The sequence below is a fragment of the Streptococcus infantis genome, assembly GCF_047463655.1.
Classification (GTDB): domain Bacteria; phylum Bacillota; class Bacilli; order Lactobacillales; family Streptococcaceae; genus Streptococcus; species Streptococcus infantis_Z.
In genome coordinates, this window is sequence record NZ_JASHDM010000002.1 from 57,555 (window position 1) to 115,225 (window position 57,671).

Consider the following 57,671-nt stretch of genomic DNA (forward strand, 5'->3'; position numbering starts at 1 on the left):
ATAGCACCGTGAGGAATACCTGCAGTCGCTGTCCCTGCAATCACTTCTACTTCTGGGAATTCTGCCTTAATAGCTTCCACAAAACCATTTTCAATCAAGCTACGAGTTTCTGGATAAGCAAGCGTCACACGGTTATCCGTATAAATCGGTGACTTGATACCTGATGCCCAAGTAAAAGGTTCTTCTGGTTTGAGGTAAACGGCTTGAATTTTCAATAGATGGCTAGCAATGTCTTTAGCAAGTGTCATGGTTTTCTCCTTTTGTTTTTATAATCTATTGCTTTAATTTCAGTCTTGGTTCCACTCATCCTTGATAGCATGATAAGCTGCTACTGGATCAGTGGCTTGAGTAATCGGGCGACCGACAACGATGTAGTCACTACCAATTTGATAAGCATCTGCTGGCGTCATGACTCGTTTTTGATCTCCAACTGCAGCCCCTGCTGGTCGAATACCCGGTGTCAGGCAGATAAAATCTTTGCTTGTTGCTTCTTTGATAAGCTTGACTTCCTGAGCTGAACAGACCACACCATCTAATCCAGCTTCAGCAGTTTTCTTGGCATAATGAATGACCGATTCTTGAAGACTGGTTTGGATATTTTGAAAGTCTCTCATTTGTTCTTCAGAAGTTGAAGTCAACTGGGTAACAGCAATCAATTTTGCTTCTTTCCCAAGACCTTCTCGCGCAGCCTTCATCATCTCTACACCACCTGCGGCATGAACATTGGTCATGTCAACGCCCAGATGAGACAACACCTTCATGGCTGACTTAACCGTATTGGGAATATCATGAAGTTTGAGATCCAGAAAGACATTATGACCTAAGTCTTTCAAATAAGAAACAATCTCCGGGCCTGTAGCGTAATAGAGCTCCATACCTACCTTTAGATAGAGGCTCTCTTCAGCTGGAAAAAGAGCTAAAAATTGCTTGACTGCCTCAAAACTTGGAAAATCAAGAGCAATAACTGGACGAGATTCGCGCATACTTTTCTCCTTTTACCTTTGTTAGCTAGAGAGCATGAAAAAAGGAACCTGCCTACAGCAAGGTTCCACGAAAAATGGGTAGAATCCACCCTTTCACCGTCTAACCTTAGCTGCCTCTCTGGACTGCTTTAAAGGTTTTTTACTATTCTATTATTTAAAGCAGTAGTTGTCAAGTAAAAAACAGTAATTGAACTTGTAGAAAACATGACTCATCATCAAGTCAACAGAATCATCTCAAACTTAACGACTCTGTGATTGTTGGGTTGTTTGATTTTGAGTTTGTGTTTGATTCTGAGTTTGATTCCCTTGCTCTTCTTGTTTTTTCTTTTCTTCTTCCTGCTTCTTCTTTTCCTCTTCTTTAGCTTTGATTCTTGCTTCTTCTAAAGCCTTATCCGTCAAGCTATAACTATAGATCCCAACTTCCATATCAATACCGCTTGGCACTGTTAATTGAGGTTTAATCTTGCTATAGTAAGGCAATTTTTTACCTAGTTCTGATAAAGGAACCAAAATCTCGTCCGTATCATTCATGGTAATCTTGAGCAGATCACTGGTTACACTGCTTGGAGCCAATTCAATCGTTTTGATAGCTTGCTTAATCTCTGGGCTGACTTCAGCCAGTTGTTCAATCAAGGTTTTGACTTGCTGCTCATCGTTAAAGAGTACGGACATATAGGTTTCTGGAAGACTGACTAGACTAACTGGACTGGTTTCCACCGTCCCACTAGAAAGAATCGGATAATGATCCTCTCCAGAAACATAATAGGCTACAATTCCATATTCCTTAACCTGGATAGTAAAATTGGTCGGAAATTGATAGTGAATGCTAGCAGATTCAATCCAGTGATTGGACTTAATCATCTCAGCATGTTTATCTTTATTGAGAAGCAGATCAAAGGTATAGTCACTATCACGAATCCCTGAAGCCTCTTTGATTTGGTCTGCATTGGTCTCTACCGTACCAGTAACCTGTATGTTTTTCAGAGTTGAGTATGGCGTCAAAAGATAGATGGAAAATAACAAGACAAGCAAACTTGGGATTAGAATCGTAACAGCACGCCAGATATGAACACTTGGAATAGAAGGCTTGGCCATCTTTTTCTTAGACTTAGATCTTTTTTCTTCTACTTTTGTTTCTTCAGATGTTACTTGAGATTCTTCGTCCTCTTCTTCTACTTGTTCTGACTCAGTAGTTTCCTCCTCATTCTCAGGAAAGGACTGGTCTTCTGAACTCTCCTTCTGCTCTTCAGGATTAGAATCTGAATCCTCTTCTGCCTCAGTATCTTCAGATAAGTCTGACTCTTGTTCTTCCTTGGTCTCTTCTTCAGCCTTTTTGCGCAGATACTCTCGGTTTTTCTTTTGCCACTCTGATAAGCTAGTGTCTGCATCAGAACTTGTTGAAACTTCCTTTTTGCCTGAATCTCCCTTGGCTTCTTCTTTAGCTAAGTTGGCCTCTTCTTCAGCCTTTTTTCGAAGATATTCTTGATTTCGTTTTTGCCACTCTGACAATTCCTTGCCTTGAGTTGGCTCTTGTTTCTTATCCTTTGACATCGATTTTCCTTATGATAGATCTTTTTTTAGTAGCGCATAAAAATCTGCCACAGATTTTAATTCATGAGAATTCTTCATCGTGTTCTGGTAGTCTTCTTTGTGGGTCAAAAGCTTGCTTACTTTTTCTTCTAAAGTAGACAAGGTCAAATCGCCCTCTTGCAACTCCTCAGCATAGCCTTTTTTCACAAAGTAAGCCGCATTTTCAATCTGATCTCCACGGCTAGCTTCACGCCCTAGAGGGACAATGATATGCAATTTAGCCATGGCCAACAGTTCAAAAATCGTATTGGCACCACCACGAGTGATGACCACATCAGCCATATTCATGAGTGGTTGATAGAGTTCCGTCACATAGTCAACACGGTAGAGGTTTGAACTTAGTTCATTTAAGCTAGCATCCCCTGTTAGGTTGATGATATTATAACGACTAGTCAGCTCTTCCTTATGGTCTGTAACTAATTGGTTAAAGACACGCGCACCAGCAGAACCTCCGACGAAAAGAAGGGTTGGTAGTTTGCTATCAAAATATGTTCTGATGTCCACCATTTCCTCAGGTTCTTCAATAACAGGTCCAGAAACCTTGGTCACGGCTCCTACATGCTCTACCTTAGTGAGACTAGACGCTTGCTCGAAAGTAGAGTACATCTTAGTCGCAAATTTATAGGCGATTTTATTGGCCAATCCCATAGAGAGGTCAGACTCGTGGATAAAGACTGGTACTCTGCATACTCGCGCTGCAATAACAGGCGGAACAGATACAAATCCACCCTTAGAAAAGAGGGCTTGTGGACGAACTCGAAGCATGATAAAGAGCGATTGAAGAATTCCAAAAGCAACCTTAAAGACATCAACCATGTTTTGCCATGAGAAATATCGACGTAATTTCCCAGTTGCAATAGAATGGAAGGTCACATCTAGACCCGATTTGAGGACTTCTTGATACTCAATTCCGTTTTTGTCACCAATATAGTGGACTTCCCAGCCATCTTCGATGAACTTAGGCATTAACAAAAGGTTGAGGGTAACGTGTCCAACCGTTCCCCCACCAGTAAATACTATTTTTTTCATATTATCCCTTTAACTCCGCTACAGTGTCGATGAAAAGATCTCCACGTACTTCAAAGTTAGCATACATATCCCAGCTCGCATTGGCAGGACTGAGGAGAACAACATCTCCCTCTTCCGCAAGTTCAGAAGCCTTACGAGTCGCATCTGCAATATCAGTCGCGTCGACATAAGCCACGCCAGCTTTATCCGCTGCACGTTTGACACGTTCTGCAGATTGACCGAGGATGACCATTTTCTTAAGTCCAGTAATATCAGGAACCAATTCTTCAAACTCATTGCCACGGTCCAACCCACCAGCAATCAAGATAACCTTGCTATTATCAAATCCTGACAAGGCTTTTTGAGTTGCTAAGATATTGGTTGACTTACTATCGTTATAAAATTTAACGCCATTGATTTGGTCTACAAACTGGAGACGGTGTTTAACTCCACCAAAGGCTGACAAGGTTTCCTTGATGGTTTCATTATCAACGCCACGAAGCTTAGCAACGGCAATGGTTGCAAGAGCATTTTCCACATTGTGGCTACCTGGAACACCGATTTCATCAGCTGCCATGACTTTTTCACCACGGAAGTAGAGAAGACCATCTTCGAGGTAAGCTCCATCAACCTTTTCAAGGGTTGAGAATGGTACTACAGTCGCATTTGTCTTTGTCGCAAGTTCTTTAGCTAATTCCTGGTTGAAGTTCAATACTAGGTAATCAGCCGCTGTCATATTGCTTTGGATATTCCACTTAGCTTCAACATAAGCTTCAAAAGAACCGTGATAGTCAATATGCGTTGGCATCAGGTTGGTGATAACAGCAATTTCAGGATGGAATGCCTGGATTCCCATTAGTTGGAAAGAGGATAGCTCCATGACAAGAGTATCCTTATCTGTCGCAGTTTGAGCCACTTGACTAGCAGGATATCCGATGTTCCCTGATAAAAGTCCATTTTGCCCTGCAGCAGTCAGAACTTCTCCAATCATAGTGGTGGTCGTTGTCTTACCATTTGAACCTGTAATACCGACGATTGGTGCTTCTGAAATCAAGTAAGCCAACTCAACTTCAGTTAGGACTGGAATGCCTTTTTCTAGTGCTTTTTCAATCATAGGATTGCTATAAGGAATTCCTGGATTCTTTACCATAAGTGCAAAATCTTCATCCAATAATTCCAAAGGATGTCCACCAGTGACAACCTTGATGCCCTCTTCCAAGAGACTTTGCGCAGCTGGATTTTCCTCAAAAGGCTTGCCATCATTCACTGTCACAATGGCACCTAGCTTGTCCAAAAGACGAGCTGCAGATTCACCAGATTTGGCCAATCCTAGGACTAATACTTTCTTATTTTCAAATTGATCAATTCGTTTCATATCTAGAACTCCATTTCTACTCTTACTATTTTACCATTTTTATGAAAATAAAAAAGCCACAAAGGGCTTTCTTATTTGTTTTTGTCCTCGACCAACTATTCTACAGACTTGAGGGCTTCAAGCATATCTACCTTTCGGAGATAATGATTGACAAAAACTCCTAGGATGGCCAAAATGACACTGACGGCTAGAACTGGGATGAGATAAACTTCCCAGCCGACCTTCGGTTGAAAACGGAAGGTACCGGGTGCGATCATCTGAATGAGAAATTGATGGAGATAAAAGCCTGATACCAATCCTACAGTCATTCCAATTAGTGACAATATGATGGTCTCCCGATAGATGTAAAGGGTCACTTCTTTGTTATGAAAACCAAGAACCTTGATGGTTGAGAGTTCCCGAATCCGTTCAGCAACATTGATATTGGTCAAATTATAGAGAATCACAATAGCTAGTAGCACCGATACCAGCACCAAAATCGCCATGGTATGATTCAGAGAATTGGCAAAACTTTCAAAGAGCTGAATGGTTGAAGCATTTTGAACGAGGCCACTGACAGCCGCCTGGTCCATAAATTCTCCTGCGACTCTTTCGGTATTGACTTCACTTTTATCCTTGAGTTGGACCAGATAGGTGTTCATCTTGGGTGCTTGACCGTATATCTCCTCATAGGTTGCCTGATTCATATAGACAAAATGGCCCACATAGTGCTCGGTAATAGCACCTACTTTAAAGGTTTTCCCATCGATTGTAAAGTTGTCACCAACAGAAACACCAGCTAACTGGGCTAATTTTTCTGTCAAGACAACTCCGTTAGACAAGCCCAGTTTTTCCCGATTTTTTTCTAGGAGGACAAAGGGAGCTAGGTCATCTTGATCCGTTACCATCATGGTCACGGTCTGAACACCTGCCTTGCCAGCATACTTTTCCTCAATCTGTTTGGAAGAAATTAAACGATAGTTTTCAACTTCATCACTCTGCAATTTTTCTTCTAGCTTTGCCTTATCAGAATCAGAAGCTCGAGAATTGACAGAGAGAACCATCTGGTATTGTTGCAGGTCCTTAAACTGCCTGTCAGCTACTCCTACAACAGAGGATTGAATCCCAAGTCCTGCAAAGAGGAGGGCTACTGAACCTGCAACCCCAAAAATGGTCATCAGCATGCGTTGTTTGTAACGGAAAATGTTGCGGGCTGTTACTTTCTGAGTAAAACTCAAGCGTGACCAGATAAATGTTATGCGCTCCAAGAGAATTTTAGAACCCTTGACTGGTGGCTTGGGTAGTAATAATTGCGCTGCTTCTTCATGCAATTCTCTGCGAGATACAAGGTAGGCAGGTAGGACACTAGCCACTAAGCTTAGACCCAGAGCTAAGCAACTATAGGTCCAGTAGAAATACTGCTGACTCTCTCCAACAATCATTCGCTCAGTAATGATATGCGAAATAGTAGGTGCTAGGATGTAGTGACCAAGCAAAATTCCTAGAAGGGTTCCAAGAGTACCAGCAACCAGACCGTAAATCACAAACTTAGCAATGATATCCTTGCTATGGTAGCCTAGAGCTTTGAATATCCCTGCATTGGTTCTTTCCTCGTCTACAAATCGTGTCATGGTAGTAAAGGTAACCATGGCTGCAACGGCATAGAGAACAACTGGAAAGATATTCCCAACGGCACGAATACTCATAGCCGAGTTACTATACATGAGGTAACCTTGACCAGTAGGAGAACTCTTGCGATTGTAGACATGATAGGTTGGCTCTGTTAGAGCATTGACCTCATCCTGACTAGCCTGCCATTTATCCTTTTCGCTCGCCAGATTCGTTTCAGCTTGGCTTAGCTTTTCCTTTTCTTGCTTTAGTTGTTCTTTTGCTTCTCCTAACTGACTAGATGCTTGACTTTTTTGTGGTTCTGGTAGTTGGCTTACTTGGTTTTCTTGAGCTTGTAGACGCGTTTCGATTTCCTGTAGGCGTTTCTTGCCAGCTGTCAAGTTGGTCTCTGCCTCGTCTAGTTGTTTCTTGCCCTCATCAAGGGACTCTTGGGCGTCCTTTTTCATTTTCTCTAGTCGCGCTTGTCCATTATCAGCAACTAAGTTCTTTAGAGTTGCTTCTTCTTCCTCTAGCTTCTTTTCGTAATCACTAGAGAAAGGATTGACATCTGTTAGACTAGCAAAACGCAGACGGGCAATCGTGTAAACAGAGCTCTTAAAATTTTCTTCAGTTACGACACCATAGGCTGCTAAGTTCCCATTACCACTGGCTGAACTCCCCATATCCGTTTTTGAGAAAATATCTGGAGAGTGGACGAAGCCTGTAATGGTATAACTATCCCGCTTCAACTGAGAATTACTGCCCTTCTTTTGACTCAACTGAATGACTTGCCCAATCTGATAACGATCTTTCCAAAAGTCCGCCAAGGCTAGTTCATCGTCTTTCTCAGGCAAACGCCCTTCCGTTACTTGAAATTTTGAAATCTTTTCAGTATTTGAAAAGATCCGTATGGCATCTTCACTGTTTGCCAGAGTCAAATCTGTCATATAACCAAACTCAACGGCTGCTCCCGATAGAGTTTGCAATTCTTCCTGGTCTGCCTGATCTAGACCATAATCTGCTATGACGGTCATATCTGCCGCATTAGTTTCTTTCAGATAGGCCCAAGCTGTTCGCTCCATGTTAGGACTAGCAACCTTGAGACCAACCACGGCTAAAGAACCTAACATCATTAGAGTTAGGATGGATAAAAACCGTCCCTTTGAACCTGTGAAAGACTGGAGCAGGTCTTTCCAATATGTCTTTCTTTTCATCTCAATACTCCAAATCATCAATATCCTGTGGTTGAGGATTGAGGACAACACTCTTGACACTGGCATCATGCATCTGAATCACCCGATCAGCTATTGGAGCTAGGGAGGCATTATGGGTCACGATGATAACGGTGGCCCCCTTCTTACGTGACATATCTTGAAGAATCTTTAGAACCTGCTTACCAGTCTGGTAGTCCAAAGCTCCCGTTGGTTCATCACAAAGGAGAATTTTAGGATTTTTAGCCACGGCTCGAGCAATGGATACCCGTTGTTGCTCACCACCTGACAACTGAGCTGGAAAGTTATTCAGACGGTGCCCTAAGCCTACATCCTTGAGAACCTGCTCAGGATCCAAGGCATCAGCAACAATTTCTGAAGCTAGCTCAACATTTTCCTTGGCAGTCAAGTTAGAAACCAAGTTATAAAATTGAAAGACAAAGCCAACGTCATCTCTACGATAGTTAGTTCTCTGATGAGAAGTGAAATTCGAGATATTGGTCCCATCAATCCAGACTTGCCCTTCATCGTTTGTATCCATACCACCTAGAATATTTAGAACGGTTGACTTCCCTGCACCAGATGACCCAAGGATAATGACTAGTTCTCCCTTTTCAATCTCGAAGTTGACATCCCGATTGGCTACGATTTCTGTATCACCAGTATGATACCTTTTATAGCTGTTTTTCATTTCAATATAAGCCATCCTATTTCCTCCTCTTCTCCTATTTTCATCTTTATTATAACTCTTTTGAGGAGAGAAAGAAAGCTTATCCCTGTAGACTTTAGAGAGATTTTGAAACTTCAAAAAATACTGAAAACCGGTCAGTACGGCCTTGCCTTACTCACCATGTTTCTGAGGCAAGTCTACTTAGCTTGCTCTCTATTTTTAATCGAATATCATCTCTGGTCTTCTTTTGCAATTAATTGTTTAGACAAAAAAGCGAACAAGACCAGATTCTGTTTATCAGAAAACTAGTTTTGTCCACTTTTTATTGTCGAGATTAGTCTCTTGAACCAATCTCTATGACTTAGATGCTTTTACATCATCTTATTCGTCTTCTTTTTTCTTTCCCATTGCAAAGAGACCAAGTAATGCTCCTACAACACCTGCTGTTGCAAGGGTTGCATTTTCCTTAGTACCTGTTTTAGGGAGGATATTTTGATGACTTGCAGGTGCTTGGTAGGTCTTGTCTTGTGACATAGCAAGAGCTACTTGTGACTGCTCATCTTTGAATTCTGGAAGTTCATGGATAGCTCCTTCTGAGCCATTGACACCACCTGTGTATTCTGGAACTTGGTGAGTAGTCCCTTCTCCACCAGGAACGCCACCAGTGAACTCAGGTACTTCATGAACAGCTGCTTCTGCTCCATTGACACTGCCTGTGTATTCTGGGATTTCCACTACTGGTGCTGCTTCATCGCCTACTGTGCCAATAGCTCCTGTGTATTCTGGAACTTCATGAACAGCTGCTTCGACTGCGTTAACGCCACCCTTGAATTCTGGAACTTCTACTACTGGTGCTGCTTCATCGCCTACTGTGCCAATAGCTCCTGTGTATTCTGGAACTTCATGAACAGCTGCTTCGACTGCGTTAACGCCACCCTTGAATTCTAGGACTTCTACTACTGGTGCTGCCTCATCACCTGCTGTACCAATAGCTTCAGTGTATTCTGGAGCTTCATGAACAGCTGCTTCGACTGCGTTAACGCCACCCTTGAATTCTGGGACTTCTACTACTGGTGCTGCTTCATCGCCTGCTGTGCCAATAGCTTCAGTGTATTCTGGAACTTCATGAACAGCTGCTTCGACACCATTTACTCCACCAGTAAATTCTGGAACCTCATGGATAGCTGGATCTGTTTTACCAGATACTTCTTTCTTAGTTCCGACTAAGACAATCTCATCTTGCGGTGCTTCAATAGTTTCGCGAAGTTTTTCAGTACGGCTTCCATCTACTGCTACTTCAGTCAGGATACGTTCTTTACCTTCACGACCTTCTTGACTCACACGAGTTTCACCTTCTGCTAGAGTTGGATCTTCTTTCTTCACTGTCTTGAAGCTGAGAGCTTCTTCAACAACTTCTAGGCTAGGAAGCTCTTCCTGAACAGCTGGGGCAACTTTTCCAGTTTCAACCTTTTCTTTGGTCAATTGGATACGGTATTCCTTAACGTGTTTACCACTTTCTGAAACGAGACGTACCAATACTGGAAGTTTATCGTCACCACTATCGACAACTGTTGCCGCTACGTTTTCACCAGCTTCAACGGTCACTTTAGGACGGTTACCACTATAGGTTACTTGGTAATCCACACGAGCTTCAGAGAAGTCAGCAAGCTCTCTACCATCTACTAGAAGTTTAGAAGCTGTATTGTCTTTAGGTGCTTCACTTGGTGCGATAAAGGCCATTTCAGTGATAGCCACACCCTTCTTGTCTGCTTTTCTGTCCATGCGCCATCTCATAGCTTTAGCTTTGACCGGTGCAAAGGTTACATGGATGTCAGTTCCTGCTTGAACTTCTTGATCCGCACGGTATTCAACTTTCTCCCAGTTAGAAGGAGTGTTGAATGGATGTTCTGGATCGTATGGTTGATAGTTAGAGTAATATTCTGGTGAATCAAATTCTGGTCCCACATAGCGTTCTAGAACAAGTTTAGAAGGTGCATCTGTTCCACTATCTGCAAAGAAGCGAATGCTTCCTTCAGCTACTGTACGTTCAACAATCTTACCATTTTCTCTGAAGATAACCCCTACTGAAACTTCTGGATTTTCAGATGGAGTTGGAGACCAGTTAGTCCAACGACGGGTTTCATCATCTGAACCATCGTTAACATAATCTACACGGTCATGAGAGTTTGGATCAATATCGTTAGTTGCTGAGGCAAATGAACGGTTGCTATCATCATCGAAGTCTGGGTTGTCTGAAAGGTTTTCACCGAGTTTGTCTGTTACACGAACAGCTACTTCAGCAGTTAAATCAGTACCCAAAACGCGACCATGAACTGTAAATTCACCTGCTTTTGTTAGATTCTCTGCTGGAACTGCTTCCCAGTCAACAGCCAAGTCTTTCACTTCATAGTCAGATTTTCCTGTGAAGTAGACAGGAACTTTTGCTGGTAACTCAAGGGTTTGTCCTTTAGCAACCAAGCGAGATGATTTGGCAACAGCAACAGGTTTACTTGCGAGCAACTCTTTATCAGTTGTGAAGTGTAGGCGGTATTCACCTAGGATATCTCCATTTTCTGCCTTGACAACAACACGAACTGGATCTCCTTCACCTACGCTTGGTACAACTGTTGCAATACCATTTTCAGTGACACTTGCTGTAACAGCTGGAGCTTTTCCTTGGCTTGCTTCTAGATAGTAGTCAGTCAAGCCTGGGTTAAAGTTTGGCAAATCTTTTCCATCTACTTGGATTTGTGCTTGAGCATTCTTAGCTGCAGCTACTTGTTTAGAGAAGATTTGCATTTCTGTAATAGAAGTTCCCCATTTACCATCTGGTCTAACCATGCGGATACGAACTGCGTAAGTGTTGACTTTATCAAAGCTAAAGTGGGTCATTTCTCCAGCTCTGACTTGATCTGGAGCCTTGAGATTTGTTACTTCTTTCCAGTTTTTATCGTCATTAAAGACATGGTCTTCGCGTGCTACGAAGCTTGGATTCTTAGGAACTGTTGGAGTTTCTGAACCGACATAGTATTCGATGACATAGGATTTAGGTGCACCAACACCGTGGTCTTCGTGGAAGGCTACATTGAGGTTATCAACTGATCGTTTAGACATGATACCAGAGTCACCAAAGAGAATTCCTACGGATGCTTCACTTGTACGGTTCCAGTTTGTCCAGCGGTTTGCTGGTTGGTTGTTATATGAAATTAGTTTGTCATTGACATTGGCTACTGAGTCACTTGGATTTGAGTCTGATGCAAAGGCAAGTGGCAATTCTGAACCAGTCCACTGGTCAGAAATATTAGCACCAGTTTCTGTCTGAGCAGACACACGAACATGAAGTTTAGTTGGTAGTTGAGTACCTTCAACATGTCCTGTCACAGTAAACTTGCCTTCTTGTGCGTATTGGCTTGGTTCAATTGCGTCCCAAGTTACTTTAGCTGAAGAGACTTGGCCATTTGAGTGGTAAGTACGAACGCTCTCTGGTAGTTGAGGAGCTTCTGCAACTGGAGTAGTTACGCTCACTTCTTCGACAGCAATGATACCTTCGACAGATACCTTAGCATGAGCTTCTTTCTCGATCCCTTCAACTTTACCTAGGACTTCAAAACTATGGTATTTAGCAAGGTCTTCCTTAGCAACTGCTTGCCAAGTCACCTTGTGAACCTTCGGAAATCCTTTGTCATACTCTACAGTTACAGTAGCAGGTAGACTTGGTTCTTGGTTCAAACCTGTCACGACACTAACTGGACGGATGGCTTGGACGACTTTGCTTTCAGTATTTGCTTGAATGTTCAAGTCAATCTGACCTTCTGCTCCCTCAAATTGAGCTTTCAGAGTTACTTGACCTGGTTTGTGCAATTCAAGCATACCTTTACGAACAGCTACATCTCCCTCACCTGAAGTTGAGAAGCTAACCTTATCAGCCTTCAAGACTGCCTGAGTACCATCTTGGTAGTGAGCCAAGACCTTGATACCAACTGTTTGGTCTTCTTTAAGTGCAGACTCGTTCTCTACCTCTAAGCTCAATCGCTCGATTTGTGGAGCTTCTTGTAGGAATTGGATAGCATAAGTTTGTAGTGGGCCACCATCGTTTGGTTGAACATGGATGCTTGCACGCATACCATTTGCTTCATTAGCTTGAATAACTGTCACTTGAGCATTTTCAGCTGTAGCTTTGACCTCTGGCAAGGCTGCTCCATAAGCAAGCTTGTGATATTTTACAGGTTGGTCTGTTGAAAGACCTTCAACCGCTTGATCTGCTACAGTTACACTTGGAACTACTGGATTAGCAGCTTCCCCTTCTGCAACTACCAAGGTCGCAGCGATTTCTTCATCTTCTAAAATACCTTTTGCTGGGATGCGAGAGCCTGGGATTGCTAGTTTAGCTTGATCTTCAGCTGCAATTTCCCACTTATTAACATCATAGCTTGCTACAGTACCATCTGATAATACGTAGGAAACAGATTTGTCAACTGAATTTAGGTCTGTATTTGGAGCGATTCTCTTGACTACAGGCAATTCTGCTTCGAGAGCCAAGACTTCAACACGCGCTTCTACATCACGTCCATCTGCTACACCCTTAACAGTCACAATTCCTGGTTCATTGACATCAACTGCTGACCATTCTACTGGAAGTTTTGTACGGCTACCATCACTGTAGATAAATGCTACCTTCTTAGGCATTTTTGGTGCTTGACCGATAACAGTACGGACTTTAGCAACTTCTGTACCCAAGACAGTTTTTTCAGCTTGGTCTTTCTTACCTGTAAAGATTGTAGTTTGATCAGATTTCAAGAGATCAGAATGAGCAGTCAAGGTAAATTTACCAGCTTGCTCAGTTGATTTGACAATGACAACCCCCTTACCATTGAAAGCCTTACGAACCCATGAACCGTCAGCTTGCTCTTTGTAACGTTCACGGCTTGCTTGTTCACCGTTATCCACACCGACAATTTGACCTTGTCCATGCAACTGGAAGCGCACAAGGTTATTGGCAGTTGGAACTACATTACCAGCACTGTCAACGATTTCGTAGTAAATATAAGTGAGATCTTTTCCGTCTGCTGCGATAGCATTTTCTTCTTTAACTAAGCGAACACCCGCAGGCTCACCAGCAGTCGTAACCTTATCACGAGCAATTTCATTACCAGCCTCATCGCGAGCTACTGCTTCCAAGGTTCCAGGTTGATAAGCAACCTTCCACTCAAGGTAAAGTTCATTTGCATTGGCACCTTCTTGGTAAGTACGGCCATCGCTTGTTTGTTTCTTGTTAAAGGTTTTCTTACCTAGAGACTCACCATTCAAGAACAGTTCCACACTGGCAGCATTTGAAAATGCACGAACAGGAATCTTACCATCTGCGTCCGCTACATTTGCTTTCAGAGTAGGATCTTCCCAGTTCCAGTGAGGAAGGAGGTGAACCATTGGTTTCTTCTGAGCAGAAACCCATTGGCTTTGGTACAAGTAGTAGTCATTCTTAGGAATGCCAGCTGTATCTACGATACCAAAGTAAGAACTCTTAACTGGTGTGTTGTTTTGGTTGTGCCATGGAGTAGGCTCACCGATATAGTCGGTACCTGTCCAGATAAACTGACCAGCATAACCAGCATTGTCACGGTCAAAAGTCCATGATGCAGTGGCTGTTTTACCCCAACCAACACGGTCATTACCATAGTCTGATTGCTCATAATGACGGTAAGCTTGGTTGCTATGAACTAGCTCACTTTCTGGACGGAAATAGCTACCACGAGTACGAGTTGCTGAAGAAGTTTCTGAACCGTAAATCAACCAATTTGGATGCTTCGCACGAAGCTTCTTGTAGTTGTCTTCTGAATAGTTAAATCCAACCGCATCGAGTTCATCAGCGATTTTTTCATGTCCACCGCTACCATCACCGAAACGGAATTTATCTGCTCCCATAGTGACATAGCGAGTCTTGTCAACGTCCTTGATGACCTTGACCAAACGCTTAACAGTCGCTAGAGAATGTGGATCTCCTGAAGCTTCACCGATTTCATTACCGATAGACCACATAAAGATAGCTGGGTTGTTCTTGCCTCTTTCGACCATGGTACGCAAGTCAAAATCAGACCATTTTTCACCTTTTTTAGCTTCTGGGTGAGTGGCATCTTTTTCAAAGAAACGGCCGTAGTCGTACTGTTTCTTACCACCATACCAAGTATCAAAAGCTTCTTCCTGAACCAACAAACCAAGCTCTGCCGCAATTTGTAGAGTCTGCTCACTAGCTGGGTTGTGGGTTGTACGGATAGAGTTCACACCCATATCCTTCATCTGTTTCAGACGACGGTATTCTGCCTTATAGTTTTCTTCAGCCCCTAGAGCTCCGTGGTCGTGGTGAAGAGAAACACCATGGAATTTAATGCGTTCACCATTCAAAGAGAAGCCTTCAATTGGTGTCCAGTTATAGTAACGGTAACCAAACAAGTCCTTCTTAGCATCTACCAATTGGCCGTCACGATAAACACGAGTCACTAATTCATAAAGAGCTGGTTTATCGTTAAGAACTGTCCAGAGTTTTGGTTTCTCAACTTGCAAAATAGCATTCAAGCTAGTTGATTGATGAGCTTTCAAGACTTGGCTATCTGTACGAACTACGTCCGTTACAGCCTGACCATTTCTTTCAATAATTTGGTATTCAGCAACAATTTCATGATCTTTGTCATCTGTATTGACAATCTTACTTGTTACATGAGTATCAACCTTACCATTTTGTTGTTTTTCAAGGTCTGGTGTTAAGATAGTTGTTCCATTTTTCTCAGCATGAACCTTATCTGTGACTTGAAGGGTAACATCGCGGTAAATACCACTTCCTGAATACCAACGGCTACTTGGTTGTTTATTGACCGCATGTACAGCTACGACATTCTCACGACCGTCTTTATTGAGATAGTCAGTGATGTCATATGAGAATTGGTTGTAACCATTTGGATAGTGACCAACTAGCTGACCGTTTACGTAGACTTGCGAATCCATATAAACTCCATCAAAGACCAGACGAACATTCTTGTTAAGGTCTTTTTCATCAAGTTTAAAGGTCTTGCGATACCAAGCATCACCACCATTGAGTTGTCCACCCTCATTTTGGGCAGGAGAATCATGATCGAAGTCATTGTAGATACTCCAGTCATGAGGAAGGTCTAATTTCTTCCAGCTTGATACATCTGCATCTGGTTTGATAGCGTCTTTTGCATTGGCATTGAGTTTAAAATGCCAGTTTTGGTTAAATTCTACTTTACGGTCCTCAACCAATTGATTTACCTCCTCGCTGGTAGCCGGTTTTAGGTCCGGTTTTTCCGTTTGAGCAGATTGATCTTGAGTAATTGCTTGAGGTTTCTTATCTAAGATGGAATCCACTTTTTTATCAGAATCTGATTGTACAGTTTGGTCGTCCTGTGCCTTTTCAACTTCATGAGCTGGTGTAGCAACTTCACTTGCAGCTGATTCAGTTGATGCTGGCTGTTCTGGACTTCTTGTTTCACCAAGTTCCTCTTTATGAGAATCATCCGCTACTTTTTCTGCAGCAACTGCAATTGGAGTTTCATCAGCTGAAACTGGGTTTGCACCAGCTACACTTGCTCCAAATAAGACTGAGCAAGTACCGATGACTACAGAGCAAGTTCCAACGGTAAATTTTCGGATACTGTACACTCTTTTTCGATTCCAATGATCTTTTCTCATAAGATCCTCCTTATATTCGTAACCGCTTCCAATTTTATGTAAGCGCTCTACTTTTTCAGTAGTATTTTGCTTCTATTTTATAAAATAATATAAGAAACTTCAATACTGGCAGCATAAAAATCATACTTTTGATTCTTTTTTCTATAATTTGTAGAAAAGTTTAAAAATCTGAATGTACATTTAGTGAATGATTTTACTAAAAAAGGCGGTGGGACAGAAATCGATAGACAAAGTCTCGATTTCGTAGTCCCAGCCCCGCGAGGATGATTAGGAGCTTTTTGGAGTCTAATACTCAATGAAAATCAAAGAGCAAACTAGGAAGCTAGCCGCAGGCTGCTCAAAGCACTGCTTTGAGGTTGTAGATAGAACTGACGAAGTCAGCTCAAAACACTGTTTTGAGGTTGTGGATAGAACTGACGAAGTCAGTAACATATACCTACGGCAAGGCGACGCTGACGTGGTTTGAAGAGATTTTCGAAGAGTATAAAAGACGAACAAAAAGTTCAATCAGCTACCGCGTCAAAGTTTGATTGCTAATAAAAAGTGAGGTCGGGATCTTTTGTCCCAACCTCTTTTACGGACTATCAAACTAACATTTCCTATTAGATTATTGACTAGATTTTCCCTTTTCCAAAAGCTTGACCATCTCATTTTTTCGTTCTTCAAGCTCGGCAATTTGCTGAAGCAAAAGCTCTGAAAAATCACATTCAAGCTCTTCAGTTTCGCCACTATTATACCAATCTAGAGCTACTATATGATTGTCCTTATCAAAGCAGAAAATCACATCTCCATCCCCGATGATAGACAGAAATGGAATATAGTCAACAAATCCTAAATCATGTAATTCCTTGGTTTTTATTCGAATGTCTAAGAAGTCTGGAGATCCCCAAGACCTTGATACCTCGGCAGAAGGTCCAAAAAGGGGCTACATCGTAAGCCTTGGCTCTTGGCCATAGCTCTTCTCTGACCTCCATAAAGAGACCTCCCAGAGATGACATGGTGAATTCCCTGAAATCTTCTGGCAGACGAATACCGTATTGATTTTCAAAGTCCTGAACGTCTTCTTCCGATGGTTCATTGCCCATACAGGCGACAACCTGATAAGTTTCCTTATCATAGTGACGAAAATAATCATAAACTTCCTTGAGTGCCATTATTTTAATCCTTTTTACTCAGAAATATAGACCACAAATCCAGCTGGTAAGATGACTTGATGTCCATCTTCAAGCTGGCAATGACTAGCTAAATCAACTGAATCTCTATCTAAAACAAAATTCTCAGAAGACTGGTTAAAGATGGCTTGAACTTCTTTCCCTTCATAGTTCCATTTCAAAACTAGAACATCTGGTTTCACTTCTTCTAGCTTATAGGTTCCATATTGAATAATGCTTGAAATTTCCTTACGGACCTTAATTAATTTCTTCATGAAATTCAGCATATCATTGTCCTCAGAAACACGGTCCCAAGGCATGACACGACGGCAGTCAGGGTCTGGTCCCCCTTTAAGTGCCAGCTCTGTTCCGTAATAGATACAAGGGGTCCCTTTTTGAAGATAGAGGAAAGTTAGGGCTGCCTTGACATGTTGGATATTTCCATTAGCAGTTGTGAGGATACGCTCCGTATCGTGAGAATCCAGAAGGTTAAACATCACTTCTGAGATTTGTTGCTTGTAGTACATAGACTGGCTATTGATTTCTGAAATAAACTGCTCTGTCTTTTTATGCTGACGCAAGAAATAATCCTTGATACATTCAGAGAGTGGATAGTTCATAACAGCATGGAACTCGTCTCCTTGTAGCCAAGGTTGTGAGGTATGCCAGATTTCACCTAAGATGTACAAATCAGGCTTTTTAGCAAGAACTGCCTTTCTGAAATCTCTCCAGAACTGGTGGTCAATTTCATTTGCAACGTCCAAACGCCAAGCATCGATATCAAAATTTTCAATCCAGTAGGTTGCAACCCTCAAAAGATAGTCTTTGACTTCAGGGTTAGCTGTATTTAACTTAGGCATATAGCTGGCAAAAGCAAAGGTATGGTATGGCAATTCTCTTGGATTCTTAAGTTTATCCTCAGTAACTGGAAATTCTTGAATATGGAACCAATCTTTATAAGGGGAATTTTCTCCATTCCTTAGAACATCCTGCCATTGGGCTGACTGATCTCCGATATGGTTAAACACTGCATCTAACATGATTTTGATGCCCCGTTTATGGGCTTCCTCTACTAGATTATGAAAGACTTCCTTGTCTCCAAAGTGACGGTCAATCTCAAAATAATCCGTCGTATCATACTTGTGATTAGTTGTAGCTTCAAAAATCGGACATAGATAAAGTCCAGTAATTCCCAAATCTTTTAGATAGTCTAGATGGTCGATAATCCCTTGCAAGTCTCCACCAAAAAAGTCATCTCTTTCAGGTTCAATCTCTGCATTCCACTCTCGAGCTCCATCAGGAGTCAACTTTGGGTTTCCATTAGCGAAGCGTTCCGGGAAAATCTGATACCAAACAGTATTTGAAACCCAACTTGGAACCTGACAACCATCGATTTCGTGAATGTAAGGAAGTTTAAAGCCATTTCCTTCGGCATCCAAGTTTTCTTGAGTATGTGCCACGCAGCCTTTATCTCCGTAGAAGACACCCTGACCTTCCTTATCAAGGAGTTCAAAGAGATACTGAATCCGTGCAAAATTAACCGATACCGTAACCTGCCAATAATCAAATAAGGCATCTGAGGTTACTTTGGTCATTTCTTTCTTAGATTCATACTTATCCTCAATGAAAATAAAAGGATCTCCATAATGTAAAATGACCTTCTGGACATCATCCTTCTTGCTTCTAATTCGGATATGTAGCTGATCTTCTTTATACAGATAAGCATACTCTGATTCTGGTCTATGATAAATGGCTGTTAATTCCATGTCTTGTCTCCTAAAATTAATAAAAACGCAAACGTTTTCATAATTGCTAGTTCTAGTATACTATTTTAAAATTTGATTTGCAATACTGGGAGATATTTGATAATAAAACACCCCAAAAGTCAGTGTTTACTGGCTCTTGAGGTGCGAATATGATTCTACTTATAATTAAAGGTTTCTACAGCCAACTTATCTGCTAGCTTAGGGAAAAGAGTATAAAATTTATGGGCTAAATGGAGCAATACTGGGAGATTGAGTTCCCGTTTGTTTTTTCCTATGGTCTTAACAATCTTTTGGGCTACTGCGTCAGGTTCCAAGAGAAAACGGTCAACCGATTTAAGGTAGGTTCCATCCGGATCAGCCTGGTCAAAAAATCCTGTACGGATAGGTCCTGGATTAACAGTTGTCACATAGACACCATAGGGCATGAGTTCAAGGCGCAAAGCATTTGAAAAACCAATGGCCGCAAACTTGGTCGCTGAGTAGAGACTGGACTTGCTAGTCGCTATCAATCCTGCCATACTGACGATATTGAGGATATGACCTTTTCGCATTTCCTTCATGCGAGAAGCAACCAAACGAGATAGATTCATGAGAGCAAAGGTATTAACCTCAAACATCTGATGAATATCTTGATCAGAAATCTTGTCAAAATCTTCAAAAATTCCATAACCTGCGTTATTAATCAAAACATCAATCTTGCCATAACGTTGGTAAAGTTCAGCTACCAGTCCTTCTAAGGCTTGCTCATCGGTAATATCAATCTCGACCAATTCTGCCTGAGGATGATTTCCGTATAGCTGAACTAGTTTTTCCTTATTTCTACCAAGTAAAATGAGTTGGTCATTTGGCAAGAGTTTGACCATTTCTTGGGCTAGACCACCACTGGCTCCTGTAATGAGAATAGTAGACATACTTATCCTTTCTGTGAAACTTAAATTTCCACTTCTTCCAAGTCTTTGACCACATGGACATTTTCAAAAATCGTTGCCGCATCTTTCTTAAACTGGCTGATATCTTTTGAAAGGAAACGGGCGCTGATATGGTTGAGTAAGAGTCGTTTGGCTCCTGCTTCTGTTGCCACCTGCGCAGCCTGCATATTAGTTGAGTGACCGTGATTGCGAGCAATTTTTTCATCTCCTTTGCCATAAGTCGACTCATGGACAAGAACATCCGCATTGACAGCCAGACGCACACTGGCATCCGTTTTTCGAGTATCACCCAAGATAGTGATAATCTTACCTGGACGTGGAGCTGAGATGTAGTCTGCTGCCTTGATCTCGGTGCCGTCCTCTAATACAACATCCTGACCGTTTTTGATTTTTCCAAAAAGCGGTCCAAATGGTACACCAGCAGCCTTTAGTTTTTCAGCGTCCAAGGTCCCTTCTAGATCCTTTTGTATGACACGATAACCCACACAGAAAATAGTGTGATCCAACTCTTCCGCATACACCGTGAATTTATCTGTTTCAAGAATTTTCCCTAGAGAATCTTGGTCAAATTCATGGAAATGAATCTTATAAGGCAGGCGTGAACCTGACACACGTAGACTGGTCAAGACAAAAGATTTGATGCCTTGGGGACCATAGATTTCCAAATCTGTTTGCTCTTCATTAGCTTGAAAGGCACGACTAGAGAGAAAACCGGGCAATCCAAAAATATGGTCTCCGTGCAAGTGGGTGATAAAGATTTTGCTGACCTTCCGTGGTCGAATCGTAGTTTCCAGAATGCGATTTTGCGTTCCTTCCCCACAGTCAAAGAGCCAAACTTCGTTAATCTCGTCCAAGAGTTTCAGGGCGAGACTTGAAACGTTGCGGGCTTTAGAGGGCTGACCAGCCCCCGTTCCTAAAAATTGAATATCCATTCGATACTTTCTAATTAATCAATATATAACATAGCAGTTCTATTTTCCGAGCGATAATAAAGCTTGCCAGAAAAAGCTCTAGCTTCTTGTAGTAAATCCTCTTGACTATAGCCTTTGAGACGTTTGCGACCATCTGCTAAACTTTCCAGATCTGTCAAAGCTGTGAGATTTTCCACGCTAACAACTTCCTCTTCTCCGATTGCCTTCATATAAATCTTCCCAGACTCCACAAAAACTAGCTGATGGGGAAAAATTTGCGCAATCTCAAAGAGTAATTCATCCGTAATTGCTTCCTCGTTCTCTGAGAAAATGCGAGCTAATCCTTCTTTCTCGTAGCAAAAGCCAAAGGATTTACCAGACAGATTAAGACGAATAAAGGGCCTGCTTTCTTCCGTGAAATTTGGCTCAGCATTATAGAGGTTCAGTTCTTGGCTGACTTCTGCAAAATAATCGGTCGCAGCTTGAGGACTTTTTTTCTGGTAGAGCTCGGCAAAGTAGGCATTAACCACGCTGGGTGGAGGAGTGATAAGGGCTAGCTGTTCCTCTTCAGACCTACCAGCTAAAAGCTGGTCCAGATAGACCTTGTCTAAACTTGTATAGCCACCATACTTGAGAGCTAATGATTTGATATCAGTCATAAAATTCTTCTAATCTCCATTTATTTTTCTCAGAAATGAAGCCTGTGATGACTTCGCCGTCATCTTGGTAGTCACGTTCTTCTAAGATAGCAACACTCTCCAAATCATGAATCTTGTAAGACTTAGAAAAAGGCACGCGCAAAGTAAAGGGTTCAAAAATTTCCTTAATCTTATCCAGCAATAAAGCCTGCAACTGTTCGCGACTATTCTCAGACTTGGCAGAAATCAGTGCATACGGCGTTTGGGTAGGCGTAAAGTCCTCCACCAAATCCGCTTTATTATAAAGGGTCAAGCGAGGAATATCCTCCATGTCCAAGTCTTTCATGATGGAAAGAACTGTTTTTTCATGTTCCTCATGGTAAGGATTGCTGGCATCGATAACATGAACCAGAAGGTCTACATGCTTGCTTTCTTCCAAGGTCGACTTGAAACTTGACACCAATTCGGTTGGTAAGTCTTGAATAAATCCAACGGTATCTGTCAAGGTTACCTGTAGATTGCCACCAAGATGGATGCTCTTAGTCGTCGCATCCAGAGTCGCAAAGAGCTCATCTGCCTCATACTGGGTCTTGCTAGTCAAAGCATTCATAATAGTTGACTTACCAGCATTTGTGTAACCAATCAAACCAATCTTAAAAGTACTTGACTCCAAACGTTTTTCTCGAACTGTCGCTCGATTTTTCTCAACCACCTTGAGTTGACGTTCGATATCTGTAATCTGGTTGCGAACACTACGACGATTCAGCTCCAGCTGGCTTTCACCAGGTCCACGGGAACCAATTCCCCCAGCCTGACGGCTGAGCATAATCCCCTGACCAACCAAGCGAGGCAAGAGATATTTTAACTGAGCCAAATGCACTTGGAGTTTCCCTTCATGACTTCGAGCTCGCATAGCAAAGATATCCAGAATCAACTGCATACGGTCAATGACCTTGACACCCAGAACTTCCTCGAGGTTAACATTTTGCCGTGGTGTCAGACGGTTATTGACGATGACTGTCGTGATTTCTTCTGCGTCCACCATGAGCGCAATTTCTTCCAACTTACCAGTTCCGACAAAGGTCTTGGAGTCGTATTTTTCACGTTTTTGTCTGTAACTATCGACTACGACTGCACCAGCCGTCTTAGCCAGACTAGCCAGCTCTTCCATGGAGAGGTCAAAATTATCCATGCCCTGGAGTTCAACACCAATAAGCAGGACCCGCTCCTCTTTTTTCTCCGTTTCAATCATTTAAAAACTCCTCAATCTGGCTTAAAATACGGTCTCTCACACCAGATTCTCCTATCTGATAAAAGGTCACCTGCATGCGATTACGGAACCAGGTTAGCTGGCGCTTGGCAAAACGACGGGTCGCCTGTTTGAGACTGTCACTAGCCTCCTCCAGGCTCTGCTCCCCTCGAAAATAGGGAAAGAGTTCCTTATAGCCAATCCCTTTAGCAGCCTGCACATCTGGATAATGTTCAAACAACCACTTAGCTTCATCCAATAGTCCAGCTTCAAACATCAAATCCACACGGTGGTTAATCCGTTCATAAAGCTGACTACGCTCATCATCCAAGCAAATAATCAGAGGTTCATACAAGGTCTCTTGATTTTCCAAGTCTTGAGCAAAATGGGCAATTTCCAAGGCACGCATGGCACGACGACGATTAAACTGGGGAATTTCAAGGCCTATTTGCTCTACAAGATGGGCTAACTCCTCATCTGAAAAAGGATCTAGACTAGCACGATAAGCTAAAATCTCCTCATGAGGTGTCTCCCCACCTAAATGATATCCTTCTAGCAGACTCTGGATATAAAGTCCTGTCCCACCTGCAATAATAGCGAGCTTACCTCGACTTTGAATATCCTCAATGGCCGCCTTAGCTTCTGAAACAAAATCAAAAGCCGAGTAAGACTCGGTTACTTCTCTCACATCAATCAAATGATGAGGGACAGTTGCCTGCTCCTCTGGACTAGCCTTGGCTGTCCCAATATCTAGACCTCTATAGACTTGCTGACTATCGCCACTAACCACTTCGCCATTAAAACGCTTTGCAACTTCAATGGCTAGAGCTGTTTTTCCAACTGCAGTCGGTCCAACAATCACAATTATTTTTGTTTTCATCTTTTTTCCTTGAAAAATTCCCATTTTTTCGTTACTATTATTATATCACAAAAAGGTCAGTCAGAAAAATGCGACCTCTTGAGGTAGCTGGCTGATTTATAAGTTAAAGGAGGAATACTCATGGCTAAAGGATTCGCTAAAGGTCTTGTAACAGGTATTGCAGGAACTGTCGCTGCAGTTGCAGGTGCAGTATACGCAGTTAAAAAGAAAGTGATCGAACCAGAAGAACAAAAAGCAGCTTTCATCGAAGAAAACCGTAAGAAAGCAGCGCGTCGTCGCGTATCACGTTAAAATACAAAAGAAGTTGGGATTTTTCTCAACTTCTTTTTTTCTATTCTTTTATACTCAATAAAAACCAAATAGGAAACTAGGAATCTAGCGTGGTTTGAAGAGATTTTCAGAGAGTATTAAATTGCCAAGTCAAACTTCAACTGTGGCTTGACTGGATCATAATCAACCAGCTCAAAATCCTCTGCTTTAATATCAAAGAAGTTGGTCTTGTCTGGTACATTTAAGACCAAACGTGGTTGGCAGTTTGAAGGCTCACGACGAAGCAATTCCTGAGCTTGTTCAAATTGATTGTCATAAATGTGAAGGTTATTGATAAAGTAGAAGAATTTTCCAACTTTCCAACCAAAGTGTTTAGCAATCATCATCTGAAGAGCCACATACTGCATAGCATTGATATGATGAGCCACCAGCATATCATTCGAGCGTTGCGTCAAGGTCGCATCCAGATAAATTTCCCCATCTACTCGACGGACATCAAACATTGTCTGGAAGGCACAAGGCAGAAGACCATCTGTCTCCTCAAAAGCTTGGTAATCCCAGAGAGAGATGATATTACGACGATTCCAAGGATTAGCTTCTAACTGTTTGAGTATTTTATTGATGATGTCGTGCTTTTTAACCACAGCCCCATAACGCTCACCAATAGTACCTGTGTCTCCCACTTCCCAGTCATTCCAGTAGTGGACATTGTACTTGTCATTAAGAACTTCCAAACTATTGGTCTGGTCTTGGTAGATCCAAAGTACTTCCTTGATGGCTGATTTGATTGCGATGGGGCGCAAGGTCGTGATGGGAAATTCCCCCTTAGACAAATCGTACTCCGCAAAAGCACCTGTGATGTACTTGGAGTTAGCTACTGTTCCATCCTTATACTTGGGACGTGCTTGCTCGGAAAACACACCCTCATTCAAGATTCGCTCGATATTTTCTTTAAAAATCGTATCTGCTTTTGTCATTTGCTCTCACCTCAATTATTGTCTTAACTAGTATAGCATAAAAAGGATTTTTCTACCTGCTCAGAAAATCAATGGCCTTTTTATATTTCTTCAATCTTTCCCTATCCTTTGCAGTAATAGAAGACAATCTCGATAAATCTGAATTATGTTTTAGATCAGCTAATTTTACTACTCTTGCAAGAAGATTTTTCTTCACAGTTTCCAGATATGTTTGATAATCTTGCTCCTTTTTCTTTGTCAAAACCTGAACAGCAGTAACAACTTCCTCTGGTAAACCTGCAATTAGTAATTCTTCAGCTGAAACAGGACTATCCTCTATAACATCATGTAGCAGAGCCACTGCTTTTTCTTCTTCAGTATCAACTTGGCTTGCTACATAGATTGGATGTTCTATATAATCTACTCCTGCCTTATCCAGTTGCCCTTCATGAGCTTGCCTAGCAATAGACAAGGCTAAATCAACCATGGATTGTTCTGCAGTATTCATCCAAAACTCCTCCTATCATTATTGAGTTATTACTTTATTCTAACAACTTCAACTTAAAAAGAGCTTGATCAATAACCAAGCTCTTGATTCATGTGCTTTATTGCAATACAAGTGATGCTGCTCCGATAACTCCAGCGTCATTTCCTAGGGTAGCAAGAGCTAATTTCGTTGTTGTACGAACTTGTGGGAAGGTATTTTCATCATAAACCTTTTGCACACCTTGAAGGAGGAATTCTCCTGCAGCTGATACACCACCACCGATAACAATCGTTGATGGATTTAGGATAGAACCGATGTTGGCACATGCAATACCCAAGTAACGTGAGAAGTTACGGTAAACGATCAAGGCAAGGTCGTCTCCTTCTTTTGCCAAATCAAAGACAGTTTTAGCTGTTACTTCTTCTCCGTCATCAATCAAGCGTTTCAACTCTGCTTCGCCTTCGTATTCATCTGCGTAACGACGAGTCAAGTTGACGATACCTGTCGCTGAAGCTACTGTCTCAAGACAGCCTTTTTTACCACAAGTACATGGGATTGGTTGGTCAAAGTCAACTGTGATGTGTCCAAGTTCACCAGCAGCACCTGCAACACCGTGAAGCAATTTTCCTTCTGCCACGATACCGCCACCAACACCTGTACCCAGAGTCATAAAGACAACGTCTGGTTGGTTTTCACCAGCACCCATCCAACGCTCACCAAGAGCAGCTACGTTGGCGTCATTGTCGATAAAGAATGGAATACCCAAGGTTTTTTCCATTTTTTCTTTGATTGGTTGAAGAGTTTTCCAGTTGAGGTTGTAGGCACCGATAACAGTCCCTTTTTCACGGTCAACCACACCAGGTGATCCCATTCCAATACCTTGGAAGTCTGCTGCTGCCAATCCAAGCAAGTCCAAACGATGCTGAATAGACTCAATCATATCATCTACGATATGGCTTCCTTCATCCAAAATGTTAGTCTTAATAGACCATTTTTCTTGGATTTCTCCTTCTTGCGTTAAAATTGCGAACTTGATAGAAGTTCCACCAAGGTCAATCCCAATAATTTTTTGACTCATCTTTGTCTCCTTTATGATATTATCACTTTCATTATTATTTTATCAAACTTATTTCAGCAATTCAAGAAAACTTCTAGTTATTTCTGCAAACTCTTTGGGTTTTGCCCTATTTAGGACATGAGGTCCCTCAGGAATGATCTGAAACTGGGAATTTAGCATCAGTTCATGAATACTTTTCATTGAACTAAGATTTGGCTTATCCTGACTACCACAAATTAACAAGCTTGGATAGGGACAATTCCGTGCAATCTCTCTTAAATCAAGTGTTTTTAATTCCTCAGAAACTCCAACCATAAGAGCTTTATCTGCTCCCTGTTTCTCAAATATCCTTTTTGGAAGCAATTTAAATATCAGCAACTGAATGTAAAAAAGGATATTGCCCGCCAGTTTCAATGGACAACCTGACAAAACCAAGGCTTGAAGATTTGGTATATCATAACTTGAAAGCTCCAGTGCGAGGGTAGCCCCTAAGGACAAACCGATTAGGACAAAAGGTTCTGTTTCCACTGTTAAGCGCTGATAAATGCGCTCCTTGGCTTCTTGATAGCTAGTAACTCCAGTAGGGAATAAGTCAAGGGCTTCAGAGGGATAATCTGCAAGAAAATCCTGAACTTCTTTCCAACTATCTGCTGACTGACCTAAGCCATGCAAAAATATTAGTTTCATTTAGTTCTCCTTTACTGACAACTCATACAAGCCTCTAACTGCATTACAACCATAGATAACTTCTGCGCGCTTCAAATCTTCTATGGTCAAGATCTTCTCTTCTACTTGTCCGCTTTCAAGCAAGTGTTGACGATAAATCCCTGGTAAAAAACCTAGTTGACTTGGCGGTGTATAGAGATTCCCATCCATTTTTAAAACCAGATTCGCAATAGAAGTTTCAAGCAATTTTCCACCAACAGTGTAATAGATGATTTCCTGCTCTCCCATTGTCAAATGTGGTCGGTGTGTCGTCTTAAAGTAGGTAAAGGCCTGCTGCAAATCAGCATCCTGTAGACAAAGTTTAGCCTGACAGAAGCTAGAACTAAGTGGTGTCAATACTTGTCGATCAATTTCTATTTCTCCAGACTTGCTGAGACTGATTCGCAAACGGTAGTCTTGATGGAGGTCACAAACTTGACACTCCTTCTCTATTTCTTGTCTCAAACCAGCTTCATCAAATGGAAAGGCAAAGTAACGACTAGCCTTTTGCAGTCTTTCTAGATGTTGCTTTTCAAAGAGTAATTTTTTCTGGCTGATTTTCCCGGTCGTAATCAGCTGAAAACGAGGCTGTTTGCGGTAAAGAACAGCAGCCTTTTGCTGGACTTCACGGTATTCTGACTCCCAAGTACTATCCCAAGTGATGCCTCCACCGACTCCATAGATGGCTTGCCCTCTATGCAGTTGAATGGTTCGAATAGCCACATTGAAAATCCGTCGGCCATTGGGAAGCAAGAGACCAACAGTTCCACAATAAACTCCTCTGGGTTGGGGCTCCAAGTCCTTGATAATTTCCATAGTCGCTATCTTGGGAGCTCCTGTAATAGAACCACATGGAAAGAGTGAACGGAAAATTTCAACTAGATCAACATCCGGTCGTAACTGACTCTTGATGGTCGAAGTCATCTGCCAAACCGTTGAATACTGTTCCACCTGACATAAACGTTCCACATGCTCACTTCCCACCTCAGACAGACGATTCATGTCATTGCGCAAGAGATCCACTATCATCATATTTTCTGAGCGATTTTTGGGATCCTGTTCTAACCAAACTGCCTCTTTCAAGTCTTCAGCATCAGTCAAGCCACGTTTAGTCGTCCCCTTCATAGGGCGAGTCGTTAATTCACGGCCATTTTGTTCAAAAAAGAGTTCTGGACTCATGGAAATTACTGCCATGTCGTCATGCTCAACATAGGCATTGTAACCTGCCTCCTGCTCTACTACCATGCGATTGTAGATAGCAAAAGGATTGGCAGACAACTCCTGCTTGAGTTGGACAGTATAATTTACCTGATAAGTATCCCCTTGTCTTAAATGATGGTGAATTTGGGCAATAGCCTTTTCATAGTCCTCAGCAGATGTTACTTCCTGCCAGTTTGATGGCAAATCCACCTCCTCATAAGTCAGAGGAATGCTAGATTTTTCAACGCTGTCATGAATAGTGAAATAGAGGAGATACTCTCCTAACAAGAGACCTGAGTGAACCGCCAACTTCTCCTCAAAAGCTGGCGCAGCCTCATAGCTGACATAACCCACCACATAATAGCCCTGTTCTTGGTAGCTTTCCACTTGAGCTAGCAAGTCTGTTACTTCTGCTAAATCTCTGGTTTTTAACTCTTTGATAGGCTGGGTAAAGGTGTATCGCTCACCCAAAGCCCTAAAATCAATCACTGTTTTTCTATGCATATCCTAAGTATACCATAAAAGCCAGACCCCAACAGGAGATCTGGCAATTTTATTCTTTGAGAATGATAAAGTAGATGTCACTTCCTAAGAAAATCTAAAAATAGTAGACTCTTTTATCACTTCAACTTTTATCTATCCTTTGGGAAAGAATTCAGATGAAAAGGCATCTGTCACCTGCAATAGTTTTTGGAAGACTTTTTTCTTCAGGGCTACTGTATAGTTGGCAACTGAACCACCATACTTAAAGTTTCGGTAATCCGTTTCTACTGCTTGGTCAAACAAGTCTTGCAATTTCTCATAAGAATCAATTTGCTGACCATCAATTTCAAAACTATGGATTCCTCGTTTTGCCTTAGCAATAATAGCGTCAAACCAAGCCTTCTTCCATTCTTCCAAGTTCTGGAACTTGCCTTTCGAAACCTTCTGGATAATGAAATCATCCCCAAGGGTGTCACGTCCCTCGCTTAAGGCTTCATCTTTGTATTTATTAGAAGCATAGCCTAGGAAACCATTTTCGTAGCCATAATAACCCCACATACGGAAGGCATTATGCTTGAAGGAGATGGCTCCTGGAGCTCCCTGACTTGTATTTCCACCATAGATAGCATCCACCATCTTGACATTGACATAAGCTGTCTTGAGTTCTTCTGGTCGGTAAGTTCCCTGATAATGCCTATTGGTGATGATGTTATGTTTGATTAAATCATCCACAGAATTTAGCTGAGTCTTGGCTTCCTCATCTGTCAATGGACGGACATAGTCCCACTGGTTTGGAGCAAGGAGTTTATTATCCTGGTCCTGATAGCGCATTTGCTTGGTCATCTTGCTGAACCAAGCCTTCTTCAAAGCCAGATCATTCTTAGCGAGAACTCGTTCCCCTTCCAGATAATCTAGAAGCATCAAGGCCTCATTATAACCTTTCATGTAGTGGTCAATCTACTGGCGTGTTTGCAACTTGGTTGGATCAGGATTGTACCATTGATCCCCATCATTTGGTCGCATGTATGCCATATTGAGCCCGAGAGCGCCATATTCACCCTGATGGCCTTCACCTTACTTGTTTTCAAAATCAAAAATTTTCAGGAGTGATCCCAACACGTTCGATTAAATTGCCAGACCTCATTTTTCTTTTATTAAAAAGAAAACTATTTTAAAAGACATTCTACTTCTAAAATCCAAACTCTACACTTCTTATGAATTAAAATATATTTCTAGTAAACTCTTTTTAATAATTTCAAGATCACTCAACATAATCCAACAAATAGCCATAGCCCTTTTCTTCCATTTGATCCTTAGGAATAAAGCGAATGGAGAGACTATTGATACAATATCGTAGCCCACCCTTTTCTGTAGGTCCATCTGTAAAGACATGTCCTAGGTGAGAATTCCCTGTTCGACTTCTGACTTCTGTTCTGACCATATTGTATGACTTGTCTTCCTTATAGGTCGCAACATCTGGACTGATCGGCTGGGTAAAACTTGGCCAACCACAACCCGACTCAAATTTATCTTTCGAAGAAAAGAGAGGTTCGCCAGTCGCAACATCCACATAAATACCTGCTTCAAATTTATCCCAGTAACGATTTGAAAAGGCACGTTCTGTTTGACCATTTTGAGTCACGGCATACTCCTCTGAAGACAAAAGTTTTTTCAATTCATCGTCGCTCGGTTTTGGATATTGACTTGCATCAATGACCGGATAGGCTGCCTGATTGACATTGATATGGCAATATCCATTAGGGTTTTTCTGGAGATAGTCTTGGTGGTAGTCCTCAGCCACGATAAAATTTCTTAAGGCTTCCTTTTCAACCGCTAGAGGCTGGTCGTATTTCTGAGCAACTTGTTCAAAAACTTGATTGATGACTTCTAGGTCATGCTCGTCCTTATAGTAGACACCAGTCCGATACTGAATCCCCACATCATTTCCCTGCTTATTTTTACTAGTTGGATTGATAATGCGGAAATAATGAAGCAAGATCTCTTTTAGAGAGATTTGATTGGCATCATAGGTCACATGAACAGTCTCAGCATGCCCGGTTTGGCCGATCAATTCATACTGTGTTGTTTCTCCTCTCCCATTCGCATAGCCAGAAACAGCATCTGTCACACCTGCCACTCGAGAAAAATACTCTTCAACTCCCCAGAAACAACCTCCAGCTAGATAGATATCATGTAAGTCAGCATCTTTACTTGATTGAGTTTTTTTCGTGACTTTTTGCCCTTGACTAACTGCTGCCTTCTCGATTTGAGTGGTATCTGTGTAGCTTGCGCTCCTTTTTTCCAAAAGAAATAAAAATCCAATAATAATGCAAATGATGATTCCAATGAATACAATTATTTTTAATTTATCATTCATGATGAGCCTCTAATCTATGCTTTTTAGCATCTGTAAAATAGTTTCTTTGTCCATAAAACCTGGCTGGGTCTTGACTAGTTTGCCTTCTTTATCGATAAAAGCCTGAGTCGGATAAGAACGAACTCCGTAACTCGCCAAAAGTTGTCCCGAAGGGTCTAACAATACTGGTAAATCTTTATAGTCCAAGCCCTGATACCATTTCTTGAAGCCTTCTTCTGCTTGCTCGCCTTTTTGACCAGGAGAAACGACTGTCAAAACAACATAATCATCGCTTTCTTCTTTAGCCAGCTCATCGGTATCAGGGAGGCTGGCTAGACAGATAGAACACCAGGAAGCCCAAAATTTGAGATAGACTTTTTTACCTTTGTAATCTGATAGATGGTAGTTTTTCCCATCAACTCCCATGAGTTCAAAATCTGGAACTACTTCTCCTTTTTTTGCTACCTGAGAGCTAACTTGCGCTTGTTTGTCTCCATTTTGTTTATCAGTTTCGCTTGTTGTCTGATTTTTACAAGCCGATAGACAAAACAGACTAGTGCAGACCAATACAGTTGCTTGCCATTTTTTCATTTTCATCACCTTCTTTTTTGTTATATGAATATAGATATTCACTTTATAGTTCTATTATATACCTACCTTGCTAAAAATACTTGGAATCTGTTTGGAAAATCATTAAACTTCTTGATTACAAAAACTCCCACCTGCTAAGCAGATGAGAGCTTTGAATTATTTAAAGATTGAAGTTTTAAAGCTATCTGTTTGTTGAAGAAGTTTCTTGAAGACTTTTTCTTTCAAAGCAACAGTATTGTCAAATTTAACAGATCCGTTATTTAGAGTAGCCTTATCTTTATCAACTGCTTCAGCAAATGCGCGTTTCAAGTCTTCATAGCTATTGTATGTTTTACCATCAATTTCAATAGATTGAATTCCATTTTTGGCACTTGTCACAACTTCTTTGAAGTAAGCTTTCTTCCAATCTTCAAGATTATTGAATTTTCCTTCAGAAATCTTGTTAATGATGAAGTCATCACCTAGAGTAGCTTTACCAGCTTTTTTAGATTCAGCTTTTAGCATATTAGATGCATAGTTTAAGAAGCCTTTTTCGTAGCCATAGTAACCCCAGATTCTAAAGGTATTGTGTTTAAATGACATCGCTCCAGGAGCACCTTCACTTGTATTTCCGCCATAAATACCAGACATCATTGGAACGTTCACATAAGCAGAATCAAAGTCAGTAGGATTATAAACTCTGTTACCTGGACCACGGTTAGTCATAAAGTTATTGGTTACTAAGTCATCTACTGTACGCAAAGGAATAGCTTTTTCCTCATCACTTAAAGGTCTAACCTTATCGAATTGGTTCTTGGTGTTATTTCCTCGGTATTGCTTATCAACCTTCTTGAACCAAGCATTGTTTAAATCTTGATTTGCTTTATCGAGGACAGCCTCCCCTTCAAGATAATCTAGAAGCATAAGAGTGTCGTTGTACCCCTTCATATAACGATCAATTTCGTCACGAGACTTCAGATCATTTGGATTTGTGTTATACCACTGATTTCCATCATTTGGACGTTCATAAGCCATATTGAGACCTAGGGCTTTATATTCACCGTTTGGATTTGACACTGATGGAGTTTGCAACATTCCTTGTGCAAATGCTTCAAGATCTGTTCCTTCACGGTGTCTTGAGCCACCTAGATAAACCATTCGGTCATTGACGTGAGTTGTTTCGTGAGTAAAAGCAGAAACTCCAAAATCACTAATCATGTCCGTCACCATAAAGAAGACAGAGTCATCTTTGTATGGATTTGCGTAAACACGAGCAGTTGCTCCCATACGCCAATCAGTCGCATGGTAACGATCGGTTGGTCCATACAATTCGCGAATTGGAGCTACATCTTTACCGCTATTAGTATGCCCATAACGGTCTGTGCTGATACCTTTATAGTTTTGGTTATCCAAAACTGGTGTTGGTACCATGTTGTTGCTCTTCAAAAGTTGATTACGGACCTTATCTAAAGATAAACGGGACCAGAAATCCAAATAATTCTGCTGCTCTTTAGCGACCTTATCAATTTCAGCTTTGAAGGCATTCCGTTCTGCTTCAGTATACTTACCATATTTCTCAAAGGAACTATAAGCCAAGGTATTATAGGTTGAAATTAAGAACATATGAGCATCTTTAAGATTCAAAAGTGGCAAGATCATCTTACCGTGCATATCATTGTTTAAACCTTCGTAGGCTCTATGTTTCTTATCTGCAAAATCAGGATTTGTTGTTTTTGGTTCCACGATATAGACATTATCTTTAGTTGCTTTAATGAACCAATCATTTAGATCTTTGTCTTCTGTGAATAGACGCATATTATAGTCTAAGAAACTGTTTAACTCGCCTATACCGATAACTCCACCAATAGTTTCGCGATAAGCTTCTAAAGTTCTATCACCTTTAATGTTATTTTCTTTGGAACCAATCTTGATCAAGAAGTCTAACACACTTACATTTTTACCATAGAAGTCTGGTTTGAACAACATGAGCTGCTTGATATTGAAGTTATCAAACTTAACTCCGTAGTAACGATTGAGGTAAGACAAACCAAGAAGAACAGCAGCCTTATTGTCATCAATCTTCTTGATCAAGGCACGTTTAGCAGCTTCATCTGTGTTTAATTGATGATCTTCATTTTCAACCAACTGTTTGACAAATTTAGCCAGGTTATCCTTGACTTCTTTGAAGGTTTCTTCCAGGTAAAGGTTCTTAATGGCATTGACTTTATTTGGACCAGTTCTACCTAGGTGTGTGTAGATAGGGTCTGATTGTAATTCTACTGGGCTTAATTTTTCAACGATAGCATTGATAAGATCGCTACGGTCTTTATCAACGATATTAGGCGTGTAAACAACTTCTCCAAGTTCAGCAATGCTGTACTCTTTCACTTGTTTAACCTTAGATTCTTTCAGCTCAACAGTAAAGATGTCTTTAGTCTTATCACCATAATGAACCATAATATGGTCAGCATCAGCTAATTCTGTCACAAAGGCATTGCCCTTCATAGCAGTAACAGATAAGACTTCCTTGGTCAAGAGAGGACTGCCTGCAGCAAGTTTGTTTCCTTGGTTTACGATCCATTCTTTATTATAGAAAGGTTGTAATTTTTCGATATTACGGTAGGCAAGTTCACGAGAGGCATCGTAATCTTGAGTATCTTTATAAGTATCAGCTTTTACTTTCTTATTATTGAGAGTATCCTCAACAAGAGGTTTAATTTCAAACGTATCAGCAGTGATACCGAATTCAGCGATCTTTTTATTTGCTTCTTCAAGACTGATTTCTTGAATTCTGTTAGTACGAGAACGTTTGAATGAACGTTTACCAGAGCTGACATCTTTAACAACATAGTTTCGCTCAATCCAATCGTTTGTATAGTAACCGTCTTCTTCGTCTAAGTCTTTTGAACCGTAGAACTCTTCACCATTTTCAACTTTCATCATTGAAACAGTATCAGCAACTCTACCCCATGTCCAGTTTTTACTAATGAATCCACCAACCTCAACAGGTGTCTTAACATTAATGGTTCCTTTAGTAACAGCATTACGAACAGAAGCATACTTGTCGATTCCATTAGGATCCGAACCATTATCAGATCTAGCAAGAAGACCACCAACACGAGCTTTATTTGCTGTAATATCAGCATCTACATAAGCGTGTTTGATATTCCCTCTCCAAATTTCACCGGCAATACCACCAATATCCCAGCCTTTGTCACCAACACCAGTAAGTTTACCAATGAATGCGACATTTTTAAGTAGGCCACCAACATCTGCTTTATTGACAATACCAGCAATACCATCTTTACCAAGAACACTACCAGTCACCTTGACATTCTCAACTGTAGCATTTTTAATCGTTCTTGCAAGTGGTGAAATATTTTCAGCCCAAGGCATATTGATATCAACGTTACCTAGGTTAACATTTGTAACCGAGCCACCCTCGATATTATCGAACAATTGACGAGCCATATTGTGGATTGTGTACTGCTTTCCTTCAACACTTGTTAAAGTTCCACTAAACTTACCAGGTACATATTGTTTATTTGGTGTTGGAACATTAGCTGCATTAAGATCAGCACCTAGTTTAAATGTTCCATTTTTATTGTCCTGCATGGCCTTTACAAGATCATTGAAATCGTAATAAACATCACCTTCATGAGCTTTTGGCTTAGCAAAGTAATGGACATATTCTTGACTGAACTTGTTGTCTGAATTACGCTGAATTAAATCAGGGGCTTGGGCAGTTACTTTGTACAATGTTTTACCATCTACAGTAACTTCTTCAATCTTGTCAACAGCTAGTCTTGTAACCTTGTTATCATGAGTTGTCACTTTCAAGTAATAAGGTTTAACATCTGATGGTTTTGCTGACAAGAGACTATTATCAGTTTCTACACCTTGGTTATCAACACTGATAAGGCTGGTTTCCTTGATGTTTTTGACTTCGACTTTTTTGAGATCAAGTCGCAGTGGTTCTTCCGTGAGAACTACTTCTTCATTCCCATTTCCACGATCGTAAACCATCTTAGTCGCAATCTTGTAGTCCTTGTAGTATTTCAAGTTTGTAAGATTTGCAGTCAGGTCTCCCTCAGACATGTTGACTGTTTGAAGGCTAGTATCACCATCTTTCAAGACAACTTCAAGAGATTTAATGGTTACACCTGTTGGTTTAACCAATTGGTAACGAACCTTGGCACTACGCTCTAATTCTTCTTTATCTATATGAGTGAGGGTCAACGTTGGCTCAGTCAGGATTTGATCACCTTTTTTGATGATACGATCTTGAACTGCTTCAACAACTTCCTCTGAAATCGTTGGAGCATCCGCAGTTTTCACGCCCTTAAGAGTCTTATAGACTTTGGTAATCTTTTTCTTACCGTTTTGACCAGCTTGAGCAACAACTTCTGTTCCCTTCGGAAGAGTGCTGTCTACTTCTGTTCTTGTCTCGAAAGGAATTTCTTCAAACGAAACTTCTTCAACTTGACCTTCAATAGCCTTGGTACCACGACTAATTTTTTCGTTTACTGGCGCCGTAACAATTTCTGTACTCGTGCTGATTGGGTCCCCAACTTTTTGGCCATTGACTGTCTTATAGACACGATGAATCAGCTGACTTCCTGCTTGACCGTTTTGAATCACTGTTTCTTCATCAGTGTAACGAGTATCATCAGCTACATACTCCTTTGTATATGGAACTGCTACTGTTTCAGTTTCTGTGACAGTTGCTTCAGCTACTTCATACGCTGGCAACTCTGGCTGAACTAGGGATTCGCCTTCGTGGCCTTCTTCTTGCGTGCCTTTAGCACTATGCTCGCTAGTGTAAGCTGGGGCTTCTGGTTGAACTAGGGATTCACCTTCGTGACCTGCTTCTTGGGTGCCTTTAGCACTAATCTCGCCTGTATAGGCTGGCAACTCTGGTTGAACTAGGGATTCGCCTTCATGGCCTGCTTCTTGAGTTCCTTTAGCGCTAAATTCGCCTGTATAGGCTGGCAATTCTGGCTGAATCAAAGATTCGCCTTCGTGGCCCTCTTCTTGAGTTCCTTTAGTGCTAAGTTCGCCTGTATAGGCTGGCAATTCTGGTTGAACCAAAGTTTCGCCTTCGTGGCCTGCTTCTTGAGTGCCTTTAGTGCTAAGTTCGCCTGTATAGGCTGGCAATTCTGGTTGAACCAAAGTTTCGCCTTCGTGGCCTGCTTCTTGAGTGCCTTTAGCACTAAGTTCGCCTGTATAGGCTGGCAATTCTGGCTGAACCAAAGATTCGCCTTCGTGACCTGCTTCTTGAGTGCCTTTAGCGCTAAGTTCGCCTGTATAGGCTGGCAATTCTGGCTGAACCAAAGATTCGCCTTCGTGACCCTCTTCTTGGGTTCCTTTGGCTGTAAGCTCGCCGGTGTAGGCTGGCAATTCTGGCTGAACCAAAGATTCGCCTTCGTGGCCTGCTTCTTGAGTGCCTTTAGTACTAATCTCACCTGTGTAAGCTGGCAATTCTGGTTGAACCAGAGATTCACCTTCATGGCCTACTTCTTGAGTTCCTTTAGCAGTAGCAATTTTCTCTGGTTGGTCTTGGAAATCTGATGCTTTAAAGTAACCGACGTATTCGTATCCTTCGATTTGAATGACACCTTTTGCCAAGTCCTCTTGACTACTTGCTGCAATCGTTTGATTGTAGGACACTAGGATTTTATTCTCAAATGCTTGAGCTGACTGAGGGATAAAGTAACTACCACCTAGCGCTCCAATAAAGAGAAGACCCAACATTTTATTGCGGTGTTTTTTAGACATCACCACAACAACCAAAGACGCTGTTGCAAATCCAAGAGTTGCCAGTGCTAACTCCTCGCTTCCAGTGTTCGGCAATTGTTGAGAATTCACTTCCTTCTTTCTGTAAACAAGATAGACAACATCATCTTGCTTTAAATCAGAAGGAAGTTCGCGATGGATTAAAGCTTTTTCTGCTTCTGTCAATTCTTGCTCAGCCAAATAACGGTAATGAACTTGGCTAGGTGTCGCTACTTCGTTAGCTGCAACAGTTTCAACTAAAAAGTTATTTGCCCCCAAAAGAAATGTCCCGATAACCGCAGAACCTACACCAACTGAGAACTTCCGAATAGAGTATTTAATGACTCTATCAAACTGCATTTTTCTGTTTTTCATTTTAAATCTTTCTAATGTGATCTATTGGATATTGAGCACGCGCCCCTCCAATGAGTTTTGGTCGACTAGCAAGTGCTGTCACATGAGCCAGACCAATCTCTCTTAAGACTGGTCGAATGGGTACCTGAACATGTTTGATATGCATACCGATAGCTGTATCACCAATGTCTAGACCAGCATCTGCCCTGATAAATTCGACCTCCACGGGATCCTTCATATAGCGAAAGGCGGCCAATTGACCAGAACCTCCTGCATGTAAGGTCGGGAGTACACTCACAATCTCCAACTGATGTTTTATAGCTACTTCTCGTTCAACAACTAAAGCCCGATTGACATGTTCACAACCTTGAACAGCCAGGTGAATTCCCTTAGCCGTCAACAGTTCCAACATAGTCTTGACAATAAGTTCACCGATTTCCTGACTCGAATCTTTTCCGATGTGTCCTCCCAGCACTTCACTCGAAGACAAACCCAAGACAAATAGTGCTCCCTCCTGTAAAGAAGCCTTGTCTAGTACATCTTCAAGAATCTGCTGTGTTTCTATTTGAATCCGTCTTTGGTCCATATTTCACCTCGCTTTTTTCATTCTATCATATCGTTTTTCATCAATTTTAGCAAGATTGGAAGACATAGGAATACCAATTGCTAGGATTCAAAAACTATATGAGGGCTCTTTTCAAAAACTGATTCAAATTTTATCTATTTTCAAATATAAACTAAAATTATACTTTGAAAACAAAAAAAATATAATAGTTTAGTAAAATCGTTGCTGTAGCAACATTTACACCTAAAAGATTTGTCAGTCAATTCGATTCTAAACTACCGAAAGTAACTTCCTCCATTCTACCCCATTTCTTACTTTTAAGCTACTAATTTACCTTATTTTTTGGACTTTTTTTCTACTTCGTACTAACCTTTGTCCATTCAGAAAATTTTCATGAAATTATGCTAAAATTTTAATTCTGCTATCAAATTATAATATAGCAATTTTTTGAATACAAACTGTATCCAATTTTTAAAAAATAGATTTTACAGAGAAGATAACAAAAGGCGGGGGGTGGGACAGAAATCGATAGACAAAGTCTCGATTTCGTAGTCCCAGCCCCGCGAGGATGATTAGGAGCTTTTTGGAGTCTAATACTCAATGAAAATCAAATAGCAAACTAGGAAGCTAGCCGCAGGCTGTACCTGAGTACGGCAAGGTGACGCTGACGTGGTTTGAATTTGATTTTCAAAGAGTATAAAAGACGAACAAAAAGTTCAATCATCTACCGCGTCAAAGTTTGATTGCTGATAAAAAGTGAGGTCGGGATCTTTTGTCCCAACCTCTTTTTCTAGATTAAACTTTTTGGAGTCCTTGGACAGCATCGTGGTTGATGATGATTTGACCGTATTCTTGGAGAACTGAACGGCTGATATCACTATCATCAGCAAATTCACGCATGCGAGCCAATAACCAAGCTGGATAAAGACTTGGATGATCTTCTACATCAACCAAAACTGTTAGATAGTATTGGTCGTTCATTTTGTAAAGTTCTGAAGTCTCCATTTGGTAGTCAACCGTTTTGGCAAAAGAAACCAAACTAGCTAAATTGTCAAAACGTAAGATGTAGTAGATATACGGTTCTCTTTTTCCTTCTTCTACTTCAAGGACTTCATCAAGCGCTGCTTCCTCTTCCTTTTCAACCTGTTCTAAAGATTGAATGGCTTCAATATCGTCTTTAGTTTTTTCTGCCATGGTTTTCTCCAAGGTTTTCAAAAACTCATCTGGAGACATTTTAGCCAACTCATCCATATCAGGAAGGTCTGCCAAATCGTCAAAATCCAAATTCTGGTCGATCTTAGACTTAGTTACAAAGACGTCGACCTTATCAGGCTTCGGTGTTACTCGGAAACTAAGCATGCCTGTATCCAAAAAACTATCTGGCATTTCTAGTTCATCCAAAATTGCGTAGAAAAATTCTTCTGTTTTTTCTTGTGGAACGAGAAAGTCTGCGATTTCCATCCCTCGATCCATCAAATCCTCTAAAGACATGGTGATCTTTAATGTCGTATCACTGATTTGTTTCATTTTCATAGTTCGTAACCTCATACTTTCAGTTCTATCTATTATACAAGATTTCATAGATTTTATCAAAAGAATGGCGTTGGAATGTGATATAATACTAGTATCTATTTTAGAATATAAGAAAGAAAGTTTCATGAAAAATATAAAAGTTAATGCTTTGGCTAGCTTGCTGGTCAACATCTTGAATATCGTTTTTCCTTTGATTACTAATCCCTATTTAACGCGGATTCTTAGTAAATCCAATTACGGTTACTTCAACACTGCCAACACCTGGGCAAGCTTTGTCATTCCACTCGCTGCCTTTGGGATTTATAATTATGGGATTCGAGCTATCAGTAAGGTTAAGGATGACAAAAACAAGATCAATTATGTCTTCTCTAAGTTGTTCTATATTTCGCTAATTACTTCAGCTGTAACAACAGCTATCTATTTCCTCTTTATTCATTTTGATACTAGTATTGTCAATCTGAAAATCCTTTACTATATCCTTGGAATTCAAGCCCTCTTCCAATTTCTGAATATCGAGTGGATGAATGAAGCCTATGAGAATTATTCATTTATCCTTTATAAAACACTGGTTATTCGTATTGGAATGTTGGTCGCTATCTTCGCTTTCGTTAAGACTCCTGATGATATTGTTCCCTATGCCACAATCATGAGTGCGACAACCATTATCAACTATCTACTTAGCTTCCTATGGATTAAGCGAGAGGTTTCCTTTGTTAAGATTGAGTTCATCGAACTTCTCAAGTCATCTAAACCACTCTTAACCATGCTCCTTCTAGCAAATGCTAATATGCTCTATACCTTGCTAGACCGTATGTTCATCACTAAGGGACCTGACGAGAATTTCATCTCCTACTACACCATTGCCTCAAGTATCGTAATGCTGATTGCTAGTGTCCTTAGCGGAGCTATCAACGTCAGCATCCCACGACTTGGTTATTATCTAGGAAAAAAAGATTTTACTTCTTATAAAAATTTGGTCAATCAGGGCGCATCCCTCTTTTACTTCCTCATGATTCCTACCAGTATTGGTATTATGGTTTTGGGAACCTATGCTACAGTTATTTACTCTTCTGAGAAATATCTAGAAGCTGGAATTGTAACAAGTGTCTTTGCCTTTCGTACCATTATCTGGGCCATCGAATTAATCCTTGCTAAACAAATTATCTTTATCAATGACCATGAAAATCACTTGACTGCTTTCTACTTTATCGGAGGTGGAGCAAATATTCTATTTAACTCCTTGCTGTTTTTCAATAATATCTTCACTCCTGAATACTACATTGGCACAACCGTTCTAGCTGAAGCAATTGTGGTTCTGCTAGAGATTCGCTTTATTAAGAAGTACAAACTATTGGATTTGAAAGAGATTTTTACAACCTTGGCTCGCTACACAATCGTATCACTTGGTTTCATCCCAATTTATTATATTTTTAAAACCCTCTTCCAAGTTCATAGCTATGAAGTTACGATGAAGATGATTAGCATGGTTCTTTCTACAATCGCAGCTTGTGGCATCTATTACGCCATCACCCTCTTTATTATCAAAGATAAAACACTTCATTATGCACTTGACTTAGTTCGTTCTAAAATTAAAAGAGGATAGAGGTCCCTCTCAAAAATGTTCAAATTAAATATTATGTAACAAAAAGAAGACCTTACAGAGTCTTCTTTTTCTATATAGCCTACACAATAAATACCCACTCAATAAACTTGTTAGAGCATACTAAGTCAAGACAACACCGACCTAGCTTTAAAAAATTAGAAAGAGTATCACTTACAAATCTACTGTTAGTACCTTCCCAGCTCTCACTACTTGCTCACCTGCAATATAGACGTCATTAACGTCACTCGATTTGACAGCATAAACGAGGTGAGAAAGCATGTTTTCTTGAGGTTGGAGATGGATTTTTCCTTGGGGTTGAATGACGAGAAAATCTGCTTGTTTGCCGACTTCTAGACTACCAATCTCATCTTCCATTCTCAACACCTTAGCTCCCTCGATAGTCAGAGCCTTGAGGGCAGTTTCGATTGGAAATTGGCTAGCATCGCCACTTTTCATTTTCTGTAAAAGAGCTGCGGTCCGTCCTTCCTCAAACATATCAAGGTTATTGTTAGAAGCAACTGAGTCAGTCGCAATACCGACTGGCACTCCTGCCTTTTGAAGTTGGACGACTGGTGCAATTCCCGAAGCTAGTTTGAGATTGCTGATAGGATTGTGGGCAATGGCAACTTGCGAATCTGCCAAGCGGGTAATTTCTGCTTCATTCAACTCCACACCGTGAGCAAATACAGCCTGATGATCTAAATATCCAAGTTCATCTAGAAAGGCTAGTGGGCGTTTGCCATAGCGTTTCAGGATAATGCCTGACTCTTCCTGTGTTTCTGCAACATGGATATGAAGTGGAATGTTTTCTTCTTTTGCTAGCTCAAGACTTGCCTCCAGCAAGTCTCGACCACAACTATAGGGCGAATGAGGGGCCACCATAACCTTGAACTTGGGATCCTGGTAGCCTTTGATTGACTCAATGATAGCTCGAGTTCTAGCTATGGTTTCAGCCGTCGTCTCCACATCTGAAGAAAAGAGGGTTGGAGAAAAATAGCAACGCATCTTGGATGCCTTGACTGCCTCATAAATCTCAGCTATATCCACTCCATTAGGATTATACATGTCGTTGAAGGTTGTTGTTCCAGACTGGAGCATTTCTGTCAGAGCCTCTTTGACAGCTTTTGTGGTCATCTCTGGTGTAAACTGAGCTTCTGCTGGCCAGATATAGTCATTGAGCCATTCGTGGAGATTGCTATCATCACGAATCCCTCTCAAGCCTGTCATGGCAGAGTGAGTATGGCAGTTAACCAAACCAGGCATGATCCAAGCACCCTTATAATCTATGATTTGATCTGCTTGTTTAAGAATCTCTTGATTTTCCTGACCGACATAGACGATTTGAGAATTTTCAAGAACTAAGATACCATCCAGGTAAACATGGAAATCCTGGTCACAAGTCACGATATTTACATGCTGAAAGACTTTCATCAATAGGCTCCTTTTCTAAATTATACTCTTCGAAAATCTCTTCAAACCGCATCAACGTCGCCTTGCCGTATATATGTTACTGACTTCGTCAGTTCTATCTACAACCTCAAAGCAGTGCTTTGAGCAACCTGCGGCTAGCTTCCTAGTTTGCTCTTTGATTTTCATTGAGTATTAGCTTTCATACTAGATAATTTTTCTAGCTATTGTAACAAAAAAGTCACCCGAAGGCAACTTTTATTCTGTATTTACTTATTTGCTTTATAAACGATTAAAAGTCTATTCTGGACTAAAAGCTGCTGCTTCTTGCATTTGATAATATTTACCTTTTCTCGCCATCAGTTCCTGATGATTGCCATACTCGACAATATCTCCATCCACCAAGACAAGAATCAAATCAGCATCTTGAATGGTAGACAAACGATGGGCGATGATGAAGCTTGTCCGTCCCTTCATGAGTTTGGCAAAGGCATCCTGAACCAAGACCTCTGTCCGGGTATCGATGGATGAAGTTGCTTCATCTAAGATAAGAATCTTAGGAATGGCTAGAAAGACACGGGCAATGGTTAAGAGCTGAGCCTGACCTACAGACAAGGATTCACCTGCATTTTCAAGCTTGGTATCATAACCCTGTGGCAACTGTTGGATAAAGAAGTCTGCGTTAGCTGCCTTGGCTGCTGCAATAACCTGCTCTCGGCTAGCATCAGGATTGCCAAAGGCAATATTGTCATGAATGCTTCCTTGCTTGAGCCAAGTTTCTTGAAGCACCATCCCAAACTGCTGTCGAAGAGAAGCTCGAGTATAGTCATAAATCGAATGACCATCCAATAAAATATCTCCAGAGATAATAGGATAAAAACGCATGAGAAGATTGATAAGGGTAGACTTCCCAGCACCCGTTGGTCCAACAATGGCAACCTTACTGCCAGCTGGAATGTCAATAGACAAGTCCTTGATTAAGATTTTTTCAGGATTGTAACCAAAAGAAACATGTTTAAAGGAAATAGCTCCCTTGACTTGGTCGCTGTTCAACTCTTTCTGACCAGTTTCTCTAACCTCAGGGCTTTCTAAAACAGTATAAACACGTTCTGCACAAGCCAATGCACTCTGCAACTCGGCTAAGACTGATGAAATATCATTAAAAGGCTTAGTGTACTGCTGCACATAGTTTAAAAAGGTCACTAAACGTCCAACTGTCAAAGTAGAGCCCATCATGATACGGAAAGCCCCAACTCCAGCAAGAAGGGCATAAATGAGGGCATTGACAAAACGGGTTGAAGGATTGACTGTCGAAGAGTAAAAGATAGCCGACTGAGAATATCCTGCATAAGTATCATTTACCTCATGAAGTCTATCGATGAATTCTTCTTGAGCATTAAAAGACTGGATAATCGTCTGTTGGGTAAGCGATTCTTCAATCAACTGGGTTTGAATCCCCCTAGACTCTGTCTGTTTTTGAAAGAGATGGTAGGATCTCTTGGCAATAAAGCGTGAAATGACCATAGACAGAGGTGTTAAGAGCAGAACTAATAGAGTCATCAAAAGATGAATTTGAAGCATGGCAAGGATGCTTACCAAAATCATCAGAACTCCGATAAAAAATTGGTTGAAAATCATATTCAATCCCGCTGCCAACTGTTCAATATCTGTCGTTACACGGCTGACCATTTCCCCACTACCTTGTCTATCTACAAGGGCAATCGGTAAACGATGGAGTTTTTCAATGATTTTCTCCCGTAAATCTCTGGTATAGGAGAAAATCAGTCGATTATAGAGGAGAGGATTGGCCCATTGTACTAGTGTATTTCCTATGACCACCAATATCATCTGGAGAAAAATCTGCCAAAATACCTGAGATGAGCCCGTCACTAGGACTTGGTCAATTACCTGTCCAATCAAGATTGGCAGATAGATTGATAGGGCTATTTGGGCAATGGTTCCCAAGAAAGTCAGGAAAAGAAGGACGGGATGACTTGCTAAATCTTTTGCCAAACGTTTGAGGGTTTGACTTGCATGTTTACCTTTCATTCTAGTCCTCCTTTCCATGTTGAGATGCATTGATTTCACGATAGACTTGACTAGTCTTCATCAATTCCTCATGATTTCCAAGCGCTAATTGCTGACCTTTTTCTAAAAGGAGAATTTGTTCAGCAATCTTCAAGGTCGAAGTTCGTTGGGAAATCAAGATTAAGCTAGTATCAGGCAAATTTTCCTGAACAGCTTTGAGAAGATTGGACTCAGTAATGGTATCAAGAGCCGAAGTCGCATCATCGAGGATGAGAAAAGGAGCTTGACGTAAAACTGCTCGGGCAATCGATAAACGTTGTTTTTGCCCACCTGAGAAATTACGGCCACCCGCTTGGACTTCTGCGTCCAGCTGACCTTCCTTTTCACTGACAAAGTCCTTGGCCTGGGCAATTTCCAAGGCCTGCCAGAGTTCTTGGTCCGAGACTGTTTCTTCCATACCTAAAGTCAAGTTGGAACGGATGGTTCCCTTAAAGAGTTCAACTTTTTGAGGGACATAGGCCATCCAAGAACGCCATTCAGAAAGATCGCGAGGACTACGTCCATCTCGATAAAGGGAAATGCTTCCCTTATCTGCCGTATAAAGGCCAAGTAGGACCTGCACTAAGGTTGACTTACCAGAACCAGTTCCCCCAATGATTCCAAGAATTTGTCCTTGTTGCATAGCAAAAGAAAGATTTCGCAAGGATGGTTGAGCAGCATCTGGGTAGGTAAAGCTCAAGTGACTGACTTGTAAAGCTTGGGCACCAGACACTCTTCCTGCCTGCATCTCAGAATGAATATCTTCAGGTTTTTCTGCGAAAACTTCCTCAATCCGCTTGGCAGAAATATAAGACTGGTTGAGTGAATTGATGAGCATGGCCAGTTTGATTAACTCTACCAAGATTTGCAGGAGATAGTTAATCAGGGCAATCAAAGCACCTTGACTGAGCCAACCTCCTTGGATAGAAATATAGCCATTCCAGATAATTACTAACAAGGTTCCGTTAACAATCAAATAGGTCAAGGGAGTCAAGAGACTAGACCAGTAACCTGTCTTCATTTGGATAGCTGTATAGACTTGATTGAGTAGTTGAAAATGTTCAATTTCTCTTTTTTCTTGACCAAAGGCACGAATTACGCGCATACCTTGTATCTGTTGGCGTGTTTCCTGAACCAGCTGGTCTGTTTTCTTTCTTAAGCTACTGTAAAGTGGATTGACTAGTCGTGATAGGCCTACAATGATAATGGTTAGAATGACTACCATGACCAAGAACCAGAAGGTCAATTCAGGCGAGAGACGATAAGCCATAAAAATGGCACCAAAAACAATAATAGGCGCTCTTAAAAATAGACGTAAAAATTGATTGATTCCCGTTTGAATCTGATAAGTATCCGAAGTCAAACGCGTCACCAAACTCGAAGTCGTCAGGCGGTCTCTAGTGTCCTTGGGCAAGGAGAGAATATGACGATAGAGGTCATTGGTCAATTCCTTGGTAAATCCGACAGCTGCCTTAGCCGAATAAAACTGGGCGACTAAAGCTACCAAAACACCAATAACTGCGAAAACAAAGAGGAGACCCATTTGCATCCACAGATGTCCTTGATCTTTTTGAGGGATAGATTGGTCTACAATCCCAGCTATCACCATGGGAACCAAGAGTTCAAAAACGGCTTCTAGTAACTTAAACAAGGGCGCTAGGAAAGATTCCTTGATATAAGGTTTAAAGTAAGAAAGTAAGTGTTTCATATGTCCCTTCTAATTTCAAAATGAAGAAGGTGGAAAACCACCATCTTTTTACTTGTTCAAATATGGAAGTAGGTAACCATAGCCAGCTTCCTCCATTTCATCCTTAGCGATAAAACGTAAGGATGCAGAATTGATACAGTAACGAAGACCACCTAGTTCCTGAGGCCCATCTGTGAAGACGTGACCCAAGTGAGCATTCCCTGAACGTGAACGAACTTCGATACGCTCCATCCCGTGACTCAAGTCTTGATAGTAGTGGATAAGCTCTTTCGAAATAGGTCGGCTAAAACTTGGCCAACCACAGCCTGAGGCAAACTTATCCTTGGCAAAGAAGAGGGGCTCACCAGTCGTGATATCGACATAAATCCCTTCCTCAAAAGTTTGGTCGTAAGCATTGCTAAAAGGAGCTTCCGTCGCAGCCTCTTGGGTAACTCTGTAGGATTCCTCAGATAGTTTTTCCTTTAGCACTGCCTGACTTGGTTTTTCATAGTTGGCAGCATCTATCAGTGGCTTCTCCGCATCCCTAATATCAATGTGGCAATAGCCTCCAGGATTTTTCTTGAGGTAGTCTTGGTGATAGTCCTCAGCCAGGATATAGTGACGAAGCTTCTCCACTTCTACTGCTATCTTGCGTCCAAGCATGCGCTCCTGCTCTTGGACAAGAGCATAGATAGTCGGTAAATCCTCTTCGTCTTGATAATAAATCCCTGTGCGGTACTGACGACCACGGTCGTTTCCTTGTTGGTTGACAGATAATGGATCAATGACTCGGAAATAATAAAGCAAAATCTCACGGAGCGAGACTGCTTTTTCATCATAGATAACTTGCACAGTCTCTGCATGATCTGTTTCTTTGATTAATTGATAATTGGTAGTTTCAACTTGACCATTAGCGTAACCAACACTGGTTTGCAACACTCCAGAAATACGTGAAAAGTACTCTTCCAAGCCCAAAAAACAACCGCCTGCTAGATATATTTCTGCCATTTCAAATCCTCCTTGACCAACTATCGGTCGCTAAACACGGGAAACCTTTCATACTCTTCGAAAATCAAATTCAAACCACGTCAGCGTCGCCTTGCCGTAGATATATGTAACTGACATCGTCAGTCTTATCTACAACCTCAAAGCATTGCTTTGAGCAACCTGCGGCTCGCTTCCTAGTTTGCTCTTTGATTTTCATTGAGTATCAGTTCCCATGTTTCATTTTCAAAAAAAGGACAGGAAGCCCTCTAATAGAGAGTTTCCCCATCCTATCGCTATATTTATTTTTCTTCGACGCGAACGCCTTGTGTATCTACTTGCAAATCATGAAGTTTTCCTTTGAACGGTTGCTTTTCAAGCTCAGCCTTAATCTTCGGCATCTTATCAGGATTAGCTAGAACCATGACAGTAGGCCCAGCGCCAGACAAGTAGGTCGCATAAGCACCGTTTCTCTTGGCAACTTTTTTAATTGTCGCAAATTCTCGAACCAAATCTTGACGATAACGCTCGTGGAAAAGGTCACTCTCGATAGCTTGGCCAGCTTTGACCATATCTCCTGTCAGTAGAGCTGCGATAGCCACATTGGCGATAGAACTTGCTGCAACAGCTTCCTTGTATGATAATTTCTTAGGCAAGACACCACGACTATCGCGAGTTCGCAATTCATAGTTTGGAATATAAGCTAGGAAAGCACACTCTGGGAAAGGCGCCACAACAGCTGAAACCTGATCTTCGACTGAGCTGGCAATAACCAGATTTCCGTAGATGGCTGGTGCAACATTATCAGGATGGCCTTCAATCTTAGTCGCCAATTGCAATTTGTCGTGATCGCTTAATTTAAGATTTCCTAATTGATTTGCCAGTTCAATCCCTGCAACGATGACAGAACTAGAAGAACCTAGTCCACGTGCAAGAGGAATATCACTAATCATTTTCAAACGTCGTGGTTGTAGGTCTGGAACAATTTGTAGAGCAATCTTTAGCAAAAGATTACGTTCATCACGTGGAATCCATTTGCCCAGTTGGTGCTCAATCATCCATTCTTCACGTTCCTCACAAACCTGAATTTCTAGATACTTCGTTACAGCTACACCAACCGAGTCAAAACCAGGACCCACATTGGCACTTGTAGCAGGTACAATAATCTTCATCTTAGTCTCCTAAAACCTTGAAGGTGTTGAGAAGTTCAAATTCAGCTACACCCTTCAAAGATTCTGTAATATTTTCAAGCTGTGCCTTGTTGATTTTATGAGTGATGATAACGACACGAGCCTTGCCTTCTTGCTTGCCATCTTGAAGGATTTGCTTGAAGGAAATATCTTCCGCGTTAAAGAGTTCAGCCAATTTCAAGACTTGACCTTTTGAATCTGGAGCCAAGATTGAGAAATAGTAGTTGGCTTTGACATCTTCTGGCTGAGCCAAAACAAGGTCACGATGATATTCGTTAAAGGCTTTTCCAATGGTACCGTCATTCAAGCGACGAACGATACGAACAATATCAGCTACGACACTCGTTGCAGTTGGTTTTTGTCCAGCACCTGGTCCGTAGTACATTGATTCACCAATCCCGATAGACTCTACAAAGACTGCATTCATGACACCATTGACACTTGCAAGTGGGTGAGCCTTAGGAAGGAAGGTTGGTGTAACCTCGGCAGCGATTCCAGATGGTGTTTCTTCGATAGAACCTACTAATTTAACCACATACCCAAGATCTTGGGCAACAGCCACATCCTCTGGAGTGATATTACGGATTCCTTGATGGGCAACATCTTCAAATTTGACATTCATCCCAAATGCAAACTGGCTAAGGATGACCATCTTGTAGGCTGCATCAATCCCATCAACGTCATTGGTTGGGTCGCTTTCAGCAAAGCCAAGTCGTTGGGCTTCTGCTAAAGCATCCTCGTAAGACCAACCTTCGGTTACCATTTTAGTCATCATAAAGTTTGATGTGCCATTGACAACACCAAGAACACGTGTGATTTTGTCTGATGCTAGTGAGTTAACCAAGGTACGAAGAATTGGAATTCCTCCCGCAACAGCTGCTTCATAGTAAAGAGCAACATTATGAGCTTTGGCAATCTCAAGCAATTCTGCACCATGAACAGCCAAAAGATCCTTGTTGGCTGTCACAACGTGCTTCCCTGCTTCTAAGGCACGAGTAATAAAAGTTTTAGCAGGCTCGATACGTCCCATCAACTCAACAACAATCGTGATGTCTTTGTCTGACAAGATTTCGTCGATATTTGTTACAAAATTAAAATCATTTCCTGCTTCAAGCAAGCGTGCTTTCTCTTCATCATCTTTGACCAAAACCTTGGCTACTTCAATTTCTGAATGTGCTGCTTGAACAATTTTTTCTCCATTTTCCTTTAGTAAGAATGGTACACCACTGGCTACTGTACCAAATCCAAGTAAAGCAATCTTAACTGACATGTTTGTCTCCTTGAAATTTTCTAATAGTCCTATTATACCAAAATTGTGAGAAAATTCCTACCATTCTGAACTAAAAATAGAAGCGTCAAATCATAAAAAAGCCTGCCCTGATACAACCTAGGACAGACTCTATTTTCAATCTATTTCACAAAAGCCAATTCCTTGCCAGTAGACAGGTCTTCTTGATAACGGAAACCTGCAAAGCTGAGCTTTTTGATTTCTTCTACCGAAGTCACCTGATTTTCCATCAAGGCTGTTAAGAAAGCACCTCTAGCTTTCTTTGAAATGGTTGAGTGGATTTTTAGTTTACCATCTCGCTCTTCCATGAACTTGAAGGCCACCATCTTTTCACGGACCTCTTTAGGGAAGACAGTTTCAAACTCCGAAGACAAGAGTGAAAAGATTAATTCTTCACCCTTCACCGACTCTTCATAAGCTGACTGCCAGTGACTTTTCAGGCTTTTTCCAGCGACTTTAAGCTTCATCAAAAAGTCCAGTCTGTGAGGTGCAATCGGTGCAAAGGCTGGAATCACACCGTAAAGAGCTGACGTTATCATGAGGTGTTTCTCCAGATAGGCTTGTTCAGCCTTGGTTAGATTGGCCCGTTTGATATTGCGATACATAAGTCCATCAAAGAGTTGCAAAGCAGGATAAGAGTTTGCAGTTCCATTTTTTAAAGCTTGGATGCGTCCATACTCTTCTTGTGCTTTTTCAGCAGAGATTTTATAAAAATTTTCCAGTTCTTGAGCAGAATATATAGTTAGTTCGTCTAGTACAGCCTGACTTTCAGGACACAAGGTTTTTGCCTCTAAACTAGGAACATTTGTATTCATTTCTTTTGCGGTTGGGATTAGAATTTTCATAGTCTTAGTGTAGCATATTTTTCTAGGAGCACCAAGGATTTGAGCCTAAATAATACGACCTTCCAAATGATCCAATTCATGCTGACAAATCTGAGCAGGAAATCCTGTCAGGATAATGGTTTGCTCTTGCCAATGGATGTCTCTGTAGCTTACTGTAATTTTTTCATACCGAGTTGTTGGTCTCACTCCTGTCAAAGACAAACAACCTTCCTCTGTTTCGTATGACCCTTCAAAAGATTTGAGAACTGGATTAAACATAACCATGGGAATCATTCCGATATTAAAAATAATGACGCGCTTTTGTACCCCAATCATATTGGCCGCTAGTCCAACACAGGTTTCTCGGTTGGCCTGTAGAGTATCCTGCAAATCCTTTGCTAGGGGTAAATCTTCCTGACTAGCAGGCTGGGATACCTGCGACAAAAACAAGATATCTTTTACTATTTTCTTTTCCAAGATTCTTTCCTCCATGCGATATCATTCTCCTTGATTATAGCATAAAATCTTTGTCAGTTTACCTTTATATACAAACAAAAAGCCATCCGAAGATGACTTTTCATAATGCTTAAATAGCGTTTTTATCTTTTCCAAGTGCTCGTTGGATTGCTTTGACAATCTCAACAAGGACTACAATCATAAGCGCTCCTACGGCAACAACCATCCATTGAGTCAAACTCAAGTGTGACACGTGGAAGAGACTGTTAAATCCAGGAACCAAAATTGTCACCACAAAGAGGACGAAGGCAACTGGGATAGACCAGTTAAAGGTCTTGTTGGTAAAGAGTCCCACTTTAAAGATAGATTGGTAAACCGACTTAACGTTAAAGGCATGGAGCAATTGGATCAAACCGAGAGTTGCAAAAGCCATGGTAAGGGCATCCGCATGGATTTCAGTATGACTTTGGTGCTCTGGGAAGAGAAGAGCCCAACCATAAACACCTAGAACTAGCATGGTTTGGAAGATTCCTTGATAAATGATTGCTCCGAAGACACCACCATCAAAGAAGTTAGACTTACGTCCACGAGGTTTGTGAGTCATAACGCCTGGCTCAGCTGGTTCAACCCCAAGAGCGATAGCTGGAAGCGTATCTGTTACCAGGTTAATCCATAGCAAATGCACTGGTTGAAGCACATCCCAACCAAATAGGGTTGCAAAGAAGATAGTGAAGACCTCAGCCATATTGGCAGACAAGAGGTATTGAATTGATTTTTGGATATTTGAGAAGACCTTACGTCCTTCTTCTACCGCTACGATAATGGTTGCAAAGTTGTCATCGGCAAGGACCATATCAGAAGCACCCTTAGAAACCTCTGTACCAGTAATCCCCATACCGATACCGATATCAGCTGTCTTAAGTGATGGCGCGTCATTAACCCCGTCACCTGTCATGGCAACAACCTTACCTTCTTTTTGCCATGCTTTCACAATACGAACCTTGTGCTCAGGTGATACACGAGCGTAAACAGAGTATTGTTTGAAGACCTTTTGGAATTCTTCATCAGTGAGTTCATTCAACTCAGCTCCAGTGAAGACATGGTCTTCTGTATCATTTGGATCGATGATTCCAAGACGTTTGGCAATAGCTTCCGCTGTATCTTGGTGATCACCCGTAATCATGATTGGACGGATACCCGCTTCCTTAGCAACACGAACAGCTTCTGCAGCTTCTGGGCGCTCAGGGTCAATCATGCCGACCAAACCAGAGAAGATGAGGTCAGATTCAACAATTTCAGATTCCAAGGTTGGAATTTCGTTACTTGTCTTGTAAGCCATCATCAAGACACGGAGGGCTTGTTTAGCCAAGTCTTTGTTGGTTGCAAGGATAGCATTTTTATCTTCTTCTGTGATTGGGCGAACTTCCCCATTGACTTCAATACGAGTCACGCGCTTGAGCAATTGGTCAGGCGCACCCTTGACAGCGATAAAGTAAGAACCGTCTGCTTCCTTATGAATGGTAGACATGAGTTTACGGTCTGAGTCAAATGGCAATTCAGCTACACGTGGCTCATCCTTCAAGACTTCACGAACATCAAAGTTGTGGTCCAAACCAAACTGTACAAGTGCTGTCTCCGTTGGATCACCAATCAGCTTACCAGATGGGTCCACCTTGGTATCATTGGCAAAGTTCATGATGCGAAGGGTATTGTTGCTAGCAGCAATCTCAGCTGCTGAGCTTTGCAATTGACCATTAGTATAGACTTTTTCAACCGTCATTTGGTTCATGGTCAAGGTACCTGTTTTATCAGATGCGATGATTTCTGTTGAACCAAGTGTTTCAACCGCTGGTAATTTACGAACGATTGAATTACGTTTGGCAAGGGTTGTTGTTCCCAAAGAGAGAACGATGGTTACAATGGCAGGGAGACCTTCTGGAATCGCCGCAACCGCAAGGGCTACTGCAACCATCAAACCTTCTAATGGATGTTCCCCACGGACGAAGACACCAACCAAGAAAGTGATAATCGCAATCACAACGATTAAGTAAGTCAAGGCCTTAGATAATTGTTCCAAGCTTTGCTTCAATGGTGTTTCTGTCTCATCGGCATTGGCCAACATATCCGCAATCTTACCAACTTCAGTATACATACCAGTGTTGGTCACGACACCAATACCACGACCGTATGTTACGTTTGAGTTTTGGTAACCCATATTAACACGATCCCCGATACCAGCATCTGCTTCAACAAGTCCTGTCACATCTTTTTCAACTGGGACAGACTCCCCTGTAAGAGCTGCTTCTTCGATTTTAAGAGAAGCTGCTTCAAACAAACGCATATCTGCAGGCACGACATCTCCCGCTTCAAGCAAGACGATATCTCCAGGTACTAATTCTTTCGAGTCAATCTCAATAACATGACCATCACGACGAACACGAGCCATCGGGCTAGACATATTTTTCAGAGCTTCAATGGCTGCTTCTGCTTGACCTTCTTGGTAAACACCAAAGGCAGCATTCAAGACAACTACGGCCAAGATGATAATGGCGTCTGTTAAGCCATCCATCCCTTCTGTAATGACAGAAAGTGCCGCTGCCGCAAGCAAGATGATAATCATCAAATCCTTAAATTGATCAAGGAATTTAGCTAGTAGGCTACGTTTTTCGCCCTCTTCTAACTCATTACGACCATAAGTCGCTAAGCGTTCTTGAGCTTGAGCAGTTGACAAACCTTCGACAGATGAATCCAAATTCTTTAGGACCTCCTCAGAAGATTGCGTGTAAAACAAATCTTTATTTTGTTCTTTTGACAAAACAGTCTCCTCCTTTTTGGCCTCTTTTTACAAAAAAAGAGACCTGTTTTTTAAAAAAACAAGTCTCGCTGTTTAATATAGTGCCGGAAATAATTCGGAATGACGACACTATCGCGGTTAACCGCCAGCTACTCCCTTGAGTAGTTCTATTATAACAGATTTTCAAAAGTTTTCAAGTGTTGGAGTGGAGTTAGTCATTATTCTCATCATAGGTGCGGTCGCTGATAATATATCTTGGACGTTGTTTCGTTTCTAGATAGATTTTTCCGATATATTCCCCAATTACACCAAGACTAATGAGTTGAACCCCGCCAAGTAAGCTTACAATGGCGTAGGTACTGGCCCATCCAGCTACTACTGTACCAACAAATTTGCTCCACAAAACCCAGATGATCAACAAAAAACTAAACAGTGAAGTCATAACTCCCAAGCTAGTAATCAAATGGATTGGTTTAATCGATAAGCTAGTAATTCCATCCATAGCTAGACCAAGCATTTTAGAGAGTGGATAGTGACTCTCACCAGCAATCCGCTCATGGCGTTTATAAGTCACGTAGGAATACTTAAACCCTACAAGAGGCATAATGCCTCGAAGAAATAAGTTTACTTCTTTAAATTTAGCAAGTTCATGAATAAAACGTTTGGAGACTAAACGATAGTCAGCATGATTAAAAACGACATCCGCTCCAAATAGTTGCATCACCTTATAGAACCCCTCTGCTGTAATACGTTTAAAAGCCGAATCTGTCTCTCGGTTATCACGAACGCCGTAGACAATCTCTGAACCTGACTTATATTCAGCAATCATCTGATTCATACAATCAATATCATCTTGACCATCTGCGTCAATGGTAATCACGATATCCGCAAATTCTGCAGCTTCGTACATCCCAGCAAGAACACTACTTTGATGACCACGGTTTCGACTTTGAGAAATACCTACAACAAATGGATTCGATGAAGCATATTCTTGGATAAGTTCCCAAGTTTTATCCTTACTGCCATCATTCACATACATGACCTTACTATTTGGATGAACCTCTTGATTTTTCACAAGCTCCTCTATTTTTCCCACAAACATTGGGTTAGTATGAGGCAATACCTGCTCTTCGTTATAACATGGAATCACGATATATAAAATCGGATTATTTCTACTCATTTTTGTCTCCTAACCTCTTAAATCCAAAAGGGAAATTAGTCCCTCTAAATACTCTGACAATCAATTCACACCCTACCAAAGTCAATATTGTCACAACACTTGTTGTAATATAGGCATTCACAAAAATACCGGTATATCTTGTAGATAATTGTAAAACTAATTTTTCTACCAATACTAAAACAATCGGGGCATGGACACCATAGTAAATCAAGGTTCTTTGACCGATTGATTTCAAGAGAGTCATTTCAGGAATTGACTTAAAGAATATGAGGGTGGACCATATACCTGAAATTGCAGCAATGTAAAACAAGAGATGGTTTCCAATCTGTTGATAGTAAAGATCAACAATCTGTTTCCCACTCCAATGATAGTTCAACCTACCAACAAATATAGTTAGCAATAAGGCAAGCGGTAAATAGTATATTGCAAAAAACTTTTCCAGTTGCGCTAAATATTTTCTCACACCGACACCTAAGAGTGTAAAAATGATGGCTACAGGAACTAGATCAATATTCCAGATAAGATAAAAATTCCAAGAATAAACTTTTTGTCCTAGAACGACCAAGAATAAGAGGGAAATAGCAATTAGTATCCATTGACCAATCGACCATTTTCTTCTCAGAATGAAGTAACTAACAACATGAGCCAAGAACATGACATTCAGAAACCATAACTGAAAATAAACATGCAGTCTATCTGACAGTAATAATTGTTTAGCAAAATGAATAAGGTTAAAACTAAACACTTGTTCAGGATACATCACAAAGAGTTGAAAGAGGAAAACAAAAATATTCAGGTAAAAAAAGGGTACAACCAAACTTTTCACCTTACTAAAAAAATACTCCTTAAACGTTTTGTATTTAGTAACATTTAAAGTAAATCCCGATAAGAAAAAAAATAAGGGGATATGAAAAACATACAGGAGCATTTTTGCAGGTCCAGGTACAAAGCTACTATGCCCTATAATAACAAGTATGATTGCTAGTCCCTTAGCCATATCTAGGTAACCTATGCGCTTTTTCATCCTATCTATCTTCTCCTGTTCTTAGTCGATAAAGATTCATATCAGAAGTGACCAACTCAACTTCTTCAAAATAAATATCTTTCTGGTAATGTTCTTTCATAATTTTTTTGACCCGATCCATATTTCCTGAGGAAGGTGACCAAAAGAATAGGATGTTCTCCTTATCTAAAGCCGATGAAAGAAGATTACTAGGGTCCTCCACATTGTAGTTTTCCATTAATTGATAGTAATGTGGCGAAAAAGTTTGCCAATTACCTAAGGTTGTTGTATTTTCAATTAACTGATCAGGCTTCATTCTAATCGTAGCCAAGCTTGGTTGAGAATTGACAAGTGTTCCATAACCGCCAAAAACAAGCAATTTATCAGAATGTTTTTCCACTACATCATGATACTCTGATATCATGGATGATTGAATGATTGGGAACCAGTAAAGTTCTTGTCCCACACTATTTACCCAGGCCATACTCGCCAGCATTCCTACAAGTTGTAGACTATAAAAAATTCCTCTTTCTTTCAACAGTTTACGCTTATTGTAAAATAAGGGCGCATAGTAGACGAAAAAGATTAAAAAGCTAACGATAATCGGGATATAAACACGTTCTACTACTCTCTGCCTAACAAATAGTGCACCGATGAGTGCAAATGGAACAAGCGGGAGTAACCAGCCATAGACTTTCTTAGGCTTGAAGAACAAAAACCAGCCAACCATAACAAGAAGAAAGGTTGTCAAAATAATGTTTTGGAAATAATCTTTCACCATCTGAAATACATTAAAGGAGTACTTCTCAGAGAAAGAACGTACGGATTGAATTTTTGTTAACAACTCATTGTTCAAAGCATCTTTTTCAGCAAATAACCAGTAGGTTGAAGCAGATAAGTCGTTTTCACTGACCCCCAATTCCTGAAATTCCTTGGCATGCTTCTCATAATCAATTGCAGGGAAATCTCTCAAATTGGTACTCAGAGTATTCCAAGTTAGGTATTCTTGAACATCTGGTTTCGTTAAGGTGTAAACTTTATTAGAAGCAAAGATAAGTAAAATAAGAGCAGATAATACGAAAAGCTCTTTTTTCTTTTTCTCTTTGATTACTTCAAAAACTAGAAACGGCAGTAAAAGTAGCAATAAACTGGCAATGATTTGCGGTCTAATCGACAATCCAATCAGAGACAACAGAGCTCCTACGATGTGTTTTCTATCGAATAATAA

General features: G+C 41.0%; 39 protein-coding genes and 3 pseudogenes (2 of these 42 cut by a window edge). 2 read left to right on the plus strand and 40 right to left on the minus strand.

What is annotated here, in order from left to right; translation table 11 throughout:
- From pyrE to miaA, 17 genes and pseudogenes are all read right to left on the minus strand, one after another.
- A protein-coding gene (gene pyrE / locus QM877_RS02665; protein ID WP_000170888.1) for an orotate phosphoribosyltransferase crosses the window boundary here: on the minus strand, positions 1 to 248 show its 5' end (the start). The gene continues 385 nt to the left of window position 1, outside the view; 248 of the gene's 633 nt are visible here — the first part of the coding sequence; its start codon is at positions 246 to 248; the stop codon falls past the left edge of the window.
- A 39-nt stretch (positions 249 to 287) separates the two neighbouring features.
- Positions 288 to 983 carry an orotidine-5'-phosphate decarboxylase gene (pyrF, locus tag QM877_RS02670; RefSeq protein ID WP_311523665.1) on the minus strand — a complete coding sequence of 232 codons (696 nt, stop codon included), beginning with the start codon at positions 981 to 983 and terminating at the stop codon, positions 288 to 290.
- Positions 984 to 1,223: 240 nt separating this feature from the next.
- Entirely contained in the window at positions 1,224 to 2,534 is a 1,311-nt protein-coding gene (locus tag QM877_RS02675) for an FtsQ-type POTRA domain-containing protein (protein ID WP_414317496.1), read from the minus strand.
- A gap of 9 nt (positions 2,535 to 2,543) precedes the next feature.
- Complete coding sequence (locus QM877_RS02680; RefSeq protein WP_414317497.1) at positions 2,544 to 3,602, minus strand: UDP-N-acetylglucosamine--N-acetylmuramyl-(pentapeptide) pyrophosphoryl-undecaprenol N-acetylglucosamine transferase; 1,059 nt, start codon at positions 3,600 to 3,602, stop codon at positions 2,544 to 2,546.
- A gap of 1 nt (position 3,603) precedes the next feature.
- Entirely contained in the window at positions 3,604 to 4,956 is a 1,353-nt protein-coding gene (gene murD, locus QM877_RS02685) for a UDP-N-acetylmuramoyl-L-alanine--D-glutamate ligase (protein WP_414317498.1), read from the minus strand.
- A gap of 95 nt (positions 4,957 to 5,051) precedes the next feature.
- Positions 5,052 to 7,757 carry an FtsX-like permease family protein gene (locus QM877_RS02690; protein ID WP_414317499.1) on the minus strand — a complete coding sequence of 902 codons (2,706 nt, stop codon included), beginning with the start codon at positions 7,755 to 7,757 and terminating at the stop codon, positions 5,052 to 5,054.
- Position 7,758: 1 nt separating this feature from the next.
- Positions 7,759 to 8,460, minus strand: a complete 702-nt coding sequence (locus QM877_RS02695) for an ABC transporter ATP-binding protein (protein WP_000323392.1) — start codon at positions 8,458 to 8,460, stop codon at positions 7,759 to 7,761.
- A gap of 345 nt (positions 8,461 to 8,805) precedes the next feature.
- A complete protein-coding gene (locus QM877_RS02700; protein ID WP_410530778.1) occupies positions 8,806 to 9,657 on the minus strand; it encodes an SIALI-17 repeat-containing surface protein in 852 nt (283 codons plus the stop codon).
- Positions 9,633 to 15,747: pseudogene (gene bgaA, locus QM877_RS02705) on the minus strand (LPXTG-anchored adhesin/beta-galactosidase BgaA); the annotation flags it as partial. The gene QM877_RS02700 and the pseudogene bgaA, both read right to left, overlap by 25 nt.
- 210 nt (positions 15,748 to 15,957) lie before the next feature.
- A pseudogene (locus tag QM877_RS02710) lies at positions 15,958 to 16,125 on the minus strand (YSIRK-type signal peptide-containing protein); the annotation flags it as partial.
- Between the two features lie 607 nt (positions 16,126 to 16,732).
- Positions 16,733 to 17,279 (minus strand): annotated as a pseudogene (locus QM877_RS02715) (SMI1/KNR4 family protein).
- 14 nt (positions 17,280 to 17,293) lie between these two features.
- Positions 17,294 to 19,042 carry a glycoside hydrolase family 13 protein gene (locus QM877_RS02720; protein ID WP_414317500.1) on the minus strand — a complete coding sequence of 583 codons (1,749 nt, stop codon included), beginning with the start codon at positions 19,040 to 19,042 and terminating at the stop codon, positions 17,294 to 17,296.
- 155 nt (positions 19,043 to 19,197) lie between these two features.
- Positions 19,198 to 19,953 carry an SDR family NAD(P)-dependent oxidoreductase gene (locus QM877_RS02725; RefSeq protein ID WP_414317501.1) on the minus strand — a complete coding sequence of 252 codons (756 nt, stop codon included), beginning with the start codon at positions 19,951 to 19,953 and terminating at the stop codon, positions 19,198 to 19,200.
- A gap of 20 nt (positions 19,954 to 19,973) precedes the next feature.
- Positions 19,974 to 20,903, minus strand: a complete 930-nt coding sequence (gene rnz / locus QM877_RS02730) for a ribonuclease Z (protein WP_414317502.1) — start codon at positions 20,901 to 20,903, stop codon at positions 19,974 to 19,976.
- A gap of 14 nt (positions 20,904 to 20,917) precedes the next feature.
- On the minus strand, positions 20,918 to 21,541 hold the full coding sequence (locus QM877_RS02735) for a cystathionine beta-lyase (RefSeq protein ID WP_414317503.1): 624 nt from the start codon (positions 21,539 to 21,541) through the stop codon (positions 20,918 to 20,920).
- Positions 21,534 to 22,772 carry a GTPase HflX gene (hflX, locus tag QM877_RS02740; RefSeq protein WP_414317504.1) on the minus strand — a complete coding sequence of 413 codons (1,239 nt, stop codon included), beginning with the start codon at positions 22,770 to 22,772 and terminating at the stop codon, positions 21,534 to 21,536. Before hflX ends, QM877_RS02735 begins: the two co-directional genes overlap by 8 nt.
- Positions 22,765 to 23,649 (minus strand): tRNA (adenosine(37)-N6)-dimethylallyltransferase MiaA, encoded by an 885-nt coding sequence (miaA, locus tag QM877_RS02745; RefSeq protein ID WP_414317505.1) that lies wholly within the window; start codon positions 23,647 to 23,649, stop codon positions 22,765 to 22,767. Before miaA ends, hflX begins: the two co-directional genes overlap by 8 nt.
- 120 nt (positions 23,650 to 23,769) lie before the next feature.
- Here miaA and QM877_RS02750 point away from each other — a divergent pair, with 120 nt between their 5' ends.
- Positions 23,770 to 23,940: a DUF3042 family protein gene (locus tag QM877_RS02750; RefSeq protein WP_049526232.1), complete on the plus strand. Its 171-nt coding sequence runs from the start codon at positions 23,770 to 23,772 to the stop codon at positions 23,938 to 23,940.
- Positions 23,941 to 24,056: 116 nt separating this feature from the next.
- Here the strand turns inward: QM877_RS02750 and QM877_RS02755 are convergent, their stop codons facing one another.
- From QM877_RS02755 to mecA, 11 genes are all read right to left on the minus strand, one after another.
- Complete coding sequence (locus QM877_RS02755; protein ID WP_049526234.1) at positions 24,057 to 24,896, minus strand: thymidylate synthase; 840 nt, start codon at positions 24,894 to 24,896, stop codon at positions 24,057 to 24,059.
- Positions 24,897 to 24,948: 52 nt separating this feature from the next.
- Positions 24,949 to 25,383, minus strand: a complete 435-nt coding sequence (locus QM877_RS02760) for an HD domain-containing protein (protein ID WP_414317506.1) — start codon at positions 25,381 to 25,383, stop codon at positions 24,949 to 24,951.
- 97 nt (positions 25,384 to 25,480) lie between these two features.
- Positions 25,481 to 26,440, minus strand: coding sequence for an ROK family glucokinase (locus tag QM877_RS02765; RefSeq protein ID WP_414317507.1), 960 nt, complete (start codon positions 26,438 to 26,440; stop codon positions 25,481 to 25,483).
- Positions 26,441 to 26,488: 48 nt separating this feature from the next.
- A complete protein-coding gene (locus QM877_RS02770; protein WP_414315675.1) occupies positions 26,489 to 27,106 on the minus strand; it encodes an alpha/beta fold hydrolase in 618 nt (205 codons plus the stop codon).
- Positions 27,107 to 28,828: an aminodeoxychorismate synthase component I gene (pabB, locus tag QM877_RS02775; protein WP_414317508.1), complete on the minus strand. Its 1,722-nt coding sequence runs from the start codon at positions 28,826 to 28,828 to the stop codon at positions 27,107 to 27,109.
- A 132-nt stretch (positions 28,829 to 28,960) separates the two neighbouring features.
- Positions 28,961 to 29,752, minus strand: a complete 792-nt coding sequence (locus QM877_RS02780) for a ZmpA/ZmpB/ZmpC family metallo-endopeptidase (RefSeq protein WP_414317509.1) — start codon at positions 29,750 to 29,752, stop codon at positions 28,961 to 28,963.
- A 316-nt stretch (positions 29,753 to 30,068) separates the two neighbouring features.
- Entirely contained in the window at positions 30,069 to 31,184 is a 1,116-nt protein-coding gene (gene msrB / locus QM877_RS02785; protein WP_414317510.1) for a peptide-methionine (R)-S-oxide reductase MsrB, read from the minus strand.
- Between the two features lie 9 nt (positions 31,185 to 31,193).
- Positions 31,194 to 31,754, minus strand: coding sequence for a redoxin family protein (locus tag QM877_RS02790; RefSeq protein WP_414273992.1), 561 nt, complete (start codon positions 31,752 to 31,754; stop codon positions 31,194 to 31,196).
- Positions 31,755 to 31,910: 156 nt separating this feature from the next.
- Positions 31,911 to 37,883 (minus strand): ZmpA/ZmpB/ZmpC family metallo-endopeptidase, encoded by a 5,973-nt coding sequence (locus QM877_RS02795; protein ID WP_414317511.1) that lies wholly within the window; start codon positions 37,881 to 37,883, stop codon positions 31,911 to 31,913.
- A 1-nt stretch (position 37,884) separates the two neighbouring features.
- Entirely contained in the window at positions 37,885 to 38,448 is a 564-nt protein-coding gene (locus QM877_RS02800) for a TIGR01440 family protein (protein ID WP_153225322.1), read from the minus strand.
- A gap of 774 nt (positions 38,449 to 39,222) precedes the next feature.
- Entirely contained in the window at positions 39,223 to 39,960 is a 738-nt protein-coding gene (gene mecA, locus QM877_RS02805) for an adaptor protein MecA (RefSeq protein ID WP_315639738.1), read from the minus strand.
- A 124-nt stretch (positions 39,961 to 40,084) separates the two neighbouring features.
- Here mecA and QM877_RS02810 point away from each other — a divergent pair, with 124 nt between their 5' ends.
- Positions 40,085 to 41,563, plus strand: a complete 1,479-nt coding sequence (locus QM877_RS02810; protein WP_414273994.1) for an oligosaccharide flippase family protein — start codon at positions 40,085 to 40,087, stop codon at positions 41,561 to 41,563.
- Positions 41,564 to 41,734: 171 nt separating this feature from the next.
- On the opposite strand, the gene QM877_RS02815 is transcribed toward QM877_RS02810, so the two are convergent.
- The 12 genes from QM877_RS02815 to QM877_RS02870 form a co-directional block, all read right to left on the minus strand.
- Entirely contained in the window at positions 41,735 to 42,994 is a 1,260-nt protein-coding gene (locus QM877_RS02815) for a TRZ/ATZ family protein (RefSeq protein WP_414317512.1), read from the minus strand.
- 276 nt (positions 42,995 to 43,270) lie between these two features.
- A complete protein-coding gene (locus QM877_RS02820; RefSeq protein ID WP_414317513.1) occupies positions 43,271 to 45,019 on the minus strand; it encodes an ABC transporter ATP-binding protein in 1,749 nt (582 codons plus the stop codon).
- Between the two features lies 1 nt (position 45,020).
- Complete coding sequence (locus tag QM877_RS02825; protein ID WP_414317514.1) at positions 45,021 to 46,745, minus strand: ABC transporter ATP-binding protein; 1,725 nt, start codon at positions 46,743 to 46,745, stop codon at positions 45,021 to 45,023.
- Positions 46,746 to 46,793: 48 nt separating this feature from the next.
- Positions 46,794 to 47,732 carry a peptide-methionine (R)-S-oxide reductase MsrB gene (gene msrB, locus QM877_RS02830; protein WP_414317515.1) on the minus strand — a complete coding sequence of 313 codons (939 nt, stop codon included), beginning with the start codon at positions 47,730 to 47,732 and terminating at the stop codon, positions 46,794 to 46,796.
- A gap of 278 nt (positions 47,733 to 48,010) precedes the next feature.
- Positions 48,011 to 48,880 (minus strand): homoserine kinase, encoded by an 870-nt coding sequence (thrB, locus tag QM877_RS02835; protein ID WP_414317516.1) that lies wholly within the window; start codon positions 48,878 to 48,880, stop codon positions 48,011 to 48,013.
- A 1-nt stretch (position 48,881) separates the two neighbouring features.
- Positions 48,882 to 50,168: a homoserine dehydrogenase gene (locus tag QM877_RS02840; protein WP_414317517.1), complete on the minus strand. Its 1,287-nt coding sequence runs from the start codon at positions 50,166 to 50,168 to the stop codon at positions 48,882 to 48,884.
- A 140-nt stretch (positions 50,169 to 50,308) separates the two neighbouring features.
- Positions 50,309 to 51,031: a peroxide stress protein YaaA gene (gene yaaA / locus QM877_RS02845; RefSeq protein WP_414317518.1), complete on the minus strand. Its 723-nt coding sequence runs from the start codon at positions 51,029 to 51,031 to the stop codon at positions 50,309 to 50,311.
- A 45-nt stretch (positions 51,032 to 51,076) separates the two neighbouring features.
- On the minus strand, positions 51,077 to 51,487 hold the full coding sequence (locus QM877_RS02850) for a peptide deformylase (RefSeq protein ID WP_414317630.1): 411 nt from the start codon (positions 51,485 to 51,487) through the stop codon (positions 51,077 to 51,079).
- A gap of 109 nt (positions 51,488 to 51,596) precedes the next feature.
- Positions 51,597 to 54,281, minus strand: coding sequence for a cation-translocating P-type ATPase (locus tag QM877_RS02855; RefSeq protein ID WP_414317519.1), 2,685 nt, complete (start codon positions 54,279 to 54,281; stop codon positions 51,597 to 51,599).
- A 190-nt stretch (positions 54,282 to 54,471) separates the two neighbouring features.
- Entirely contained in the window at positions 54,472 to 55,440 is a 969-nt protein-coding gene (locus QM877_RS02860) for a glycosyltransferase family 2 protein (protein WP_414284204.1), read from the minus strand.
- The gene (locus tag QM877_RS02865) at positions 55,433 to 56,464 is read right to left on the minus strand and encodes an acyltransferase family protein (protein WP_414317520.1); all 1,032 of its coding nucleotides are present in this window, start codon (positions 56,462 to 56,464) and stop codon (positions 55,433 to 55,435) included. Before QM877_RS02865 ends, QM877_RS02860 begins: the two co-directional genes overlap by 8 nt.
- A 1-nt stretch (position 56,465) precedes the next feature.
- Positions 56,466 to 57,671 carry the 3' portion of a hypothetical protein gene (locus tag QM877_RS02870; RefSeq protein WP_414275777.1) on the minus strand. It continues 405 nt past the right edge of the window, so only the last 1,206 of its 1,611 coding nucleotides appear in the window; its start codon lies off the right edge, out of view; its stop codon occupies positions 56,466 to 56,468.

Bases quoted from the DNA above. Each gene is read 5' to 3' on its own strand.
- QM877_RS02825 (WP_414317514.1), bottom strand. From the start codon at position 46,745: ATGAAACACTTACTTTCTTACTTTAAACCTTATATCAAGGAATCTTTC.
- pyrF (WP_311523665.1), bottom strand. From the start codon at position 983: ATGCGCGAATCTCGTCCAGTTATTGCTCTTGATTTTCCAAGTTTTGAG.
- QM877_RS02760 (WP_414317506.1), bottom strand. From the start codon at position 25,383: ATGAATACTGCAGAACAATCCATGGTTGATTTAGCCTTGTCTATTGCT.
- pabB (WP_414317508.1), bottom strand. From the start codon at position 28,828: ATGCATAGAAAAACAGTGATTGATTTTAGGGCTTTGGGTGAGCGATAC.
- murD (WP_414317498.1), bottom strand. From the start codon at position 4,956: ATGAAACGAATTGATCAATTTGAAAATAAGAAAGTATTAGTCCTAGGA.
- QM877_RS02765 (WP_414317507.1), bottom strand. From the start codon at position 26,440: ATGAGTCAAAAAATTATTGGGATTGACCTTGGTGGAACTTCTATCAAG.
- QM877_RS02780 (WP_414317509.1), bottom strand. From the start codon at position 29,752: ATGAAAGGTTATAATGAGGCCTTGATGCTTCTAGATTATCTGGAAGGG.
- QM877_RS02770 (WP_414315675.1), bottom strand. From the start codon at position 27,106: ATGAAACTAATATTTTTGCATGGCTTAGGTCAGTCAGCAGATAGTTGG.
- QM877_RS02735 (WP_414317503.1), bottom strand. From the start codon at position 21,541: ATGACTGATATCAAATCATTAGCTCTCAAGTATGGTGGCTATACAAGT.
- QM877_RS02750 (WP_049526232.1), top strand. From the start codon at position 23,770: ATGGCTAAAGGATTCGCTAAAGGTCTTGTAACAGGTATTGCAGGAACT.
- QM877_RS02820 (WP_414317513.1), bottom strand. From the start codon at position 45,019: ATGAAAGGTAAACATGCAAGTCAAACCCTCAAACGTTTGGCAAAAGAT.
- QM877_RS02725 (WP_414317501.1), bottom strand. From the start codon at position 19,953: ATGTCTACTATTCTCATTACAGGAGCCAGTGGTGGTCTAGCCCAAGAA.
- QM877_RS02860 (WP_414284204.1), bottom strand. From the start codon at position 55,440: ATGAGTAGAAATAATCCGATTTTATATATCGTGATTCCATGTTATAAC.
- QM877_RS02800 (WP_153225322.1), bottom strand. From the start codon at position 38,448: ATGGACCAAAGACGGATTCAAATAGAAACACAGCAGATTCTTGAAGAT.
- QM877_RS02720 (WP_414317500.1), bottom strand. From the start codon at position 19,042: ATGGAATTAACAGCCATTTATCATAGACCAGAATCAGAGTATGCTTAT.
- QM877_RS02865 (WP_414317520.1), bottom strand. From the start codon at position 56,464: ATGAAAAAGCGCATAGGTTACCTAGATATGGCTAAGGGACTAGCAATC.
- miaA (WP_414317505.1), bottom strand. From the start codon at position 23,649: ATGAAAACAAAAATAATTGTGATTGTTGGACCGACTGCAGTTGGAAAA.
- QM877_RS02815 (WP_414317512.1), bottom strand. From the start codon at position 42,994: ATGAAAGTCTTTCAGCATGTAAATATCGTGACTTGTGACCAGGATTTC.
- thrB (WP_414317516.1), bottom strand. From the start codon at position 48,880: ATGAAGATTATTGTACCTGCTACAAGTGCCAATGTGGGTCCTGGTTTT.
- QM877_RS02790 (WP_414273992.1), bottom strand. From the start codon at position 31,754: ATGAAAAAATGGCAAGCAACTGTATTGGTCTGCACTAGTCTGTTTTGT.
- mecA (WP_315639738.1), bottom strand. From the start codon at position 39,960: ATGAAAATGAAACAAATCAGTGATACGACATTAAAGATCACCATGTCT.
- hflX (WP_414317504.1), bottom strand. From the start codon at position 22,772: ATGATTGAAACGGAGAAAAAAGAGGAGCGGGTCCTGCTTATTGGTGTT.
- msrB (WP_414317510.1), bottom strand. From the start codon at position 31,184: ATGAATGATAAATTAAAAATAATTGTATTCATTGGAATCATCATTTGC.
- QM877_RS02810 (WP_414273994.1), top strand. From the start codon at position 40,085: ATGAAAAATATAAAAGTTAATGCTTTGGCTAGCTTGCTGGTCAACATC.
- rnz (WP_414317502.1), bottom strand. From the start codon at position 20,903: ATGGATATTCAATTTTTAGGAACGGGGGCTGGTCAGCCCTCTAAAGCC.
- QM877_RS02695 (WP_000323392.1), bottom strand. From the start codon at position 8,460: ATGGCTTATATTGAAATGAAAAACAGCTATAAAAGGTATCATACTGGT.
- yaaA (WP_414317518.1), bottom strand. From the start codon at position 51,031: ATGAAAATTCTAATCCCAACCGCAAAAGAAATGAATACAAATGTTCCT.
- QM877_RS02680 (WP_414317497.1), bottom strand. From the start codon at position 3,602: ATGAAAAAAATAGTATTTACTGGTGGGGGAACGGTTGGACACGTTACC.
- QM877_RS02675 (WP_414317496.1), bottom strand. From the start codon at position 2,534: ATGTCAAAGGATAAGAAACAAGAGCCAACTCAAGGCAAGGAATTGTCA.
- QM877_RS02755 (WP_049526234.1), bottom strand. From the start codon at position 24,896: ATGACAAAAGCAGATACGATTTTTAAAGAAAATATCGAGCGAATCTTG.
- QM877_RS02840 (WP_414317517.1), bottom strand. From the start codon at position 50,168: ATGTCAGTTAAGATTGCTTTACTTGGATTTGGTACAGTAGCCAGTGGT.
- QM877_RS02795 (WP_414317511.1), bottom strand. From the start codon at position 37,883: ATGAAAAACAGAAAAATGCAGTTTGATAGAGTCATTAAATACTCTATT.
- msrB (WP_414317515.1), bottom strand. From the start codon at position 47,732: ATGGCAGAAATATATCTAGCAGGCGGTTGTTTTTTGGGCTTGGAAGAG.
- QM877_RS02690 (WP_414317499.1), bottom strand. From the start codon at position 7,757: ATGAAAAGAAAGACATATTGGAAAGACCTGCTCCAGTCTTTCACAGGT.